General features: G+C 69.3%; 49 protein-coding genes and 1 tRNA gene (2 of these 50 running past the window's edge). 13 read left to right on the top strand and 37 right to left on the bottom strand.

Translation table 11 applies throughout. From position 1 onward, the window contains the following. From ACZ5PO_RS03980 to ACZ5PO_RS03955, 6 genes are all read right to left on the bottom strand, one after another. Positions 1 to 853: the 5' portion of a HEAT repeat domain-containing protein gene (locus ACZ5PO_RS03980; protein ID WP_464190488.1), read on the bottom strand. Its footprint begins 107 nt before the window's first position; the window shows 853 of its 960 coding nt (coding positions 1–853); the start codon lies at positions 851 to 853; the stop codon falls past the left edge of the window. A gap of 8 nt (positions 854 to 861) precedes the next feature. After that, complete coding sequence (locus tag ACZ5PO_RS03975; RefSeq protein ID WP_464190486.1) at positions 862 to 1,095, bottom strand: 4Fe-4S dicluster domain-containing protein; 234 nt, start codon at positions 1,093 to 1,095, stop codon at positions 862 to 864. Between the two features lie 40 nt (positions 1,096 to 1,135). Beyond that, positions 1,136 to 2,878 (bottom strand): fumarate reductase/succinate dehydrogenase flavoprotein subunit, encoded by a 1,743-nt coding sequence (locus ACZ5PO_RS03970; RefSeq protein WP_464190484.1) that lies wholly within the window; start codon positions 2,876 to 2,878, stop codon positions 1,136 to 1,138. Positions 2,879 to 2,883: 5 nt separating this feature from the next. Beyond that, entirely contained in the window at positions 2,884 to 3,291 is a 408-nt protein-coding gene (locus ACZ5PO_RS03965) for a gamma-butyrobetaine hydroxylase-like domain-containing protein (protein ID WP_464190482.1), read from the bottom strand. A 141-nt stretch (positions 3,292 to 3,432) separates the two neighbouring features. After that, entirely contained in the window at positions 3,433 to 3,717 is a 285-nt protein-coding gene (locus ACZ5PO_RS03960; protein ID WP_464190480.1) for a DUF3175 domain-containing protein, read from the bottom strand. Positions 3,718 to 3,761: 44 nt separating this feature from the next. After that, positions 3,762 to 5,027, bottom strand: a complete 1,266-nt coding sequence (locus tag ACZ5PO_RS03955; protein ID WP_464196658.1) for a class I SAM-dependent methyltransferase — start codon at positions 5,025 to 5,027, stop codon at positions 3,762 to 3,764. A 535-nt stretch (positions 5,028 to 5,562) separates the two neighbouring features. On the opposite strand from ACZ5PO_RS03955, the gene ACZ5PO_RS03950 reads away from it, so the two are divergent. The 5 genes from ACZ5PO_RS03950 to ACZ5PO_RS03930 all read left to right on the top strand — a co-directional run bounded on the left by ACZ5PO_RS03950 (position 5,563) and on the right by ACZ5PO_RS03930 (position 11,192). Next, on the top strand, positions 5,563 to 6,351 hold the full coding sequence (locus tag ACZ5PO_RS03950; RefSeq protein WP_464190478.1) for an acyl-CoA thioesterase: 789 nt from the start codon (positions 5,563 to 5,565) through the stop codon (positions 6,349 to 6,351). Positions 6,352 to 6,679: 328 nt separating this feature from the next. After that, the gene (locus tag ACZ5PO_RS03945; RefSeq protein ID WP_464190476.1) at positions 6,680 to 8,638 is read left to right on the top strand and encodes a glycosyltransferase family 2 protein; all 1,959 of its coding nucleotides are present in this window, start codon (positions 6,680 to 6,682) and stop codon (positions 8,636 to 8,638) included. A 299-nt stretch (positions 8,639 to 8,937) separates the two neighbouring features. After that, positions 8,938 to 10,008, top strand: a complete 1,071-nt coding sequence (locus tag ACZ5PO_RS03940; protein ID WP_464196656.1) for a glycosyltransferase — start codon at positions 8,938 to 8,940, stop codon at positions 10,006 to 10,008. A gap of 104 nt (positions 10,009 to 10,112) precedes the next feature. Continuing rightward, positions 10,113 to 10,406 carry an Rdx family protein gene (locus ACZ5PO_RS03935; protein ID WP_464190474.1) on the top strand — a complete coding sequence of 98 codons (294 nt, stop codon included), beginning with the start codon at positions 10,113 to 10,115 and terminating at the stop codon, positions 10,404 to 10,406. A gap of 114 nt (positions 10,407 to 10,520) precedes the next feature. Next, positions 10,521 to 11,192 (top strand): phosphoribosyltransferase, encoded by a 672-nt coding sequence (locus ACZ5PO_RS03930; protein ID WP_464190472.1) that lies wholly within the window; start codon positions 10,521 to 10,523, stop codon positions 11,190 to 11,192. A gap of 7 nt (positions 11,193 to 11,199) precedes the next feature. Here the strand turns inward: ACZ5PO_RS03930 and putA are convergent, their stop codons facing one another. Next, a complete protein-coding gene (gene putA, locus ACZ5PO_RS03925; RefSeq protein WP_464190470.1) occupies positions 11,200 to 14,928 on the bottom strand; it encodes a trifunctional transcriptional regulator/proline dehydrogenase/L-glutamate gamma-semialdehyde dehydrogenase in 3,729 nt (1,242 codons plus the stop codon). 233 nt (positions 14,929 to 15,161) lie between these two features. Between putA and ACZ5PO_RS03920 the strand changes: the two genes are divergently transcribed. Beyond that, complete coding sequence (locus tag ACZ5PO_RS03920; RefSeq protein WP_464190467.1) at positions 15,162 to 17,156, top strand: hybrid sensor histidine kinase/response regulator; 1,995 nt, start codon at positions 15,162 to 15,164, stop codon at positions 17,154 to 17,156. Positions 17,157 to 17,214: 58 nt separating this feature from the next. Here the strand turns inward: ACZ5PO_RS03920 and ACZ5PO_RS03915 are convergent, their stop codons facing one another. The 5 genes from ACZ5PO_RS03915 to ACZ5PO_RS03895 all read right to left on the bottom strand — a co-directional run bounded on the left by ACZ5PO_RS03915 (position 17,215) and on the right by ACZ5PO_RS03895 (position 23,232). After that, the gene (locus ACZ5PO_RS03915; RefSeq protein WP_464190465.1) at positions 17,215 to 18,708 is read right to left on the bottom strand and encodes a long-chain-fatty-acid--CoA ligase; all 1,494 of its coding nucleotides are present in this window, start codon (positions 18,706 to 18,708) and stop codon (positions 17,215 to 17,217) included. 107 nt (positions 18,709 to 18,815) lie between these two features. Beyond that, entirely contained in the window at positions 18,816 to 19,268 is a 453-nt protein-coding gene (locus tag ACZ5PO_RS03910) for a VOC family protein (protein WP_464190463.1), read from the bottom strand. A 130-nt stretch (positions 19,269 to 19,398) separates the two neighbouring features. Further along, entirely contained in the window at positions 19,399 to 20,607 is a 1,209-nt protein-coding gene (locus ACZ5PO_RS03905; RefSeq protein WP_464190462.1) for an ABC transporter substrate-binding protein, read from the bottom strand. Positions 20,608 to 20,731: 124 nt separating this feature from the next. Continuing rightward, positions 20,732 to 21,523 (bottom strand): 2-keto-4-pentenoate hydratase, encoded by a 792-nt coding sequence (locus ACZ5PO_RS03900; RefSeq protein ID WP_464190460.1) that lies wholly within the window; start codon positions 21,521 to 21,523, stop codon positions 20,732 to 20,734. A 59-nt stretch (positions 21,524 to 21,582) separates the two neighbouring features. Beyond that, a complete protein-coding gene (locus tag ACZ5PO_RS03895) occupies positions 21,583 to 23,232 on the bottom strand; it encodes an acyl-CoA dehydrogenase family protein (RefSeq protein WP_464190458.1) in 1,650 nt (549 codons plus the stop codon). Positions 23,233 to 23,350: 118 nt separating this feature from the next. On the opposite strand from ACZ5PO_RS03895, the gene ACZ5PO_RS03890 reads away from it, so the two are divergent. Further along, a complete protein-coding gene (locus tag ACZ5PO_RS03890) occupies positions 23,351 to 24,106 on the top strand; it encodes a hypothetical protein (protein ID WP_464190456.1) in 756 nt (251 codons plus the stop codon). Between the two features lie 470 nt (positions 24,107 to 24,576). Here the strand turns inward: ACZ5PO_RS03890 and ACZ5PO_RS03885 are convergent, their stop codons facing one another. Next, a complete protein-coding gene (locus tag ACZ5PO_RS03885) occupies positions 24,577 to 26,925 on the bottom strand; it encodes a Tex family protein (protein ID WP_464190454.1) in 2,349 nt (782 codons plus the stop codon). A gap of 188 nt (positions 26,926 to 27,113) precedes the next feature. On the opposite strand from ACZ5PO_RS03885, the gene ACZ5PO_RS03880 reads away from it, so the two are divergent. Beyond that, a complete protein-coding gene (locus ACZ5PO_RS03880) occupies positions 27,114 to 28,427 on the top strand; it encodes an acyl-CoA dehydrogenase family protein (RefSeq protein ID WP_464190451.1) in 1,314 nt (437 codons plus the stop codon). A 17-nt stretch (positions 28,428 to 28,444) separates the two neighbouring features. Next, complete coding sequence (locus tag ACZ5PO_RS03875; protein WP_464196654.1) at positions 28,445 to 29,119, top strand: GntR family transcriptional regulator; 675 nt, start codon at positions 28,445 to 28,447, stop codon at positions 29,117 to 29,119. Here ACZ5PO_RS03875 and ACZ5PO_RS03870 read toward each other — a convergent pair. The 5 genes from ACZ5PO_RS03870 to ACZ5PO_RS03850 form a co-directional block, all read right to left on the bottom strand. Next, positions 29,091 to 29,852, bottom strand: coding sequence for an ABC transporter permease (locus ACZ5PO_RS03870; RefSeq protein ID WP_464190449.1), 762 nt, complete (start codon positions 29,850 to 29,852; stop codon positions 29,091 to 29,093). The genes ACZ5PO_RS03875 and ACZ5PO_RS03870 overlap by 29 nt on opposite strands. Continuing rightward, a complete protein-coding gene (locus ACZ5PO_RS03865) occupies positions 29,849 to 30,775 on the bottom strand; it encodes an ABC transporter ATP-binding protein (RefSeq protein WP_464190447.1) in 927 nt (308 codons plus the stop codon). Before ACZ5PO_RS03865 ends, ACZ5PO_RS03870 begins: the two co-directional genes overlap by 4 nt. A 72-nt stretch (positions 30,776 to 30,847) precedes the next feature. Next, complete coding sequence (locus ACZ5PO_RS03860) at positions 30,848 to 31,300, bottom strand: PaaI family thioesterase (RefSeq protein WP_464190445.1); 453 nt, start codon at positions 31,298 to 31,300, stop codon at positions 30,848 to 30,850. Between the two features lie 98 nt (positions 31,301 to 31,398). Then, on the bottom strand, positions 31,399 to 32,643 hold the full coding sequence (locus ACZ5PO_RS03855; RefSeq protein WP_464190443.1) for a multidrug effflux MFS transporter: 1,245 nt from the start codon (positions 32,641 to 32,643) through the stop codon (positions 31,399 to 31,401). Between the two features lie 493 nt (positions 32,644 to 33,136). After that, positions 33,137 to 33,913, bottom strand: coding sequence for an enoyl-CoA hydratase (locus ACZ5PO_RS03850; protein WP_464190441.1), 777 nt, complete (start codon positions 33,911 to 33,913; stop codon positions 33,137 to 33,139). Between the two features lie 213 nt (positions 33,914 to 34,126). Here ACZ5PO_RS03850 and ACZ5PO_RS03845 point away from each other — a divergent pair, with 213 nt between their 5' ends. Next, positions 34,127 to 35,284, top strand: a complete 1,158-nt coding sequence (locus ACZ5PO_RS03845) for a GGDEF domain-containing protein (RefSeq protein WP_464190439.1) — start codon at positions 34,127 to 34,129, stop codon at positions 35,282 to 35,284. A 90-nt stretch (positions 35,285 to 35,374) separates the two neighbouring features. On the opposite strand, the gene ACZ5PO_RS03840 is transcribed toward ACZ5PO_RS03845, so the two are convergent. Continuing rightward, the gene (locus ACZ5PO_RS03840) at positions 35,375 to 35,656 is read right to left on the bottom strand and encodes a con-10 family general stress protein (protein WP_464196652.1); all 282 of its coding nucleotides are present in this window, start codon (positions 35,654 to 35,656) and stop codon (positions 35,375 to 35,377) included. 181 nt (positions 35,657 to 35,837) lie between these two features. Between ACZ5PO_RS03840 and hrpB the strand changes: the two genes are divergently transcribed. Next, positions 35,838 to 38,333 (top strand): ATP-dependent helicase HrpB, encoded by a 2,496-nt coding sequence (hrpB, locus tag ACZ5PO_RS03835; protein ID WP_464190437.1) that lies wholly within the window; start codon positions 35,838 to 35,840, stop codon positions 38,331 to 38,333. A 112-nt stretch (positions 38,334 to 38,445) separates the two neighbouring features. On the opposite strand, the gene ACZ5PO_RS03830 is transcribed toward hrpB, so the two are convergent. From ACZ5PO_RS03830 to ACZ5PO_RS03770, 13 genes are all read right to left on the bottom strand, one after another. Continuing rightward, positions 38,446 to 39,072 (bottom strand): DUF2939 domain-containing protein, encoded by a 627-nt coding sequence (locus tag ACZ5PO_RS03830; RefSeq protein ID WP_464190435.1) that lies wholly within the window; start codon positions 39,070 to 39,072, stop codon positions 38,446 to 38,448. A 427-nt stretch (positions 39,073 to 39,499) separates the two neighbouring features. Beyond that, positions 39,500 to 40,366: a DUF1194 domain-containing protein gene (locus tag ACZ5PO_RS03825; RefSeq protein WP_464190433.1), complete on the bottom strand. Its 867-nt coding sequence runs from the start codon at positions 40,364 to 40,366 to the stop codon at positions 39,500 to 39,502. A 252-nt stretch (positions 40,367 to 40,618) separates the two neighbouring features. Then, complete coding sequence (cmk, locus tag ACZ5PO_RS03820) at positions 40,619 to 41,263, bottom strand: (d)CMP kinase (protein ID WP_464190431.1); 645 nt, start codon at positions 41,261 to 41,263, stop codon at positions 40,619 to 40,621. Continuing rightward, positions 41,263 to 42,603 (bottom strand): 3-phosphoshikimate 1-carboxyvinyltransferase, encoded by a 1,341-nt coding sequence (aroA, locus tag ACZ5PO_RS03815; protein ID WP_464190429.1) that lies wholly within the window; start codon positions 42,601 to 42,603, stop codon positions 41,263 to 41,265. The genes cmk and aroA overlap by 1 nt, the downstream gene beginning before the upstream one ends. 323 nt (positions 42,604 to 42,926) lie before the next feature. Continuing rightward, a complete protein-coding gene (locus tag ACZ5PO_RS03810; protein ID WP_464190427.1) occupies positions 42,927 to 43,265 on the bottom strand; it encodes a hypothetical protein in 339 nt (112 codons plus the stop codon). After that, positions 43,262 to 44,878, bottom strand: coding sequence for a fumarate hydratase (locus ACZ5PO_RS03805; protein WP_464190425.1), 1,617 nt, complete (start codon positions 44,876 to 44,878; stop codon positions 43,262 to 43,264). The genes ACZ5PO_RS03810 and ACZ5PO_RS03805 overlap by 4 nt, the downstream gene beginning before the upstream one ends. Positions 44,879 to 45,230: 352 nt before the next feature. After that, on the bottom strand, positions 45,231 to 45,698 hold the full coding sequence (gene ptsN, locus ACZ5PO_RS03800; RefSeq protein ID WP_464190423.1) for a PTS IIA-like nitrogen regulatory protein PtsN: 468 nt from the start codon (positions 45,696 to 45,698) through the stop codon (positions 45,231 to 45,233). Between the two features lie 154 nt (positions 45,699 to 45,852). After that, complete coding sequence (gene hpf / locus ACZ5PO_RS03795; RefSeq protein WP_464190421.1) at positions 45,853 to 46,437, bottom strand: ribosome hibernation-promoting factor, HPF/YfiA family; 585 nt, start codon at positions 46,435 to 46,437, stop codon at positions 45,853 to 45,855. A 90-nt stretch (positions 46,438 to 46,527) separates the two neighbouring features. Continuing rightward, positions 46,528 to 48,090 (bottom strand): RNA polymerase factor sigma-54, encoded by a 1,563-nt coding sequence (rpoN, locus tag ACZ5PO_RS03790; protein ID WP_464190419.1) that lies wholly within the window; start codon positions 48,088 to 48,090, stop codon positions 46,528 to 46,530. A 146-nt stretch (positions 48,091 to 48,236) separates the two neighbouring features. Beyond that, positions 48,237 to 49,031, bottom strand: a complete 795-nt coding sequence (lptB, locus tag ACZ5PO_RS03785; RefSeq protein WP_464196650.1) for an LPS export ABC transporter ATP-binding protein — start codon at positions 49,029 to 49,031, stop codon at positions 48,237 to 48,239. A gap of 563 nt (positions 49,032 to 49,594) precedes the next feature. Continuing rightward, positions 49,595 to 50,287, bottom strand: coding sequence for an LptA/OstA family protein (locus tag ACZ5PO_RS03780; protein ID WP_464190417.1), 693 nt, complete (start codon positions 50,285 to 50,287; stop codon positions 49,595 to 49,597). Further along, positions 50,284 to 51,039 carry an LPS export ABC transporter periplasmic protein LptC gene (gene lptC / locus ACZ5PO_RS03775; RefSeq protein WP_464190415.1) on the bottom strand — a complete coding sequence of 252 codons (756 nt, stop codon included), beginning with the start codon at positions 51,037 to 51,039 and terminating at the stop codon, positions 50,284 to 50,286. Before lptC ends, ACZ5PO_RS03780 begins: the two co-directional genes overlap by 4 nt. A gap of 214 nt (positions 51,040 to 51,253) precedes the next feature. Beyond that, positions 51,254 to 51,868 carry a ribonuclease D gene (locus tag ACZ5PO_RS03770; protein ID WP_464190413.1) on the bottom strand — a complete coding sequence of 205 codons (615 nt, stop codon included), beginning with the start codon at positions 51,866 to 51,868 and terminating at the stop codon, positions 51,254 to 51,256. 391 nt (positions 51,869 to 52,259) lie between these two features. On the opposite strand from ACZ5PO_RS03770, the gene ACZ5PO_RS03765 reads away from it, so the two are divergent. Further along, the gene (locus tag ACZ5PO_RS03765) at positions 52,260 to 53,336 is read left to right on the top strand and encodes an acyltransferase family protein (protein WP_464190411.1); all 1,077 of its coding nucleotides are present in this window, start codon (positions 52,260 to 52,262) and stop codon (positions 53,334 to 53,336) included. Positions 53,337 to 53,480: 144 nt separating this feature from the next. Here the strand turns inward: ACZ5PO_RS03765 and ACZ5PO_RS03760 are convergent. The 3 genes from ACZ5PO_RS03760 to ACZ5PO_RS03750 all read right to left on the bottom strand — a co-directional run bounded on the left by ACZ5PO_RS03760 (position 53,481) and on the right by ACZ5PO_RS03750 (position 55,383). Next, positions 53,481 to 53,565: transfer RNA gene (locus ACZ5PO_RS03760), tRNA-Leu, on the bottom strand. 238 nt (positions 53,566 to 53,803) lie between these two features. After that, on the bottom strand, positions 53,804 to 54,205 hold the full coding sequence (locus ACZ5PO_RS03755; RefSeq protein ID WP_464190409.1) for a hypothetical protein: 402 nt from the start codon (positions 54,203 to 54,205) through the stop codon (positions 53,804 to 53,806). Between the two features lie 230 nt (positions 54,206 to 54,435). Beyond that, complete coding sequence (locus ACZ5PO_RS03750) at positions 54,436 to 55,383, bottom strand: AbrB family transcriptional regulator (protein WP_464190407.1); 948 nt, start codon at positions 55,381 to 55,383, stop codon at positions 54,436 to 54,438. A gap of 311 nt (positions 55,384 to 55,694) precedes the next feature. Here ACZ5PO_RS03750 and ACZ5PO_RS03745 point away from each other — a divergent pair, with 311 nt between their 5' ends. Then, complete coding sequence (locus ACZ5PO_RS03745; RefSeq protein WP_464190405.1) at positions 55,695 to 56,108, top strand: acyl-CoA thioesterase; 414 nt, start codon at positions 55,695 to 55,697, stop codon at positions 56,106 to 56,108. Here ACZ5PO_RS03745 and mutT read toward each other — a convergent pair whose 3' ends face one another. Beyond that, on the bottom strand, positions 56,109 to 56,507 hold the full coding sequence (gene mutT, locus ACZ5PO_RS03740; RefSeq protein ID WP_464190403.1) for an 8-oxo-dGTP diphosphatase MutT: 399 nt from the start codon (positions 56,505 to 56,507) through the stop codon (positions 56,109 to 56,111). Between the two features lie 12 nt (positions 56,508 to 56,519). Beyond that, positions 56,520 to 56,790, bottom strand: partial view of an SIMPL domain-containing protein gene (locus ACZ5PO_RS03735; protein ID WP_464190401.1) — the 3' end only. Its footprint extends 449 nt past the window's final position; 271 of the gene's 720 nt are visible here — the last part of the coding sequence; its start codon lies off the right edge, out of view; it ends in the stop codon at positions 56,520 to 56,522.

The following is a 56,790-nucleotide window of genomic DNA, read 5'->3' as shown; positions in this document are numbered from 1 at the left end:
CGATCTCGCCCAGCGCGCTGGCGGCCTCCTTGCGCAGGTTGCCCATCGGGTCGGCCAAGGCTTCGCCGAGCACCGGCACCGCGGACGTCGCCTTGAGCCGTCCGAGGGCGTTCGCCGTCTTCACCTGCACCTGCCAGGCCTCGTCCGCCATCGCTGCGACGAGGCGGTCGAGCGCTTCCGGCAGCCTGGCCTTGCCAATGGAGGCGGCCGCCTCCTCGCGCACGGTCCAATTGGCGTCGTCGAGGCCGGCAATGAGCGCACCGACGCCCGGGCCACCACTGCGCGTGAACACCAGCGCCGCCATCACGGCGCGGCGCACGCTCGCCTCCTCGTCGCGGGCCGCCGCCATCAGCGCCGGCAGGGCCGCTTCCGCCTTGAGCCAGCCCAGCACCCCGATGGCCTCGCGCCGGACGCCGGCGATGGGGTCGCCGAGGCCGGTCAGCGCCACGGCGAGCGCCTCCGGCAGCTGGATCTCGCGGAGGGCCCGCAGCGACGCTTCGCGCACGAAGCCGTCGGCGTTCGTCGCGCTTTCGATCAGGGCGGCGCCGGCCCCGGCCGCCTTCTTGTCGGCCAGGCTGTCGGCCGCGGCGCGGCGGGTGGCGTCGTCCGGGTCGGAGAGCGCCGCGATCAGCGCCAGCGGCACGGCCGGCCCATCGTATTCGTCGAGGGCCCGGGCTGCCGCCTCGCGCACCGGCCCCTCCGCATCCTTCAGGCCCGCGATCAGCAGCTCTTCCGCCTCGGGCTGGGCGAAGTCCGCCAGCGCCAGCATGGCCACGCGCCGCACGCCCGCGTCGGCGCTGCGGCAGCGCTCGGCCACCTCGGCCAGGTCGTCGTCGAAGCCGTCGAAGTCCATGGACCGCCTCAGCGCAGCAGGTAGGGGATGGAGACCGTCACCGCGCCGGTCGGGCAGTCGACCTCGCAGGGCATGCAATACCAGCACTCGTCGTACTTCATGTAGGCCTTGCCGGTCTCCGCCTTGATGTCGAGCACGTCGAGGGGGCAGACGTCGATGCAGACCCGGCAGCCCTTCTCGGCGATGCATTTCGCATCATCGACGGTCACCGGCATGCTGGTGGTGTGGTTGGCGAGGGGCATGGGATCTCCGGATCGCTCGGCTCAAGTCGCTCGGCTCGGGTCACTCGGCCGCGGCGAGGCTCTTGACGCGCAGCTGGTGGTAGGCGGCCATCTCGGTGTCCTGGATCGGCACGATGTAGGGGTCGACATCGCGCTTGCGGTGGCTCATGCGGCCGTCCGCGTCCTTGAACAGCATCGTGTGGCAGAACCAGTCGTCGTTGTCGGTGGCGGGGTGGTCGACACGCAGGTGGTAGAGGCCCCAGCGGCTCTCGGTGCGGTAGAGCGAGGCGGCGGCGGCCATGTCGGCGCAGTCGAGGATCGATTTGAGCTCCAGCGAGCGCATCAGCTCGTGCGGGTCGCGGACGCAGAGCTGGTTCAGGTCGTCGCGCACCTCGGCCAGGCGCCGCTGGCCGATCTCCATCTTGGCGGTGACCTTGGGCGGCTGCAGGTAATCGTTGACCAGCCGGCGCGCCTTGAACTCCATCTCGAACGGGGTGAGGCCATCGTCGCGCCGGGTCGGGGCGAGCACGCGCGCCTCCTCGCGCCCCACGTCGGCGGCGTCATAGGGCGGCAGCTCGATCTCGGCGCAGTAGTCGGCGGCGGTCTCGCCGGCGATGCCGCCGTTGACGAAGGCGCCGAGCATGTAGTTGTGCGGCACGCTCGCCATGTCACCGGCGGCGTAGAGCCCCGCCACCGTCGTTTCCGCCCGCTCGTTGACGAACACGCCCGAGGCGCTGTGGCCGGAGCAGAAGCCGATCTCGGAGATGTGCATCTCCACCGGGCGGGTGCGGTAGTCGGTGCCGCGCCGCTCGTGGAAGCGGCCGCGCGACGGGCGCTCGTTGGTGTGCAGGATGGTCTCGATCTGGGAGATGGTCTCCTCGGCCAGGTGGTCCAGCTTCAGGAACACGGGGCCGTTGCCGCTCTGCAGCTCGCGCCAGAATTCCAGCATCATCTGGCCCGACCAGTAGTCGCACTCGATGAAGCGGTCGCCCTTGTTGTTGGAGGTGAAGCCGCCGAACGGGCCGGTGACGTAGGCGCAGGCCGGGCCGTTGTAGTCCTTGATCAGCGGGTTGATCTGGTAGCACTCGAGGTTCGCGAGCTCGGCGCCGGCATGGTAGGCCATGGCGTAGCCGTCGCCGCAGTTGGCCGGGTTCTCGTAGGTGCCGAACAGGTAGCCCGAGGCCGGCAGGCCGAGCCGGCCGGCGGCGCCGCAGGCCAGCACCACCGCCTTGGCGCGGATCACCAGGAGCTCGCTGGTGCGGGTGTTGACGGCGATGGCGCCGGCGATGCGCCCGTCCGGCGCGGTCAGCAGCCGCGTCGCCATGTAGCGGTTGGTGACCACGACCTGGTTCTTGCGCAGCTGGCGGTAGAGCACCTTCTTGACGTTGTGCCCTTCGGGCATGGGCAGCACGTAGGTGCCCATGTGGTGCACCTTGCGCACGTTGTATTCGCCGGCGCCATCCTTCTCGAACTTGACGCCCAGCCTGTCGAGATACTGGATCATCGGCCAGCTGCCCTGGGCGTAGGCCATGACGGCGCGCTGGTTGACGATGCCGTCGTTGGCGACGGTGATCTCCTTCACGTACTGCTCGGGCGTGGCGTAGCCGGGGATGACGGCGTTGTTCAGCCCGTCCATGCCCATGCTGATGGCGCCGGAGCGTTTCACGTTGGCCTTCTCGAGCAGGAGCACCTTGAGCTTCGGGTTCTTCTCCTTGGCCTTGATCGCCGCCATCGGGCCGCCGGTGCCGCCGCCGATGACGAGCAGGTCCGTTTCCACCGTCTGGACGCTGGGGCTGGTCGTCATGGCGGCTATCCTCGTGTGTCGATCGCCGCCGGCTGCCTCGGCGCCGCGGATGGGGGCAGGGGGGCTGCGGCGAGCGCGGCGATGAAGGTCCATGGGAAGATGCCGCGGTCGTGGCCGTCGGAGAAGGACAGCCGGACCGCGTAGTCGCCCATCGGCTCGACGCCGGCGATACGGACGTCGTCCATCGCCGGGGCAAAGGCGCCGTCGATGCGCGCCCGCGTGCACCAGGCGCAGCGGCAGGACAGGCGCAGCGTGACGGCCGAGACGGTGAGGCGCTCGCCGTCCCCGTAGGTCAGCGAAAGGGCATCCCTGGCGGCAGGCAGCCGCATCTCGTCGGGCCGGGCGGCCGTGTCGAACAAGGGCTCGGGCGGTCCGCCGGGCGCGTGAGTGAGGGGGCTGTGGCTGGCAAGCATGCCGGTCTCCGGACGGGGCCTGTCGGCCCTTGTCATCATGAGAGCCCAGCCGCCGCCGAGCCGATAGCAATTAGTTGCTGGCCTGCGGCAATGCCCGGAGCGGTGCTAGTTGGCGGTGTTGCTCGACGGTGGTGGGGGGCGTTACTTGGCAGGGCGTCCGAACGCCCGGCGCAGCTCCGCCTTCGCGGCGTCGAGCGTGCGCAGCCGGCGTCGGCTCAGATTCTTGCCGGCCCGGTTGATGTAGAACGTCAGCATCGACATGGCCGAGCGGAACGAGCTCGACTTGCGCCGCTTGCTCTCCTCGGCCGAATGCTTCAGCGACTGGGCGATATGCTTTGGATCGTCCGAGGCGAAGACGCCGCCCTCCAGATCGAGGGCGTCGCTATGCCGGGTCACCTCGGCGGACCATTTGGACTTGTCTGCCATGCTCGCTCTCCGCGGGCGTCGCGCCCGTGGAGAGCTGAACAACCTCACGCGGCGGCGACGCCTTTCCGTTTGCCGTTCACGCCTTCCGGCTGCGTCTCCAGCGGCAGCGTCCGCTCGGCCTCGTAGATGTAGTCGCGCGTCAGCGGCACGGTCTCGAGCGAGCGCGCGAGCTGGATCTGGAAGACCATCAGCCCGCCGTGGCGGAAGGCCGCTTCCGACGCCGCGAGATAGAACTCCCACATGCGGCAGAAGCGTTCATCGTAAAGCGCCTTCACCGCGTCGCGGTTCCGCGTGAAGCGCTCGCGCCAGGCCTTCAAGGTCTCGGCGTAGTGCAGCCGCAGGATCTCGATGTCGGTGACGATGAGGCCGGAGCGCTCGATGGCCGGCAGCACCTCCGACAGGGCCGGGCAGTATCCGCCCGGGAAGATGTACTTCTGGATCCACTTGTTGGTGGCACCGGGGCCGTCGGAGCGGCCGATGGCATGGATGAGGGCCACGCCATCCTCGGTCAGGGACGCGGCGACCTTGCGGAAGAAGCCTTCCAGGTGATTCACGCCGACGTGCTCGAGCATGCCGACCGAGACGATGCGATCGTAGCGGCCGGTCTCGTTGCGGTAGTCGCAGAGCTTGAAGCGCACGCGTTCGTCGAGGCGGGCCGTCGCGGCGCGCTGTTGCGCCACCCCGAGCTGTTCCTCGGAGAGCGTGATGCCGGTGACGTCGACGCCGGCCGCGCGGGCGAGATAGAGCCCCAGTCCACCCCAGCCGGAGCCGATGTCCAGCAGCTTCTGGCCGGGGCGCAACAGCAGCTTGGCCGCCAGGTGACGCTTCTTCTGCGCCTGGGCGAGCTCGAGCGAGTCGCCCGGTTGCATGAAATAGGCGCACGAATACTGTCGATCGACGTCCAGAAAGTTGTCGAACAGGCCGTCGGACAAGTCGTAGTGGTGTGCCACGTTGTGCTTCGCGGTGCCCACGGGATTGTACTGGTCGAGCCGCCGGCCCACCATCCGCCGCCAGTTGTTGAAGCGGGCGAGGGGCCCGGAATGCTTGAGGGCCCAGGCATTGCGACTGACGAGCTCGATGAGCCCGTAGATGTCGCCGTCGACCATGTCGAGGCCGCCCGACATGTAGATTTCGCCGGCGGCGACCTCGGGGTCGAACAGCAGCTTGAGCGGTGCACGGTCGTCGTTGATGCGGATGGCGATCGCCGCTCCGGTTCCGTCACCGTAGGTGGTCGTCCCGCCCGAAGGATCCAGCACTGTCAGCGTGCCTTCACGGATCAGGGGCTTGAACAGGAGGTCGAGAGCTTTCATCGGCAGGCTCTTCTTGTTCTTGCCCGCCCGCCGACGCACCAGTATCCCGATGTGCGGCGCCGGGCAGCGCGTCAACAAAGCTGTCTCCGACCCGTCGGGCAACGCCCATCGACCGAGCCGGTCAGCGCCCACGGCGCCGAGGCAAATATCGGCGCTGCGCAAGACTATGACGACATGGTGGCAGTGAGCAACCAGGGTTGAATATTTTCATTCCGCAGTTGCGGCTACTGCAAGCCGGCCGGCGCACCGCATCGTCCCATGCACCCGTCAAATGGCGAAAAAGTGTTCAATGGCAGTTGGTTGAGGCGTTTCACCGGCATCGGACGAGCCGATCCGATCGCTCGATATACTGTGGCCGGTCTTGCAACGTGCGCGGACCTCGTCGCCGAGCCCCCGTCGCTTGGCCCCTATCGTGCATAGCCGGCTCTGGTGCCATGGGCCGGAGCCGGGGCAGTTGACCGATCCTGTATCTACACGCATAGGCTCTGCCGTGCAGTGCAGCATCGCCCTTCGCGTGCTGCCGGAAGGATGAGCCATGACGCCGATTTCCACCCTCCTGGCCAGTTTGACTCCCGCGGGCGCGGGCTTCGCCGGCGCCGTCAGCGAGGACTGGCAGCAGGGACGCACCACCTACGGCGGCCTGTCGGCCGCGCTGTGCGTGGAGGCCGCACTGCGGGCCATTCCGGAGCTGCCGCCGCTGCGCTCGGCCCAGTTCAGCTTCGTCGGGCCGGCCGGCGGGCCGGTGAGCATGGTGCCGACCGTCCTGCGCCAGGGCAAATCGGCCGCGTTCATCGGCGTCGACCTCCACGGCGAGCAGGGGCTGGCGACGCGGGCCGTCCTGACGTTCGGGGCGACGCGCGCATCGAAGCTCGCCTACGCCGACCTGCCGATGCCCGAGGTGCCGCCGCCGGAGCGATCCCCCTCCTTCTTCGGCGACCATCCGGGCCCGACGTTCGCCCGCCATTTCGAGTTCCGTTCGGCGGGCGGGGCGCGGCCGCTGAGCAGCGCGGCGCTCCCGGAGTACGTGCTGTGGCTGCGCCATCGGGATACCGAGGCGGGCGCCGGGCTCGCCGCCCTCATCGCGCTCGCCGACGCGCCGCCGCCGGCCGCCATCGCCATGCTGGCGGAGTTCGCGCCGATCAGCACCATGACCTGGCTGGTGGACATCCTCGCCGACACCATTGCCGATCATCGGGAATGGCGGCTGATGCGCTGCCGCTGCGAAGCGGTCGCCGACGGCTACGCGACCCAGGAGATCGCGGTCTGGTCGCCGGCCGGCCAGCCGCTGATGCTGGCGCGGCAGAATATAGCGGTGTTCGGCTGAGCGCGGGCTGCCGCCACTGCCGAGGCGGCCGCGCGGCTTCGGGCGCGCAGCCGCAAAGCCGGTGTCGACGCACGCAAATCATGCTCTGGAGCGACGGCCGCTCCGACGGAATCGGAGCTGCCGCTCTAGTTCTTTGTCTTCGCATCGGATTTTTCCCAGAACCGGCGTCCACTTTTGGGTCCGATGCTCTAGAACAGGCTGAAGCACCTGCCGGCCGGATGATCTGCCCCGCGCCGGGAGGCCGCACGTTGGCGCAGGCCCGGTCGAATGATCGCGCCCGGGATGCGCTCCGAGGTCGAATCGTGGGTTGGGCGCCATGGCGGGACGATTGCGTGGTCACCTGGACGAGATCAGCGAGGACGGCTGGGTCTCGGGGTGGGCACAGTACGAGGACGACCTAGCGCGACCCGTCCTGCTGGAGTTCGCGGTCAACGACCGCATCGTCGGCGTGACGGCCGCCGACCAGTTCCGGCAGGACCTGCGAGACGCCTCGTTCGCCAATCCGAACTGCGCCTTCTGGTTCAAGCTGCCCGACGACGCCTTCGAGGAGGGCACCTATCTGGTCTCGGTGCGGGCTGCCGGGCGGGGCGCCGAGCTGCGCAACTCGCCTCAGCAGGTGCAGGTCGGCGATGTCGCGCCGAGCGCCCGCGCCCAGGCCGCGAACCTGCTGCCGAACGCCGATTTTCTGCGCTGGCCGCAAGGCGTCTCGGTGACGCTGACTGAGCCGCTGACCGAGGTTGCGGAGGGATGGTTCGTCGAGATCGACGGCCGCACGCCGGCGCGCGTCGTCGCATCGCTGGCCAAGCCGGTGGGCATGGGCCTGGCCGACGACGAATGCGCGTTGAAGATCGCCGCCGGCCAGGTCGCCGGCAGCATCTGGCTGATCGTCCCCATCGACTTCAAGCCGCAGGATTCCACCGCCTGCTCGTTCTCGTGCTCGCTCCGCCGTCCCCTCCGGGGGAGCGAGCCGGGCCTGCGCTGCAAGGCGATCAGCCTCGCGGTGCTGGACGGCGCCACGCACCACGAGATCGAGACCTTGCAGGAGAACGTGGTCGCAAGCCGCAGCCTGCGCATCGTCGACGTCCCTGTCGTCCTCGAGCCGGAGGCCCTGGCGCGTCATCCACCCGGCGCGCGCTTCGCCCTGAGCTTCGAGTTCACGGGGGCCGGCGAGCTGATCATCGCCCTGCCGTGGCTGGGCCTGCCCATGCGCCCGCGGGTCGCCGCCGACGTTCCGGGACGCTTCGAGGACAGCAACGTGTTCGATCAGGCGGAGACGCTGAAGCTCTCCCCGATCTGGTCGCCCGAGGTGCGGGCGATGCCGGCGCTCACGGCCCCCGAGCCGCCGCGGCCGGCCGCCGTCGGCGCCCGGACGGATGCGGCGGCCCGCCTGCCTTTCGTTCAGGTCGTCGTGCCCGTGTTCAACGCCGTTGCCGACACCCTGGAGCTGATCGATTCGATCCTGCGCGATGCCCACTCGCCGCTCGAGATCATCGTCGCGGACGACCACTCGAGCTCGTTTCTCCTCTGCCAGGCCGACACCTGGCGCGCCCAGGACCCGCGCATCCGCGTCGTCCGCAACACGGAGAACGTCGGCTACACCCGCAACATCAATCTGGCCCTGCAGACCGCGGTCGCCGATTTCGTCGTGCTGATCAACAGCGACACGATCGTTTCGCCCGGGTGGCTCGGCCGGATGATGGCGGTCCTGCTGGACGACGATGCGGTGGCCGCCGTCGGTCCGCTCTCCAACGCCGCCTCGTGGCAATCGGTGCCTTTGACGAAGGGCGCGGATGGGCAATGGGCGGTCAACGTGCTGCCAGCCGGCCTCACAGTGGCGGACATGGCGCGCCACGTCGCCGGGGCGAGCTCCGCGGCCCATCCGCTGTTTCCGCTGCTCAACGGCTTCTGCACCCTGTTTCGCCGCGCGGCGCTGGAGCAGGTGGGCTATTTCGACGACGAGAGCTTCCCCTCCGGCTACGGCGAGGAGAACGATCTCTGCATCCGCCTCGGGCGGGCGGGATGGAGGCTCAAGGTGGCCGACGACGCGTACGTCTTTCACAAGAAGTCCCGCTCGTTCGGCTCCGACAAGCGGACCGAGCTCTCGGGCCGGTCCAGCCAGGTGCTGGGCTCCAAGTATCCCGAGATCGCGATTGCCGATCTGGAGGAGACGATGCGCGTGTGCGAGCCGCTGAATGCGCTGCGGCGCCGGCTCGGCGAGCGCCTGGCGAGCGAGGGCGCCGCCATCGAGGACGACGGTCCGCGGCGATGGCAGCCGATCCCGCGGTGAGGCCGCTACAGGGGGGCTAGAGTATTTCGCCATTGGATGGACCCATCCAATGGCAGAGAAATGCTCATAGTCTTTTGAATCTGGAGCGCTTTCTCGCGATTGGGTGAGGCCACCCAATCGCAAAGCGCTCTAGGCAGAAATTCGCGACCGGACCACGGCTCCGGTCGCGAATTTCTGCTAAGACATTTAAAATTATGCGGAATCTTCGAGCCCGCCCGTTGGGCGGACGCGGAGATGCCGCTTAGGCCGGCGTTGATTCAGGGCTGCCGTGAACGAGGAGGAAGCGGGCATTGTTGTCGGTGATGTTCGTCCTTCCCGTCGCGGGCGAGAGCGGTGGCGCCCATTCGGTCATGCAGGAGGCCGACGCGATGGCGCGGCTCGGCGTGCCGGTGGCGATCGCCGTCGACCAGGGCAACGTGGAGCCGCTGCGCGCGGCCTACGAGGACCTGCCGCTCGTCGGCAGCCGGATCATGGGGTTCGAGGACGGGCCGGATCTCGGCGGCCTGATCGCGCGGCAGGCGCCGAGCGTCGTCGTGGCGACCACCAACCAATCGGTGCACACCATCGCGGCCGCCGTGCAGAGCGCCGGCGCGCCGGGGCGGACGAAGCTCGCCTATTATGTCCAGGACTACGAGCCGCTCTTCTATGAAAAGGGCAGCGACGACTGGCTCGCCGCCCGTGCCTCCTATGGCCTGATTCCCGGCATGGTCCATTTTGCCAAATCCCGGTGGCTGCAGGAGGTGGTGGAGGCCAACCACAACGTCGCGGTGCACAAGGTCGAGGCGAGCGTGGATCACGCGGTCTACTTTCCCAATCTGGGCGAACGCAGCCGGCCGCGCGACCGCTTCATCGTCGCCGGCATGATCCGGCCCTGGACCCCGCGGCGGGCGCCGCGCCGCACAGCGCGGATCCTCAACGGGCTGGCCGAGGTGTTCGGCGAGAGCGTGTCGTGCCTGTCGTTCGGCTGCGAGGCCAGCAGCCTCAGGGCGAGCTCGCTTGCGCTCAGCGGCGTCCAGCACATCGGCGTGCTGCGTCGCCAGGAGGTCGGCGAGCTGTTCCGCGGCATCGATCTCTTCCTCGACCTGTCGGATTACCAGGCCTTCGGCCGGAGCGCGCTGGAGGCGATGTCCTGCGGCTGCCTCGCGGTGGTGCCCGCGCACGGCGGCGCCTACGAGTTCGCCTCGCACGGGCGCAACGGCTTCATCGTCGACACGCGCAACGACGCCGACATCCTGCGGGCGGTCGAGGCCTTTCTGGGCCTCGCCGAGCCGGATCGCCGCAGCATGATCATGCACGCCATCGCCACCGGATACCGCTATGATCCGGAGCGCGCGGCGCTCTCGGAGATCGAGCTCTTCCGCTCGCTCTAGAGCATTTCGCCATTGGATGGCGATCATCCAATGGCAGGAAATGCTCCTCACTTTTTGAATCTAGAGCGCTCAGCGCACGTCGCGTCGCCGCAAAGGAAAGGACCATGCCGCAAGCCCCAGCGCCGCCGCGCATCGTCATCACCTATTGCACGCAGTGCCAATGGCTGCTGCGGGCCGGCTGGATGGCGCAGGAGCTGCTCTCGACCTTCGGCCCGGACCTCGGGGAAGTGGCGCTGGTGCCGGGCACCGGCGGGGTCTTCCACATCACCTACGACGGCACGACGATCTGGGAGCGCAAGGCGGACGGCGGCTTTCCCGACGCCAAGGAGCTGAAGCAGCGTGTCCGTGACCGTCTCGATCCCGCGCGGGACCTGGGCCACATCGACCGCCACCGCTAAGCCTTGGCCGTGAGCCGCGCACATGCCATCGATGCGGCGCGGCAGCGACGGAACGGTCGCCGATCCGCGTGGTTGGAGCTATACACGCTGTCATATCCGTGAGCCCGAGCCGCCATGAGAGCGCGCGACCCCTCATTTCGAGATCGACGCGATGCCGGCCGCCAGCTCGCCGCGGCCTTGCAGCATCTCGGCGGCCGTCAGGCGATCGTCCTGGCGCTGCCGCGCGGCGGCGTGCCGGTGGCCTTCGAAGTCGCCTTGGCGCTCGACGCCGACCTGGACGTCCTGCTGGTCCGCAAGATCGGCGCGCCCGGCCAGGCGGAGCTGGCGCTCGGTGCCGTGGTCGGCGGACCGGAACCGGTGCTGGTGCTGAACGACGATATCGTGCGCGCCATCGCCCCGCCACCCGGCTACCTCGCTGCGGTGGAGGCGCGCGCCCTGGCGGAGATCGAGCGTCGGCGGACCTGCTACGGCAGTCGTCCCGCGGCAGACGTGCGTCGGCGGATCGTCATTGTCGTCGACGACGGCATCGCCACCGGTGCGACGGTCCGGGCAGCCTTGCAGGCGATCCGTCGGGGCGAGCCGGCGCAGCTCGTGCTCGCGGTGCCGGTCGCCCCCGCGCAGACGCTGCAGGAACTGGCCCCGCTGTGCGACGAGATCGTGTGCCTGGCGACGCCGGAGCCCTTCCATGCGGTCGGCCTCGCCTACGAGGACTTCTCCCAGACCTCCGACGAGGAGGTCGTGGCGCTCCTGGCGCAGGCTCAGTCTCCGGCCGGCGACGCGCCGTGAAGCGGGCTCAGACGAGCGCCATCAGGCTCGCGTTGCCGCCGGCCGCGGCCGTGTTGGCGCTGACCGAGCGCTCCGCCATCAGCAGCGCGAGGGGGAAGGTGCCCGACTGGAGATCGTCGGGCAGCGCCCTCCAGACCGGCGCAATGGGGCCGGGCCGGAGCGCGAGCGCGCGGCTGAACGCCGTCAGGTCCTCCGGCGCGGCTGCTTCGACCAGGGCAATGTCGAAGGCCATGTCGGGCGCCTCCCGCGCCAGCCGCACGCGGCCGCTCAGGTCGTCAGGCAGGCCGGCGATCTCGGGCTCGAGCGCCGGCGGAATGTCGAGCAGGGCGCGCTCGCCCACCACCAGCGCGGCGGTGACCTGAAGCTGCAGGCCGGCGACCGAGGCGGCGCGGCACAGCACGGTGGCGCGTGGCGTCGGCGCGTAGGTGTTGCGCTCGCCCACCGGCCCGGCGAGCGTCGCGGGCGCGCGCGATGGGGCGGAGCCGAGGAGGCGGGCACAGGCCGCCGCCGCGGCCGCGCCGGTCTCGCGCAGCCAGCCGACCCAGCGGGCGGCGGCCTCCGGCGCGGTGTCGGCTGCCGCCGCCGGCGCAGCCACCCGCAGCAGCCGCTGCAGGTAGAGCGGGCCGCCGGCCTTCGGCCCTGTGCCCGACAGGCCGTGCCCGCCGAACGGCTGCACGCCGACGACGGCGCCGATGATGTTGCGGTTGACGTAGATGTTGCCGGCGGCGACCCGGCTGGTGACGTGGGCGATGGTCTCGTCGAGGCGCGTGTGCAGGCCGAAGGTCAGCGCGTAGCCCGTGGCGTTGATGGCCGCGATGAGGGCGTCGAGGCCGTCGCGTCGGTAGCGCAGCACGTGCAGCACGGGCCCGAAGACCTCGCGGCGGAGCTCCGCCACGTCGGCGATCTCGATGATCGTCGGCGGCACGAAGGTGCCGTGGCGGCAAGCCTCCGGCAGCGGCAGCTGGTGCACCGGCCTGCCCGCCGCCCGCATCGCCGCGACATGCTCCAGGATGGAGCGCTGCGCCTCGGTGGTGATGATCGGCCCGACGTCGGTCGACAGGCGCTGTGGGCTGCCGACGGCGAGCTCCGCCAGCGCGCCCTTCAGCATCGTCAGGATCGGATCGGCGACGTTCTCCTGCAGGCACAGCAGGCGCAGGGACGAACAGCGCTGGCCGGCCGAATCGAAGGCCGACTGCAGCACGTCGGCGACGACCTGCTCGGGCAGTGCCGAGGAATCGACGATCAGCGCGTTCTGGCCGCCGGTCTCCGCGATGAGCGGCACTGGCCGCCCGTCCGCGCCGAGACGCTCGGCGAGCGTGGCGTTGATCCGACGCGCCACCTCGGTCGAGCCGGTGAACATGACGCCCTGCGTGCGGGGATCGGCCACGAGGGCTGCGCCGACGCGGCCGTCGCCGGGCAGCAGCTGCAACGCCGCGGCGGGCACGCCGGCTTCGCGCAGAATGGCGACGGCCGAACCTGCGGTCAGCGGTGTCTCCTCGGCCGGCTTGGCGATCACCGGGTTGCCGGCGGCGAGCGCCGCCGCGATCTGGCCCGTGAAGATGGCCAGGGGGAAGTTCCACGGGCTGATGCAGACCACCGGGCCGAGCGGCGCCGGCGCGGAGCCGGCGAGCCGATCGCCCGCCTGGCCGCCGTAGTAGCGTAGAAAATCGACGGCCTCCCGCACCTCGCTGGCACTGTCCGGCAAGGTGCGCCCGGCTTCGCGCACGATGACGCCCATCAGCTCGGGCATGCGCGCTTCCATGAGGTCGGCCGCACGGAGGAGGCAGCCGGCGCGCTCGGGCGGCGGCGTCGCGGCCCAGCCCGCGGCGGCCGCCTCGGCGAGCGCCAGGGCGCGGTCGACGGTCTCACCCGTCGCCTCGACCACCTCGCCCACCACGTCGCGGTGGTCGGCGGGGTTGAGCACCGACCTGCCGATGCCGCCTGGAGCGGGACCGTGCTGCGGATGGCCGTCGCCGATGAGGGGGATCGACCGCAGTCGCGTTCGCGCGCCTGCCGTCAGGCGCCCGGCCAGCGCGGCGAGCTCGCTGTCGCTGGCCAGGTCCAGGCCGCGCGAGTTGCGCCGGCCGTCCGGAAACAGCTGTCGCGGCAGGGCGATGCCGGGATGCGGCGCGCCGGGTGGATCGATGCGCTGCGCCTGTGCCACCGGGTCGACGATCAGCGTCTCGACCGCCACCTCCGGATCGGCCACGCGGTGGACGAAGGAGCTGTTGGCGCCGTTCTCCAGCAGGCGCCGCACCAGATAGGCGAGCAGCGTCTCGTGCGTGCCGACCGGTGCGTAGATCCGGCAGGGCCGGTTCAGCTTGGCCGGTCCGACGATCTCGTCGTAGAGCGGCTCGCCCATGCCGTGCAGGCATTGGAACTCGTAGTCGGTGCCGCGTCCATCGGCGATGGCCATCACGGCCGCCACGGTCTGGGCGTTGTGGGTGGCAAACTGCGGAAAGACGGCGTCCGGCGCCGCCAGCAGCCGCTTGGCGCAGGCGAGATAGCAGACGTCGGTGTAGACCTTGCGCGTGAAGACGGGGAAGCCGTCCAGGCCGTCGACCTGGGCCCGCTTGATCTCGCTGTCCCAGTAGGCGCCCTTGACCAGGCGGATCATCAGCCGATGGCCGCTGCGGCGGCCGAGATCGACCAGATAGTCGACGACCGCGGGGCAGCGCTTCTGGTAGGCCTGGACGACGAAGCCGAGGCCGTTCCACCCGGCCAGCGCCGGGTCGAAGCACAGGGCCTCCAGTACATCGAGCGACAATTCCAGCCGGTCGGCCTCCTCCGCGTCGATATTGAGGCCGATCCGGTAGCGCCGGGCCAGGGCGGCGAGGCGGGCCGCACGGGGCACCAGCTCGGCCATCACCCGCCGCCGCTGCGAGCGGGCGTAGCGGGGGTGCAGGGCCGACAGCTTGATCGAGATGCCGGGCCCCTCGTAGATGCCGCGGCCGTGCGCGGCGGCGCCGATGGCGTGAATGGCCTCCTCGTAGGCGGCGAAATAGCGGGCGGCGTCGGCGGCCGTCATCGCCGCCTCGCCGAGCATGTCGTAGGACAGCCGGTAGCCTCTGGCCTCCATGCGGCGGCCGTGGGCGAGCGCCTCGGCGATGCTCTCGCCGGCGACGAACTGCTCCCCCAGCAGCCGCATGGCGATGTCGAGGCCCGCGCGGATCAGCGGCTCGCCACCCTGCGCCACGAGCCGCGTCAGCGCGCTCCACAGGCTCGCATCGCTGCGGGTCGCGACCAGCCGGCCGGTGATCACCAGGCCCCAGGTGGCGGCGTTGACGAAGAGCGACGGGCTGTGGTGCACATGCGCCAGCCAGTCGCCGAAGCCGATCTTGTCACGGATCAGCGCGTCGCGCGTGTCGAGGTCGGGGATGCGCAGCAACGCCTCCGCCAGGCACATGAGGGCCACGCCCTCCTGCGACGACAGCGCGTATTCGCGAATGAGCGCCTCGACCAGGTTGCGGTGGCCCTTGGCCCGGAGCGCCTGGACCAGGCGGCCGGCCCGCGCTGCCACATCAGCCGCCAGATCCGCCGGCAGCGCCGCCTCGGCGATCAGCGGCGGCACGCATTCCGGCTCGGGCCGGCGCGTGGCGGCGGTGATCGCCGCGCGCCAGGGCGAAGGCGCATCCGGGAGCGTCAGCTCCGGGAAGGGGGAGGCCGGGAAAGGGTCGACTGTCGCGCTGTCCATAGCCGCTTTGCCAGGGCATGTCTCCGCCTTGGATGGGGGCATCCAAGGCGGAGAAACGCTCCTAATTTGCTGAATCTGGAGCGCCTCTTGGCGATTGGGTGGGGCCACCCGATCGCCAAGCGCTCCAGGCACCTGCCGGTGCTGCCACAAAGATGGCGGTGCGCAGGCGTGAACGCCAGTTGCGGCGCGGGTCCCGCCGTCCCGCACCGGAACATTCTGTTCGTCTCGGGAGATGAATGGCTTATGCTGCAAAGGCCGGGGGACGGGCGGGTTGCATGAGCCACGTCGAGCGTCAGTCTGTCGATCCGTGGGATGAGGAGGCCGAGCTTCGGGCGCGACTGGCCGCCGTCGAAGGCAATCTCGCCAACAGCTTCGTCTATCAGATCCATGCCGCCGCCGACGGCACCGGCCGGCGCTTCGTCTATCTGTCACCCGCTTGCGAGACCATTACCGGCGTTCCGGTCGCGGCGGCGCTCGCCGACCCGGGCCTGCTCCATTCACTGATCGTCGACGGCGACCGCGAGCGGCTGCTGGCGGCGGAGCGGGTGGCCCACGACACCGTCACGCCGTTCCTGTTCGAAGGCCGTGTCCGCAGGGCCGATACGGGCGAGATGCGGCACTGCCGGATTCGTTCGACACCGCGCGTGCGGCCGGACGGCAGCTATGTCTGGGACGGCATTCACACCGACACGACGGACCAGATCGTCGCGCAGGAGAGGCTGCGCCAGCGTGAATCCGAGCTCGCCCTGGTGCAGCGCATCGGCGGCGTGGCCGGCGTCGACGTCGATCTCGCCAACGGCTTCCGCAACCGCCGCTCGCCGGAATACCTGCAACTGCACGGGCTACCCCCGGACGCCCGCAGCGAGCAGCACGAAGCGTGGGTCGCCAGGCTGCATCCCGACGATCGCGCCGCCACGGACGAGGCCTTCCGCGCCGCCGTCGCCGGCCCGGCTGCGGACTACGCGGCCGAGTACCGCATCATCCGGCCCAGCGACGGGCAGGTGCGCTGGCTCGCCGTGCGGGCGCAGATCGAACGGGACGCCGCCGGCCAGCCGCTACGGCTGTTCGGCGCCCATATCGACGTCACCGAGCGCAAGAAGGCGGAGGACGAGCTTCGCCTGCTGAACGAACGCCTCGAAGCGATGGTCGAGGAGCGCACCAAGCAGCTCGTCCACTCCCAGAAGATGGAGAGCCTCGGCCAGCTCACCGGCGGTGTCGCGCACGATTTCAACAACCTGCTGATGGCGATCCTCGGCAGCCTGGAGCTGCTGCGCAAGCGCCTGCCGCAAGAGCCCAAGGCGCAGCGGCTGCTGGACAACGCCATCAGCGCGGCAGAGCGCGGCAGCGCGCTGACCCAGCGGCTGCTCGCCTTCACGCGCCAGCAGCAGCTCAAGCCGACCGCCGTCGATGTCGAGGCGCTGGTGCGGGGCATGCGGGGCCTGCTCGAGCAATCCCTGGGCGCCGGTGTCAGCCTTGGCTGCACGTTCGACGCCGGGCTCGCCCCGGCCCACATCGACCCGACCCAGCTGGAGCTGGCCATTCTCAACCTCGCGGTGAACGCGCGCGACGCCATGCCGACGGGCGGCCGGGTGTCGATCCGCGGCCGGGCGGCGGATCACGGGCCGGACGAGGCGCGCGGCCGCTTCGTCGTCATCGAGGTTGCCGATACGGGCCACGGCATGGACGCGCAGACGCTGGCGCGGGCGACGGAGCCGTTCTTCACCACGAAGGGCGTCGGCAAGGGGACCGGCCTCGGGCTGTCGATGATCCATGGACTTGCCGAGCAGTCGGGCGGGCATTTCCGGCTGTCGAGCGCACCGGGCGAGGGCACGACGGCGGAGCTCTGGCTACCGCTCGCCCGCGGCGGCACACGGGCACGCGAGCCTGCTGCGACGGCGCCGCGCGGCCCGTCGCGCGGGCGCCTCCGCACCGTGCTGCTGGTCGACGACGATCCGCTGGTGCTCACCGGCACCGCCGGCATGCTGGAGGATCTGGGCTACCGGGTCATTGAGGCGCGGTCGGCGCGGTCGGCGCTCGATATCCTGGCGCGCGGCGTGGCGGCGGACGTGCTGATGACCGATCACGCCATGCCCGGCATGACCGGTGCCGCCCTCGCCGGGCAGGCCAAGGCATTGCGGCCCGGCCTGCCGGTGCTGCTGGCGACCGGCTATGCCGATCCGGGCGACACGGAAGCCGTCGGGGCGCGCCTGGCGAAGCCGTTCCGCCGGGAGACGCTCGCCATCGCGCTTGCCGATCTGCTCGGCCCGTAGATGACGACGTGGAGCATCTCTATCCGATCAGATGAGTCCATCTGGGAGAGTGACGTAGCTACGAGGCACGCAAGACCTGCTTCAAGATCTTGCCGACGGCGTTGCGCGGGAGGGCGTCCACGAAGTGGACGCCTTTCACGCATTTGTAGCTGGCGAGCCGGGCGCGGCAGGCGCCGACGATATCGGCTTCCGTGACGACGGCGCCCGGCTTCCTGACCACATAGGCGACGGGGATCTCTCCCCAGCGCTCGTCGGGGCAGCCGATCACCGCGACCTCGGCGACACCGTCCACGGTGCCGACAACAGCCTCGAGCTCGGCTGAGTAGATGTTCTCGCCGCCGCTGATGATCATGTCCTTGATGCGGTCGACGAGATGGACGAAGCCATCCCCGTCGACCCTGCCGACGTCGCCGGAACGATACCAGCCGTCATGCAGCGCAGCGCGAGTCGCCGGCTCATTGTTCCAGTAACCGTCGAACAGCATCGGCCCCCGGCACCAGATCTCGCCGTCGCCGCCGGCGGGCACGTCCTCCAGGGTCGTGGGATCGACGACCCTGAGCTCGCCAAGCATCAGTGGCTTGCCCTGCGAGCTGGCATGGGCGAGGCCCATCTCGGGCGTCCAGAAGGTCAAGGCGCCGCTGAATTCCGTGATGCCATAGACCTGCTGTATGTCGATCCCGAGCGCCATGCCCGCCTCGATCAAGCTCTTGGGCACATAGGCGGCGCCGCAGGTCACCCAGCGCAGGCTGCCCATATCGCCATCGGTCCTGCTCGCGAGCAGGGCTTGCAGCATGACCGGAACGCTCATCATGCTCGTGATGCGCTCCTCCCCAATGATCCGCCACACCTGAACGGGATCGAAGTCGGCCATGAGGACCGTGGTCGAGCCAACCAGCACATTGGTGAACAGCGGGCACAGGCCGCCGATGTGAAACATGGGCGCGACCAGCAGGAACCGGTCGTCCCTGCGCCAGTCGAGCGTCGTGCAGTTGCCCTGTGCTGCCGCCAGCAGGGCCGCGTGCCCGAGCATCGCGCCTTTCGGACGCCCCGTGGTGCCGGAGGTGTACATGATCACCGCCGGGACGGCCTTCGCCCGGATCCGCCTGGATGTCGGTCTCGGCGCCGCGGCTGCAACGACCTCGCGGAACGGCGTTCCCGCCCCGCCCTCGCCGTCGTGGATCAGCGCCAGATCCGGCCGGGTGGCGGCGAGCTCGTTCACCGCAGGTGCAAATGCGCCGTCATACAGCAGGACGCTCGCTGCGCTGTCGGAGAGGATATAGTCGAGTTCTGCCGTCTGCAGACGCCAGTTGAGCACCACCACGGTGGCGTTCACACGCGCTGCGGCGAAGACCGCCGTGGCCAGAAGATCACTATTCTTCGCCAGCACCGCGACGCGATCGCCATCGCTGATGCCTCGTGCCGACAGGTGGTGCGCCAGGCGCGAGCAGCGCTCGTCGAACTCGGCAAAGGTCCAGCGTCCGCCGTGACTGACGATGGCCTCGCGCGATGGCGTCAGCGCCGCCCGTTGGGACAGCAGGTCACTGAGATGCATGCTCATGATCGTCCTGAAAGAGTGGCGGCTTGCTGCGATGTCCGTGAGTGCCGAGAGCGCCGCCAGGCGAAACGCCCCGACGTGGAGCGGATGCGGGGCCGCAAGGTTCAGGCGAGCCCATAGTAGGCCTGAACCTCGGGGATGCCGCTGTCGCCGGGATCGAAGACTTCGATGACGACTCCGTCAGGGCCGCCGAGCATGAAGTAGCCACCGCCCCCATCGAAGCGCCGGATCGGATTGGGGATCGATAGGCCGGCAGCCTTCATGCGATCGTAGAGCTCATCGAGGCCGGCGACCTGCATGCCGATATGATGGATGGCATTCTTGCCGTCGCCGCGCGGCGTCTGGTCGTAGAGGTGCAGCGCGCCGATGCCGATCTTCATGAAGACATTGCGCGCGCCGGCGACATCGCCGTCCCAGGCGACTCTCGCCTCGAACCATTTCGTGAAGAAGGCAATCGTTGCGTCGATGTCGGACGCGAAGAGGTGCGCATGGTGCATGTGGTAGCGTTGACCCGTGCCGTAGGGGCAGCGGAACGCGTCGGAGGCGGGTTCGTTCATGCGGAAGAGCTCCCATCGGCTCTGAGCATTCGGCAAGGAGCGGAAGCGCCCTTGCGGCGACGCGCGACGGAGCATGGCGTGAGCCACGCGCCGTCGCGTCCGGAGTTTCGGTCCGACGGCAATGTCGCCGTCACTTGGACCGGATGACGTCGCCAAAGACGTTCCAGCGCCCGTTCTTGAATTCGGCCATGTAGCCTTCGCGAAGAGGCCTGTAGTCGGACGGTGTCGTGTTCAGCGTGATGCCTGGAAGCAGCAGCGGCAGCTTCACGTCTTTCATCGTCGCCGCCATGAGCATGATGTTCTCGCGCGTCAGGTCGTTGCCGGCACGCTTCAGCACATCGGTGATGGCGCCGCCCATCGTGTACGCATAGAGATTATAGGTATCGTACGGGTTGGCGCCCGCAACGTACTTGGCCATGAAGCGCTTGTACTCCTCCATGGCCGCATCGCTGTTCTCGCCCGGGACGGGGAACTTGAACGCCAGGATGGTCATGATGCCGTCGGCGGCGTCGAAGCCCGCGGGCTTCAGGATGGCATCGGGGTTCGAGCAGCTCGACGCCAGGAAGCGTATCGGGCGCCAGCCGATCTCATGGAGCTTGCGCAGCGTCTGGGAGCACGCTTTCGGTGTGGTGCTATAGATCATCAGCGCATCGGCGCCCGTCGCCTTCAGCGCCAGGATCTGCGTATCGACGGTCGGGTCCGCCAGCTCGAACGGCACCGCGCCGGCGATGATCTTATCAGCGTCGGCCCCCAGCGCTTCGCGGGTCGCTCTCAGGTATTCCTTACCGGCGTCATCGTTCTGATAGAGGATTGCGATACGGGCGTCGGGCTTCTTCTTCTGCACATAGTGGAGGTAAAACCTGGCTTCGTCCTCGTACGGCGGCTGCCACGGGAGCGCCATCGTCCAGGGGAAGTTCTTCGGATCGTTCCACTTGGACGCGGAGCTGACGGCGAAGATCGAGGGCACCTTCTTCGCGGTCAGATACTTCTGTGTCGCGGTGATGTTCGCCGTCGCGATGGCGCCTAGGATGAAAGCGACCTCGTCGCCCTCGACGAGCTTTCGCGTCTGCTCCACCGCCTTGGGCGGCGAATAGCCGTCGTCCCGGCTGAGGAACGTGATCTTGCGGCCGTTGATGCCGCCGCTCTCGTTGAGCATTGCAAAGTAACCGTCGAGTACTTTGCCCATCGTCCCCACCGATGAGGCGGGGCCGCTGTAAGGCGCCGTGTTGCCGATCTTGATGTCGGTTGCCGACGTGCCGGGTCCGTACTTCGCCTCGTCGGCGAACGACAGCGCGGTCGTCGCCATGAGGAATGCGGCGGCGATGGCGGCCCGTGTCATTGTGTTCCTCTCCCTGCTCTTGAGCTTCTGTTGACGACGCGCACATGCCTCCCCGCGCCCGGAACCGCTGTTCCGTTCGTTGAGACCGCCCGCGAACCTGAAAGAATGGCGCCCGGCGGCGCCGCTATTCGAACTGGATGACGATCGGCTCGAGCCCCTCGAAAAGCGCGCGCGCGGTCTGACCTCTGGAAACCGGAACCATGCCTGTCATCGAGCCGGTGCTGATCATCTCGCCGGCCTTCAGCCCATCGCCGAAGCGGGTGCGGCGCTCTTCGGCGAGCCAGAGCAGCGGGCGGAGCGGATGCCCCATCACGTCGCCCGTCGCCCCCCGGCAGATGACCTTTCCGTCGATCTCCAGCGTCACCTCGATGGTCTCGAGGCCGTTGCGGACATCGGGAAGGGCGGGCCCGAACACGTAGCGCCCGCCGGCGCTGCCATCGGCGAGGATCGCCGTCATGGGTGGCCTGGGGCGTGTCGGCAGGCGGCATTCGGCGACTTCCACGCCCGCATGCACGCTCGCCGTGGCATCGACGATCTCGTCGAGCGTCCACGGCTCGTCACGTGCCGGCAGGTCCCGCCCCAACGTCGCGAAGCACTCGCATTCGACGAGGGGGTCAAGCAGCTCATCCCGCTTCAGCCTCGCCGGCGACGTCGATGCAAACCGCCGGAACGTGCGTCCGTAGATCGGCTCGCTGACGCCGAGCCTCTCCTGGATGGAGCGCGTGGTGGCCGCGATCTTCCAGCCGAGCGGCTCCCAGCCCAGCGCGTCGGCAACGGCGCCGTCGACCTGGTAGGCTTCCAGCGTATCGGCCGGAATCAAGCCGTCGGCGAGCGGCTGCGCCTGCCGGCCGGAGCGGCGCGCCTCGGCGAGGATGTGAACCAACGGAACCAGGCGCTCGGGCACGGGCGAGTTCATATCGCGGCACCGTCCTCTATCGCTTGAATCACAACGATTGTCGCGGGGCGCGTCACGGCTCAATGCGAGCCGTGACGGGCGAGGATGGCCTTCGCGTCGACGGCCGCGGGCAGCGTTCCGAATGTCCGCCCACTCTGTCCGGCGATGCGAGTCTGAACGAAGGCATCCGACACGGCGTGCGGGGCGTGCTGCAGCAGGATGGCGGCTTGCAGCAGCAGGGCCATGCGCTCGGCGTTGAAGCGGGCGTCGCGCTCCTGCGGGCCTGCGGTCAGTCGCTCCAGCAGCTCGGTGCAGGCGCCGTCGAAGGCTGCGCTCGCGCCCTTCGCCAGCCTCAGCTCCGCCACCATGGCGTCCAATGCGACCGGCTCCCGCGCCAGGGTGCGCATGATGTCGAGGGCAATGACGTTGCCGGAGCCTTCCCAGATCGCGTTGAGCGGCGCTTCCCGATACAAGCGCGGCAGGATGCTCTCCTCGACGTAGCCGGCGCCGCCGTGGCACTCCATGCACTCGTAGACGTAGTTCGGGTGGCGCTTGGTCAGCCAGTACTTGCTGACCGCGACGGCGAGCCGGGCGAACGCCTTCTCTTCGCCGCCCGCGGCATCGAAGGCGCGGGCGACACGCATGGTCAGCGCCACCGCCGCCTCGTACTCGAGCGCGAGGTCGGCGAGCACCGCCTCCATGACGGGCTGGTCGATCAGGGTCTTCTGGAAGGCGCGGCGGTGGCGGGTGTGGTTGAGGGCATGGGCGAAGGCCATGTGCATCATGCCCGTGGTGCCGGAGATGGTGCCGAGGCGCGTGTGGTGCACCATGTCGATGATGACGTTGACCCCGCGCCCCTCCTCGCCGAGGAGCTCGGCGAAGGCGTCGTGGTATTCGATCTCGCTCGACGCGTTCGACTTGTTGCCGAGCTTGTCCTTCAGCCGCATCACGTGGATGCCGTTGCGCTCGCCGTCCTGGGTGATGCGCGGAACCAGGAAGCAGGACAGCCCCCGGTCCGTGTACGCCAGGGTCAGGAAGGCATCGCACATCGGTGCGGAGCAGAACCATTTGTGGCCCACGAGCCGGAAGGTCCGGCGCTCCGCATCGAGCGGAAAGGCGCGGGTGGAATTGGCGCGCACGTCGCTTCCGCCCTGCTTCTCCGTCATCGCCATGCCCATGGTGATGCCGCGCTTGTCGGCGATGGGCCTGAGCTTTGCGTCATAGGTGCCGCCCAGGATCTTGCCGAGCCAGGGGCCGGTCACGTCCGGGGTGCTGCGCAGCGCCGGCACCACCGCGTAGGTCATGTTGATCGGGCACAGCACGCCGGCCTCGGCCTGGGTGAACACGGCGAGCATCGCCGCGTGAGCCACGTGGCGGCCCGGCTCATCCGCGCGCCAGGCGAGGTCGTGGATGCCGTGGTCCATGGCGAGCGCCATGAGCTCGTGATAGGCGGGGTGGAAGCGCGCCTCGTCCAGCCGGCGGCCGTAACGGTCGAAGGGCGTCAGCTCCGGGGGAAAGCGGTTCGCCAGCGCTCCGAGCTCCAGAACACGCTCAGACCCGGCGTCCCGGCCGAGGTCGTCCAGCGGCTTGTCGAGCCACGCGCCGGCCTCCCGCGCCACCGCCTCGCGGAGCGGCGTGTCGATGGCGTACAGATTGACATCGGCGAATTCGGACGGCTGGTTCGTGACCTCGTGCGTGCGCAGGTCCGTGCGGGGCGCGTAGATGGGCATGTATCTCCTCCGTCGGCGGCATCGTTGCTCCGCCCGCTGAGTCTCGCCATGAGAGTTGCTTAATTTGTCCGATAGAGTCAATAACCGCAACAACGACAAAATTTCCGCCCGGGTCCTGTTGCTCGATCTGTTCACCACCGGTCAGCGGGACACCCTTTCCTCGAACGAGATCCGAGCGATCGGCGAGGCTTTCGGGCTCAGCGACCTCGCGCTGCGGACCGCGCTGACGCGTCTTCGGGCCGAAGGGAAGCTCAGTCTGGTGTCACGCGGCGTCTATGCGCGCGGCGCCATCGCGGACCCCATACGCGATCGCGCCGCGTCCTGGTGGGAGCACCCGTTGCGACGCGTCCCCTGGGATCGCAGCTGGATGGGTGGGGTCATCAAGCCGACCAGTCTCACGCGCACACAATGGCGGCGCACGCAGTGGGCCCTCGAGTTCAACGGCTTCAGGCACGACGATTCCGGGCTATGGCTCCGCCCCAACAATCTGGCCGGCGGCTCCGAGCAGATGACGCGGGACCTGATGGCCTTCGGCGCGGACGAAACGATGCTGATTGCCCGCATGGACGGAATGTCGTCGCTTCATACCGACCGTTTCGGCAAGCTCTGGGATCTCGACGAACTGGCGCGCCACCACGACGAGGCAGCCCGCATGCTGCAGAGATCGCTGGAGGCGATGGGGAATAGAGCCGATGCGGCCGTCGAGACCCTGCTGGTCGGGCGCAAGGCCATCAGGCGAATTCTGCGCGACCCGTTGCTCCCGCCGGAGATTTCCGACAACGAATCCCTCGACAGGCTCGTCCAATGCATGATCGACTACGACAAGTTCGGGCGCGCCGTGTGGGCGGACTTCGTCGATCAGATTTCGCGGTGAAGGAACCAGCCTGAGCTTGTCGCCGTTGGGGCGTTTTGAACAGCGTCCCGCGCTGCTGCCGACAATCGATCCCGGATGTCCGACGTGACGTCTTCAACAGCCCGCTAGTGTGGCGAATCCGAAATTCGCACCACCTCGGGGCATCGCTCGGAGCGAATTTCGGATGCCTAAGCCACACTAGCAACTCTATGATTCGAGTGTGGTTTAATGGATCTGAAGGTCCTGAACATTGATGCCATGTGGGGAGCAGGAACTTCAGATCCACCACACTAGAGCATTTCTCTGCCATTGGATGGGATCATTCAATGGCAGAGGAATACTCATAGTTTTTCGAATCTGGAGCGCTTCCTGATGGGAATGCTCTGGAGCGGGATGATTTTTCTTCGAGATATCATCCCGCTCGAAGGCGTCTTTAAGCATGATCTTTCCAAGGACCGGCATCCAGGTCTTGGGATCACGCTCTTAAGGCCTCATCTCGTCCGCGGCTTGGCGGGGCCCGGCTGCAAGCCCGCCCGGCGCAGCGCGTCGGCCAGCGCGCCGCCTGGTTCGCCACCGCCGCCGCCGCGCGTGGGCGCCCCGGCGCCGCGCGGCGCGCCGGCCGGCTGTGCGCGGCGGTCCGGCCCGCGGCCGGCGGGCCTCGGCGCCGCCTCGTCGTCGAGGCGCATGCTGAGGCCGATGCGCTTGCGGGCGACATCGACGTCGACGACCTTGACCTTCACCACGTCGCCCGGTTTCACGATGGCGCGCGGATCCTTGACGAAGGTGTTGGCGAGCGCGGAGATATGCACCAGGCCGTCCTGGTGCACGCCCACGTCGACGAAGGCGCCGAAGGCGGCGACGTTGGTGACGACGCCTTCCAGCACCATGCCGGGCTTCAGGTCGCTGATCTTCTCGATGCCGTCCCGGAAGCTTGCCGTCTTGAACTCCGGCCGCGGATCGCGGCCGGGCTTCTCCAGCTCGGCCAGGATGTCCTTGACCGTGGGCAGGCCGAAGGTCGCGTCGATGAACTGCTCGGGGCGCAACGTGCGCAGCACGGTGCCGTTGCCGATCAGCCGGGCGAGGTCCTGCTGGCTCGCCGCCACGATGCGTCGGGCGACGGGATAGGCCTCCGGGTGAACGCCGGAGGCGTCGAGCGGATCGGCGGCGCCCTGGATGCGCAGGAAGCCGGCGCTGAGCTGGAACGTCTTGGGGCCGAGGCCGCTGACCTTGGTCAGCGCCTTGCGGCTGGCGAAGGGGCCGTTGGCGTCGCGGTAGGCGACGATGTTGCGCGCCATCCACTCGCCCAGGCCCGACACGCGCGCCAGCAATGGCACCGAGGCGGTGTTGACGTCGACGCCGACCGCGTTGACGCAATCCTCGACCACCGCGTCGAGCGAGCGCGACAGCTTGTGCTCGGCGAGGTCGTGCTGGTACTGGCCGACGCCGATCGACTTGGGCTCGATCTTGACCAGCTCCGCCAGCGGGTCCTGCAGCCGCCGCGCGATCGACACGGCGCCGCGCAGCGACACGTCGAGGTCGGGCAGCTCCGCGCTGGCGTAGGCCGAGGCCGAATAGACCGAGGCGCCGGCCTCCGACACCATGATGCGGGTGAGCTTGAGCTCGGCATGGCGGGCGACGAGCTCGCCGGCGAGCTTGTCGGTCTCGCGCGAGGCGGTGCCGTTGCCGATGGCGATGAGCTCGACCTTGTGCACGCGGCAGAGCTGCGACAGGCGCGCCAGCGCCTCGTCCCACTGCCGTTTCGGCTCGTGCGGATAGATCGTGTCGGTGGCGACCACCTTGCCGGTGGCGTCCACCACCGCCACCTTGACGCCGGTGCGGTAGCCGGGATCGAGCCCGAGCGTCGGGCGCGCGCCGGCCGGGGCGGCGAGCAGCAGGTCGCGCAGATTGCCGGCGAAGACGCGCACCGCCTCGTCCTCGGCGGCGGTCCACAGCCGCATGCGCAGATCGACCTCGGTCGAGCCCCTGAGCTTGGTGCGCCAGGCCCAGCGCGCTGCCTCCAGCAGCCAGCGATCGCCGGGCCGGCCGCGGTCGGCGATGGCCGCATGAACGGCGACGCGGCCTTCGTAGAGGCTGACGTAGCCCGGCTCGGAGGCGTCCTTGTCCTCCTCCAGGCGCAGGTTCAGCACCTCCTCCTTCTCGCCGCGGAACAGCGCCAGGATACGGTGCGACGGCAGCTTGGTCAGCGGCTCGGCGAAGTCGAAATAGTCGGCAAATTTCGCCCCGTCCGTCTCCTTGCCGCTGCGCACCTGCGCGGTGACGCGGCCACGCTGCCAGTAGGCCTCGCGCAGGGCGCCCAGCAGGGCCGCGTCTTCGGCCCACCGCTCGACCAGGATCGCACGGGCGCCCTCCAGGGCCGCTTCGGCCGTGGCGACGTTGCGCCCTTCGTCGACGAACGGCGCGGCCGCTTGCGCCGGCTCCACCTCGGGATGAGCCAGGAGCGTGTCGGCGAGGGGCTCCAGGCCGGCTTCACGGGCGATCTGCGCCTTGGTGCGGCGCTTGGGCTTGAACGGCAGGTACAGGTCCTCGAGCCGTGCCTTGGTCTCCGCCAAGTCGATCTCGCGCTTCAGCGCGTCGTCGAGCTTGCCCTGCTCGGTGATGCTGTCGAGGATCGCCTTGCGGCGCTCGTCCAGCTCGCGCAGGTAGCGCAGGCGCTCCTCCAGCGTACGCAGCTGCGCATCGTCGAGCGTGCCTGTCGCCTCCTTGCGGTAGCGGGCGATGAACGGCACCGTGGCGCCGCCGTCGAGCAGCTCGATCGCCGCTGCCACCTGCCGCTCGGCGACGCCGAGCTCCTGGGCGATGCGCTGGCCGATGGTCTTCAATCGCGTCTCCGCTCGATCATCCGTGGGGGGCGCTTGTTAGCGTCGCCATGCCGCCAGGGTCAAACCTGCGTCGGCGATTTCCTGTGATTAGACCGTCACGGCCGCCGCGGCAAAATTGCGGCTTTCCGCCGGCCGGATTGTAGTACAGGATTCGCCTACCAAAGAGGGTGACATTCGAGGAGATGCCTATGGCCGTCACACCGACCCAGCTCGCCGAGCTGCGCGAGCAGCTCAAGGCCTTCATGGCGCGCGAGATCTATCCCAACGAGCGGCGCTTCTATCTGGAAGGCGAGCGCCTCGGGCCCTGGTCGGCCATTCCGGTGATCGAGGAGCTGAAGGCCAAGGCCAAGGCGGAAGGCTTGTGGAACCTGTTCCTGCCCGACGATACGCGCGGCGCCGGCCTCAGCAATCTCCAGTACGCCGGGCTCTGCGAGATCATGGGCCGCTCGCTCATGGCGCCGGAGGTGTTCAACTGCGCGGCGCCGGACACCGGCAACATGGAGGTGCTGGTCCGCTACGGCACGCCCGAGCAGCAGCGCCGCTGGCTCGAGCCGCTGCTCGCCGGCGAGATCCGCTCGTCCTTCGCCATGACCGAGCCGGAGGTGGCCTCGTCCGACGCGACCAACATCGGCTGCGAGATGCGCCGGGATGGCGACGATTACGTCATCAACGGCCGCAAGTGGTACACCACCGGCGCCACCGATCCGCGCTGCAAGATCCTCATCGTCATGGGGCGCAGCAACTTCGAGGAGGGGACGAGCCCCTACCGGCAGCAGTCGATGATCCTGGTCCCCAAGGACACGCCCGGCGTCAAGGTGATCCGTCCGCTGCCGGTGTTCGGCTTCTACGGCGTGCCCGACCGCGCCTCCGAGGTGTGGCTCGACAACGTGCGCGTGCCGGCCGCCAACATGCTGCTCGGCGAGGGCCGCGGCTTCGAGATCGCCCAGGGGCGCCTTGGCCCGGGGCGCATCCACCACTGCATGCGCCTGATCGGCATGGCCGAGCGCGTGCTCGAGCGCATGTGCCGCCGCGCCGATGCCCGCGTCGCCTTCGGCAAGCCGGTGTCGGAGCAGACCGTCACGCTGGAGCGCATCGCCGATGCGCGTATCATGATCGAGCAGTGCCGGCTGCTGACCCTCAACGCGGCTCGGATGATGGACGAGGTGGGCAACAAGGAGGCCAAGCAGGAGATCGCCATGATCAAGGTGGCGGCGCCGATCATGGCCTGCCAGGTGGTCGACTGGGCGATCCAGATGTTCGGCGGCGGCGGCACCAACAACGACCACTTCCTGTCGTCGGCCTACGCCATGGCGCGCGCGCTCAGGCTCGCCGACGGGCCGGACGAGGTGCACCGTAACCAGATCGGCCGCCTCGAGCTCAAGCGCCACCGCAACATCGACCCGGCGACCACCGGAGGCTATGCCAACGGCCTCACCCGCGAGGAAGCCGAGCTCGTCGGCCGCGAAGGGCTGTGGCCGAAGCCGGCGGGCTGGGTGGCCTGAGGCCCGCCTTGACGCCGATGCCGCAGCGCTCGCGCGACAGCATCGTCGGGGCCATCGTGCGCGGCCTCTACGAAGGCCGCTATGCGCCAGGCCAGCGGCTCATCGAGGCCGATCTGACGGCCGAGTACGGGGTCAGCCGTGGCCCCGTGCGCGAGGCGCTGAGCCGGCTCGCGGCCGAGGGCATCGTCACCCTCGCCATGGGCCGCAGCGCCTCCATCCGCAGGCTCAGCCCGCGCGAGGCGGTCGACCTGCTGAACCTCCTCGAGGTCCTCGTCGGCCTGGCGGCCCGGCAGGCCGCGGCGCGCGTCGACGCCGCGGCGCGCCAGCGCCTGGGCCAGGCGCTGGCGGCGCTGGAGGCCTTCGACGAACGCGACGGCTCGGCCGAGTACGCTCGGGCGCGTGACGGCTTCTACGGCACCCTGATCGCCATCGGCGGCAATGCCGAGCTGGCGCGGGTGATGCCGGCGGTGCAGGTGCATCTGCTGCGGGTGCAGTTCCGCCGGGATCTCGGGGCGGTCGATGCGCGCCGCCACGAGGACTACCGCGCCATCGCGACGGCCGTGCTGGCCGGCGATGGGGACGCGGCGGAGCGCCTGGGGCGGGCCCACATCGCCCGCCTCACCCGGCACATGGCGGCGAGCGGAGCCGCCGCGGCGGTGCCCGTCAGTTCTTCAGCCGGTATCCCGTCCTGAAGATCCAGTAGACCAGGGTGAGGCAGCCGGCGAGGAACACCAGCGTCATCGTCAGGCTGATCTCGATGCCCACGTCCGACGCGCCGAAGAAGCTCCAGCGGAAGCCGCTGACGAGATAGACCACCGGGTTGAACAGCGTCACGGTGCGCCAGAACGGCGGCAGCATGTCGATGGAATAGAAGCTGCCGCCGAGGAAGGTGAGCGGCGTTACCACCAGCAGCGGGATCACCTGCAGCTTCTCGAAATTGTCGGCCCAGATGCCGATGAGGAAGCCGAACAGGCTGAACGTCACCGCCGTCAGGATGAGGAACGCCAGCATCCATACCGGGTGGTCGATCCGCAGCGGCACGAAGAAGGCGGCCGTGGCCAGGATGATCAGGCCGAGGATCACCGATTTGGTGGCGGCGGCGCCGACATAGCCGATGACGATCTCCCAGACCGAGATCGGCGCCGACAGCACCTCGTAGATGGTGCCGACGAAGCGCGGGAAGTAGATGGCGAACGAGGCGTTGGCGATGCTCTGGGTGAGCAGCGACAGCATGGTGAGGCCGGGCACGATGAAGGCGCCGTAGCTGACGCCGTCGATGGCGGCCATGTGCGAGCCGATGGCGGAGCCGAACACGACGAAATAGAGCGCGGTGGAGATGACCGGCGACACGACGCTCTGCAAAAGCGTGCGCCAGGTGCGGGCCATCTCGAATAGGTAGATGGCTCTGATGGCCTGGAGGTTCATCGCCCGTTCCTCACCAGGTCCACGAAGATGTCCTCGAGCGAGCTCTGCGCCGTCCTGAGGTCGGTGAAGGCGAGGCCCGAGCGGTTCACGTCCGCGAGCAGCGCGGGGATGCCCGTCTCGGTGCGGTTGCCGTCGTAGGTGTAGACCAGCTCGTGGCCGTCGGCCGAGAGCGACAGGCCGTGGCCGGCGAGCGCCGGCGGCACCGCGGCGAGCGGGCTTTGCAGGTGCAGGGTGAGCTGCTTCTTGCCGAGCTTGCGCATCAGCTCGCGCTTCTCCTCGACCACGATCAGCTCGCCGTTGTTGATGACGCCGATGCGATCGGCCATCTCCTCGGCTTCCTCGATATAGTGGGTGGTCAGGATGATGGTGACGCCCTGCGCCCGCAGTTCGCGCACCAGCTCCCACATGTCGCGCCTGAGCTCGACGTCGACTCCGGCAGTCGGCTCGTCCAGGAACAGGATCTGCGGCTCGTGCGACAGCGCCTTGGCGATCATCACCCGCCGCTTCATGCCGCCGGACAGCGTCATGATCTTGCTGTCCTTCTTGTCCCAGAGCGACAGCGCCCGCAGCACCTTCTCGATGTGGGCCGGGTTGCGCGCCTTGCCGAACAGGCCGCGGCTGAAGCTCGTCGTCGCCCACACGGTCTCGAAGGAGTCGGTGGTGAGCTCCTGCGGCACCAGGCCGATCTTGGTGCGGGCGGCCCGATAGTCGCGCGCGATGTCGTAGCCGTCGGCAAGCACGGTGCCGCTCGACGGGGTGACGAGGCCGCAGACGATCGAGATCAGCGTCGTCTTGCCGGCGCCGTTGGGCCCGAGCAGGGCGAAGATCTCGCCCCTCCGGATGTCGAGGTCGATCGTCTTGAGCGCCGTCTTGCCGGACTGGTAGGTCTTGGAGACGCCGGCAATGGAAATGATCGGTTGCATGGCCGGCATATAAGCCCCTGGTCCGCGGATTGCCCGGCCGGGCCGCAGCCGCGGCACCGTGGCCGAATGGCCTCAGGCGGCCGGGGCGCGGGCGGGCGCCGGCCGCAGCGCCACCGTGGAGCTGGCGCGGGCGATGAGCTGGCCGGCCTCGTCGGTGAGCTCGCCCTCCAGGAAGGCGACGGTGCGGCCCCAGCGCGTGACCCAGCCTTTGGCCCGGTAGAGGCCCGGGTGGGCGGCGAGCAGGAAGCTCACCTTGATCTCGAGGCTCGGCACCGCCATCGTGAAGCGCGACTTGGCCATGCAGGCGTGGGCCATGGCGGCGTCGATCCAGCCGGTGACGAAGCCGCCCTGCACGATGCCGCCCTTGGGATGGCCGTGGGTCGAGTGGCAGTGCGCCTGCGTCGCCTGCCATTCCATGACGCAGACGTCCGTCTCCGGATCGAAGCTGACCACCTTGCCGCCGAGGGTGACGAGGCACGGATTGGGGTGTGCGCGGAACGCGTCCAGGATCTGCTGCTCGGTCACCCATCCCCCCGTCTCGGCCGGTCGTTCGTATGCCGCTAAAGCGCTGACATAGGCCGGTCGGACGTCCTTCCGCAATGCCCCGTTGCGCCCGCCGCGGATCAGCGCTGCACCACGGACGGGTTGTGCGGCCGAAACAGTCGCCCCCTCTCCGCGACGAGGACGCAGGCGAGCGCCATCAGGCCGCACAGCGTGAAACCGGCGGTTATCGGCACGGTGGTGCCGTCGAAATGCTGGCCGATGTAGAGGCCGATGAGGGCGCCGCCCACCGTGGTGAAGAAGCCCTGCACCGAGGAGGCGGTGCCGGCCACGTGGCCGAGCGGCTGCATCGCCATGGCGCCGAAATTGCCGGCGAGCAGGCCGAAGCAGAACATGACGCCGCCCTGCAGCACGGCGAATCCCCAGAGCGATTCGAAGCCGGCGAGGGCGACGAGCAGGTGCACGGCCGACAGCGAGATGTAGCCGATGAGCGCCGAATGCGACATCACCCGCATCCCGACCCGCTCCACCAGCCGCGAGTTCAGCAGGGACGACAGGGCCATGAAGCCGGCCGTCAGCGCGAACACGATGGTGAACAGCTTGGGGGCATGCAGCACGTCCACGAAAATCTGCTGGGCCGAGTTGATGTAGCCGAACAGGCCGCCGATCACGAACGCCGTGGCGAACATGTAGCCGACCGCCAGGCGATCGCTCAGCGTGGCGCGGAAGGCGCGGAGCACGCGCCCCGGCGAGATGGGCATGATGTCGTCGGCATGCAGCGTCTCCGGCAGGCGCAGCGCCACCCAGGCGAACACCGCGACGCCGATGGCCGCGAGCAGGCCGAAGATCAGGTGCCAGGGCGCAACCAGGATGATCAGCTGGCCGATGGAGGGCGCCAGGATCGGCACGGAGAGGAAGACGATGAGGGCAAGCGACATCACCCGGGCCATCTGCCGGCCGGTGTAGCAGTCGCGCACGATCGAGACCGATATCACGCGCGTGGCGGCGGCGCCGACGCCCTGCAGGGCGCGGGCGGCGAGCATCGTCTCGAAGGAGCCGGCGAAGCCGGCCAGGATGCTGAAGACGACGTACAGGGCCGTGCCGATCAGCAGGATCGGCTTGCGGCCGAAGCGGTCCGACAGCGTCCCGTAGAAGATCTGGGCGCCGCCGAAGCCGAGCAGGTACGAGGTCACCACCCACTGCTGCTGATTGGCGGCGGTGAGGCCCAGGTCGCGGCCGATCACCGGCAGCGCCGGCAGCATCGAATCGATGGCGAGCGCATTGAGCGCCATCAGGGCGGCCGTCAGCCCGACGAATTCGCGGAAGCTCATGCCGGGGTGGGGCTCGCCCCGGACGATCATCTTCATGTCTGTGCTCCTGGCCGGGCGATCGTCGGCCTGTGGCGTGGGTGTGCGCGACCCGCCCCTTGTGAAACGACGGGCAGCGCGTCGCCCGCCACGAGCCCGGCTCCGCGCACGCCGAGACAGGCCGTGAAGTCCGGCCTGCGCTCGGGAGCCGTGCTCGGACTCTGGAGCGCTTCGCTCGCGATCGGGTGCTTCCACCCGAGCAGGAAGCGCTTTAGGCGCCGGGCGCCGCGAAACATCGGCGCGAACCGAGTGCCGCGGCGCGTTTGCCTGCCGAATGTGTCTTTGAAAGGTCGGATTGGTCCGAGGCGAATGTCACCTGGAGATGGCTGCATCAGCCCCGCGATGCAATGGCGCGAGCCGTGCGTCGGGCGCCGGAGGGTGCCGCCGTTGCGCTAATGCATCAGTGATGCGGGCCCCGCCGCGCCCTGGCCGGGCTCGACCCGGCCATCCCTGCCGTGCCGCAGGCGGACCGCCCGCGGCCTCCATGCGCGACCTACTGCGTGCGGCCGCGAGCCTGCACGCCGGCGCGGCGCGCCTCCACCGCCGCGGGCGTGACCGTCTGATTGTGCCGGGTCGAACGCTCCTGCTCGAGGGCGAGGGCGGCACCCAGCGGCAGGGCGAAGCCGTCGTCGATCAGCCGCTTCAGTCCGATGAGCATCGCCGGCTCGATCTGCGCCATCTCGGCGGCGAGCTTGCGCGCCTGCGGCATCAGCTCGTCGCGCGCCACCACCCGGTTGACCAGGCCCCAGGCCTGCGCCGTCTGTGCATCGATGAAATTGCCGGTGAGCGACAGCTCCTTGGCGCGATAGAGCCCGATCAGACGCGACAGCTTCTGCGACAGGCCCCATCCCGGCATGATGCCGACGCGCCCGTGGGTGTCGGCGAAGCGCGCGTCGTCCGAGGCGATGAGGACGTCGCAGGCCAGCGCCAGCTCGAAGCCGCCGGTGACGGCGACGCCGTTGATGGCGCCGATCACCGGCTTGGTGCACATCTCGATCGCCTTCACCGGATTGCGGTCGGCCGTCTCCGCGTTGGCGGCGCCGAGCGCGTCCTGGTCGTGGCCGAGCTCCTTGAGGTCGAGGCCCGCGGTGAAGGCGCGATGCCCGGCGCCGGTGAGGATGACGACGCGGATCGCGGCGTCCGCGTTGATCCCGTTGATCGCCTCGGCCAGATCGCGGCGGAGCGCCTTCGACAGCGCGTTCATCGCCTCGGGACGGTTGAGCGTGATGGTGGCGATGGCATCGGTTCGTTCGATCACGAGATCCGGCACTGAGGCGTCCTCCTGTTCATGGCGTTGCTGCCCACCGCGCCCGCGCGGGCCGGTGTTCCAATGCCTCTTAAGCCAGCCATCCCCATGAGGCGAGCATCAACACCCAGCAACCGGCGAGATAGCGCTTGCATAGGTGCAGCTTACTCACGAATGTAGCCTGGCCTGCTACTCGCTCGTCGACCTACCGTCGCGCACTGTCACACGGGTGGACTGATGGACGTTGCGACGATCCTGGCCGTCACCTGCATAACCGCCGCTCTGCAGGGAGGCCTGATCGTCACGGTCTGGCTCCGTCAGCCGGGCATGTCGTCGCTGCTGTGGTGGGGCGTCGGCTTCCTCGCCACCGCGCTGGGCCTCCTGCTGGTGCTCGCCCGCGGCGCCGGCGCGCCGCCCATCGTGGGCATCGTGCTCGCCGTCACGCTGCTGACGTTCGCCTACGGCGCCTATTGGCAGGGGCTGCGCTCCTTCGACGGCGAACACGTGTGGGGCTGGTCGACGCTCGTCGGTCCCGCGGCCTGGCTGGTCGCCTGCACCAGCAGCAGCTTCTTCGCGTCCCAGCCGGCCCGTTTCGGGCTGTTCTCCCTGATCGCTCTCACCTATTCGATCCTGTGCGCCCGGCAGGCCTGGCTCGGGCGGCACGAGCCTTTGCCCTCCCGGCGCCTGATCTTCGTGCTCTGGTGCGCGACGTCCCTGATGTTTGCGACACGCATGCTGTTCTCGATGGAGCTGGGCTTTCCGGACGACCTGGTCAAGGCGACCAGGGGCCTGCTCTTCCATCTCGTCGCCCTGTTCAATCTGCTCGCCCTCAACATCGGCGGCCTGCTGGCGCTGACCTTGGCGCATGAGCGGCAGCTGTCGGCGCGCCTGTTGAGCGCGCTGATCACGCCGATCGGCGACGTGCTGTCGAAAGAGGCATTCGATGCCGCCGCCACCCGGCTGCTCGGCGCCGCCCGGGACGACGACCGAACCGCGAGCCTGCTGCTGATCAGCCTGGGCCGCCCCCATCTGATCGGCGCGTGGGACGACAACACGCGCTCGTGCTTCGCCATGCGGCAGCTGGGCAGTCACTTTCCGGCGATGATCCACGGCGACAGCATCTTCGCCTGCTTCGGCTACGCGACGCTGGCCTGTCTGATGCCGCGCACCGAGCCGGCGGAGGCGCGCCAGATCGCCGATCGGATCTGCCGGTCTTTCACGGCGATCCATGGCGGCGGCGCCAAATCGCCGCCCAAGGTCGCCATGCGCGTCGGTGTCGCATCCACCGCGGTGGCAGGCCACCACCTGCAGCAGCTGGTCGAGGCCGCCGATGCGGAGCTGCGCGGGCGCGGCGCGCCGTCGTTCTGGACCATGCCCGCGCAGGCCAGCTATTGACCGCCCCACCCGGATCCGAGGGCACGCGCACGCGTTCGCGGCGGATGCCGGCCGGCATCCGCGCGCTGCTCCGCGGCCGATCGTTGCAGCTCAGGTCGTGGAGCGAGGCGACTCGGCCTTGCCGCCGTGCGACGACTGCCCGCCCTTGCGACCCGCCTGCGCCGCAAGCTCGCGGTTCTGCGAGAAGCTGCGGGACTCCGGGCTGACGCTCTGGCCGCCTTTGCGGCCGGCCGCGGCGGCGAGGGTACGGTCGCGGGAGAAACTCCGCTTCTCATTGGGCACGCTCTGGCCGCCCTTGCTGGCGATCTCGCGCTGCTTGGCTTGGTCCATGGATGCGAAGCCACGGTTAGATGTCGAAGATCGCTGGGCCATGTTCACTCCTGCAGCCGGCCGCTATGGTCGGCTGACGTTCGTTGGCACTGGAGCGATAACCGTTGACCCCGGCTGAGGTTCCGTTGCGGAGTGTGCGGCGAAGCGCGGGCTTGCGCCGCCCGCGTCCGATCGGGTGGTTGCTCGCCTTCGGGACGCGCCCTTGCGAGGGCACCGCTGCCCGATGACGGGTTTCGAAGCGCCGCTACCGATCGACGATGCGTTGCCCGAGCTCAAGCGCGCGCTGGCCGCTGCGCCGGCGGCCGTCGTCGTTGCCCCGCCGGGCGCCGGCAAGACCACGCGGCTGCCGCTGGTCCTGATCCGCGAGCCCTGGATGGAGCGTCGCCGCCTGATCCTGCTGGAGCCGCGACGGCTTGCCGCTCGGGCCGCAGCGGAGCGCATGGCCGCGACCCTCGGTGAGACCGTCGGCGACACCGTCGGGCTGCGCGTGCGCCTGGGCTCGAAGGTGAGCGCACGCACGCGCATCGAGGTGGTCACCGAGGGCGTCTTTGCCCGCATGATCCTGGCCGATCCGGAGCTTTCGGGCGTCGGCTGCGTCGTCTTCGACGAGTTCCACGAGCGCTCGCTCGATGCCGATCTGGGCCTGGCCCTGGCCCTCGACGTGCAGCGCGGCCTGCGCGACGATTTGCGCATCCTCGTCATGTCGGCGACGCTGGACGGGGCGCGGGTCGCGGCGCTGCTCGGCTCGTCCGCGGCTCCGGCGCCCGTGGTGGTCAGCGAAGGGCGGGCCTTCCCCGTCGAAACCCGCTATCTCGGCCGCGATCCGCAGCGGCCCATCGACGAGCAGGTGAGCGACGCGGTGCTGCGGGCGCTGCGCGCCGAGCCGGGCTCGCTGCTCGTATTCCTGCCGGGGCAGGGCGAGATCGCGCGCGTCGAGCGGCGCCTGCGGGAGCGTATCAGCGACCCGACGGTCCACATCGCGCCGCTCTACGGCGCGCTCGACGCCCGCGCCCAGGACGCTGCGGTCGCACCGGCACCGCCGGGGCAACGCAAGGTCGTCCTGGCCACGTCCGTCGCCGAGACGTCGCTGACCATCGAAGGGGTGCGGGTGGTGATCGACAGCGGGCTGGCACGCGTGCCCCGCTACGAGCCCGCTGTCGGCCTGACCCGGCTGGAGACGGTCCGCGCCTCGAAGGCCGCCGCCGACCAGCGCCGCGGCCGCGCCGGCCGCACCGAGCCGGGCGTCTGCTATCGCCTGTGGGAGGAGCCGGCGACGGCCGCGCTGGAGCCCTATGCCCGGCCGGAGATCCTCGCCGCGGACCTGGCGCCGCTCGTGCTGGACTGCGCCGCCTGGGGCGTCACCGATCCCCGGACCCTGGCCTTTCTCGATCCGCCGCCGGCGGCCGCGCTCCGGGAGGCGGTGGCCCTGCTCGGGCGCATCGGTGCGCTCGATGGCGACGGCCGCATCACGGCGGTCGGCGCCCGGCTGCACGAGCTGCCGCTGCCGCCGCGGCTGGCGCGCATGCTGATCGCCGCTGCCGACCAGGGGGCGGCCGAGCCGGCGGCGCGCATCGCCGCCGTCGTCGTCGAGCGGGGGCTGGGTGGCACGTCCGTCGACGTCGACGAGCGGCTCGAGCGCTTCACGCGTGACCGCTCCCGGCGCGCCGACGACATGCGCCGCCTGGCGGCCGGCTGGGCCAGGCAGGCGGCCGCGGGCACCGTGCGGCCGCCCGAGGCGCGCGAGCCGCCGTCGTCGGGCCGCATGCTCGCCTGGGCTTTTCCCGACCGCATCGCCAAGGCACGCGGCAGGGCGGGCGAGTTTCTGCTGGCGAACGGCCGCGGCGCCGTCCTCGACACGGCCGAGGCGCTGGCGCGCGAGCCCTGGATCGTGGTGGCCGACGTCGTCGGCGCGGCGCAGGCGGCGCGCGTCCTGCTCGCCGCGCGCATCGCCCTGGCCGATGTGGAGGCGGCCGCGGGAGAGGCATTGGAGGAGCGGCGGACGGTGGAGTTCGACGCCGCCACCGCCGCCTTGCGGGCGCGGGCCGCGCGGCGGTTCGGTGCCCTCACCATCGCCGACCGGCCACTCGCCGTCCCCGCCGACATGGATAGCGCGGCGCTGCTCGCCAAGGGCGTCGCCGGCCTCGGCGTCGCCGTGCTGCCCTGGACCAAGGCGCTGGCCCAATGGCGCGACCGTGTGCAGTTCCTGCGCCGCGCGGAAGGAGCCGACGAGGGATGGCCGGACCTGACCGACGCGGCGCTGACGGCTTCCGCCGAGACCTGGCTGGCACCGGTCCTGGTCGGCAAGACGGCCCTCGCCGACATCACCGCAGGCGACCTGGAGCAGGCCCTGCGCGGCCTAGTGCCGTGGGCCTTGCGCCATCGGCTCGAGGCGGAAGCGCCGACCCATGTCGAGGTGCCCACGGGCTCCCGCATTGCCGTCGACTACAGCGGCGAGGACGGCCCGGTGCTTGCGGTCCGGGTGCAGGAGCTGTTCGGGCTCGATCGCCATCCGGCCATCGCCGGCGGCCGCACGCCGCTCGTCTTGCACCTGCTGTCGCCGGCGCATCGGCCGATCCAGATCACGCGGGACTTGCCGGGCTTCTGGCGCGGCTCCTGGAGCCAGGTCAAGGCCGACATGCGCGGGCGCTATCCCAAGCATCACTGGCCCGACGACCCGCTGTCGGCGCCGCCGACCCGGCGCGCCGGGCGGCCCGGCTGACCCGGCGGCCAAGTCCGATCGCCAAGTGCTCCGGATGCACCAAGTGCTCCGGATTCAAAGAGCTGGAGCATGGCTCGGCGACTGGATGATGTTCATCCAATCGCGAAGCTCTTTACAGCTTGAGCTTGTCGACCTTGGGCAGCCTGTCGACGATGCGCTTGATCAATTCCGGCGGCAGATCGACGGCATAGAGCTTCCACGTCAGTCCATCGAGCCGCAGGCGCCAGCCGAGCCGGCGCTCGGGACTGCCGTCGATGTCCACGACGACCCGAAACTCGGTCAGGCCGATGAACCCGGCACGGTCGAGGTGTCTGAGCAGGTCGCGGATGCCGCCGACGGTGAGGCCGGCGTCGTTCTGCGGCCGCTCGTCCTTGTCGAGGGGCCAGCCTCTGCGCAGCAGCTCCGCGATCTGGGCCGGCGTGGTCAGCTGCTCGATAATCGGGTCGAACAGGCTGACGGCCATGGCCATGGCGACCTGCTGGCCCAGCACGCCGAGCTCACCCTCCTTCTTGTTGAGGATGATGTAGCCTCTCACCAGCTGGCGGGTGAGCGAGCGGCGCAGCGGACCCGCTTCCACCCGCGCCAGCACCGCCGGTACGTCCCTCGCCTTGACGGCCCTCGCCAGCTTGGCCGCGGCGAGCATGGGCGACACCAGGTATGCGACCAGGAGGGCCGCCGCGACGATGCCCCACAGCCATGGCGAGCGGATCGCCCGCCTGACAGGCCCGGCGCGCGCCACACACGGCTCCAGGCGGGGCAGCTCTGCACATTCGAGCCTGCCCGCAACTGGTGTGAATGTTCGGTCCGACCGCGTCACTTGAGCCGATCACTACCGTCGACGCCCCCCGGCGCAGAAGATGCTCTAGGTCGGCGGCCCCCCGGACGCAACCCCACAGTTGCCGGTTACGTCTCCAGGGTTATGGCCGGGCCATCCCCGCCTCTCGCGTCGCTTGCGACTGCCGGATGTATGCAATCACTGCGCGGCGCTCCAGATTCAAAGCGTTAAAATCTAAGCCGCCGCCATGGCCGGACAGTCATAAGCCCGTATGCCGCGCTGCCAGAGCATTTCGCCACTGGATGAGATCATCCAATTGCAGAGAAATGCTCCAACTTTTTGAGTCTGAAGCGCTTCGCGACTGGGTGGTTTCACCCGATCGCGAAGCGCTCTAATTCCCCATCCGGTCGTCCCATTGGCGCTCGCCGACCAGGCATGAGACGGCCGGCACCTCGTCGCGGGCGGGCGTGATCAGCGCGCTCCGGCTCGATACCTCCTGCAGCAGCTTGTTGCGCGTCGCCTCCGCGAACTGGGCACGCTCGCGCACCGGGATCATGAAGGCACCGGGGCCGCCGATGACGCAATGCTCGTAGTAGCGGTCGAGATTGGCGATATCCAGGTAGCCGGGCTCCTTCAGCATGAGCGGCAGGCCGTTGATGGTGATGCCCTGGGCGACGGCTTCGTCGCGCGCCGCGGTGACCGGCCGGCCCTGATTGTTGGGCCCGTCGCCCGAGACGTCGACGACGCGCCGCATCGCCTTGGCCGGCAAGCTGTCGAACTGGCGGACGGCGAAATCGATCCCGCCGGAAATCGAGGTGCGGTAGGCGCGTTTCGGCGGCGTCTCGATCAGCTTGGAGACGAATCGGTCGGCGCTCTCAGGGCCGTCGATGATCTGCCAGGGCACCACCACGTGCTGGGACGAGGTGCCCGCCCATTCCAGGAAGGTCACGGCGATGCGTCCGACGAGCCCCTTGCGCACCGCATCCAGGAACGCCGGCGATTGCAGGGCTTGAATGTAGCCCGTGCGTTGCAGGCGCTGCTCGTCCTCGTCCATGGAGAAGGAGATGTCGACGGCGAGCACCAGGGCGACGTCGACCTCGTCGTCCGCCGCGGCGGACGGCATAGGGCGCACGGCGAGGATGCAGCCGATGGCGAGGGCGATCAGGGCCGGCGCGACCCGCGCCAACCGCGCGCGGCGCTGTCCTGGGAGGGCATCGCTGCCAGGCTGGCCGTCCGGGCGTGGAGATGAAGAGGCCATGGACCCAGCCTTTCGCTCTTCGGATGCGCCGCCGTCTCGCCGTCTCGTCTCCCTGCGGCCGTGCCGATGGGCGTCTCTTGGCGCCGCCCTGCTGCAGGCTGCGCGATCCGCACCAAGCCCTCAGCATTGCACCACGGCGGGCCGCCGTGAAGGGCCGCTCACGAAAGCGTCAACGCCTGCTGCGGCCAAACGGCGGGGCTCGCCGATCGGCCTGGGCCGGCGGGCCGAACCGGCCTTGGAGGGGCCGGCGGCTCAGCCGCGGACCGGGGCCGGACCGAAGGTGTCGACGATGGTCACGGCCACCCGAAAGACTTCGTCGATGCTCATCTCCGACGTGTCGATGACGCGTGCATCGGCTGCGGCGAGCAGGGGGGCGACGGCCCGTCCGGCGTCGCGGGCGTCGCGGGCGCGAATGTCGTCGAGCAGCGTGTCGTAGGTCACGCCCTCGCCGCGGCCGCGGGCCTCTCGGTAGCGGCGGTCGGCGCGGGCTTCCGCGCTTGCGGTGACGAACAGCTTTACGGCGGCATGCGGGCAGATCACCGTGCCGATGTCGCGCCCGTCGAGCACGGCGCCGCTGGGCTGGGCGGCGAATTGTCTCTGCAGCTGGAGCAGGGCCTCCCTGACTTCGGGCACGGCGGCGACGACCGAGGCCGCCTCGCCCATGGCGGCGCTGCGCAGCGCCTCGTCCCGATCGTCGATGGGGCCGAGCTGACGGGCCGCCGCGATGGCCGCTGCCCGATCATCGATGGCGCGGCCGCCGGCCAGCACCGCGCTGGCGACGGCGCGGTAGAGCAGGCCGGTATCCAGGTGCGGCAGCCGGTAATGCACGGCGAGCCGCTTGGCCAGGGTTCCCTTGCCGGACGCGGCCGGGCCGTCGATGGCGATGACGAGCGCCATCAGCCGATCTCGGCGCCGAGCGAGGCCATCAGCGGCATGAAGGCGGGAAAGCTGGTCGCGATCATGGTGGAATCGTCCACTCCCATGCCGGCTTCGGCCGCCAGGCCGAGCACCAGGAACGACATTGCAATGCGGTGATCGAGGTGGGTCGCGGCGGTGCCGCCGCCCCGCACGCTGCCGCCGCCGTCAACGACGAGGTCGTCGCCTTCGATGCGGGCGACGACGCCGGCCGCCGCGAGGCCGTCGGCCACTGCGGCGAGGCGGTCCGATTCCTTCACCCGGAGCTCGCTCAGGCCGCGCATGCGCGTCTCGCCGTCGCCGAAGGCCGCGGCGACGGCCAGGATCGGATATTCGTCGATCATCGACGGCGCCCGCGCCGCCGGCACGTCGACACCCCTCAATCGGCTCGCCCGCACGCGCAGGGTGGCGATGTCCTCGCCGCCCGCCTGGCCGCGGTCCAGGAACTCGATGTCGGCCCCCATCTCCAGGAGCGTCTCGACGAGCCCGGTGCGCAGCGGGTTCATCATCATCCCTTCGACCAACACGTCGGAGCCGGGCACGAGGAGCGCGGCGACGAGCGGGAAGGCGGCGGAGGAGGGGTCGGCCGGTACCACCACCTTGGAGCCGACGAGCTCCGGGTGGCCGGTCAGCGTCACCTTGCGGCCGTGCGCGCCGTGCGGCTCGACCTCGATCGTCGCACCGAAATGGCGGAGCATCCGCTCGGTGTGGTCGCGCGACGCCTCGCGCTCGATGACGGTGGTTCGGCCCGGCGCGTTGAGGCCGGCCAGCAGCACCGCCGACTTGATCTGCGCCGAGGCGACCGGAGTCTCGTAGACGATGGGAATGGTCTCACGGGCGCCCTGGAGCGTCAGCGGGCAGCGCCCGCCGGGCGCCTCCTCGATGATGCTCGCGCCCATCTCGACCAGCGGATCGAGGATGCGCCGCATCGGCCGCTTGCGCAGCGAGGCGTCGCCGTCGAAGCGGGCGGTGATCGGGTGACCGCCGACGACGCCCATCATCAGCCGCGCGCCGGTGCCCGCGTTGCCGAAATCGAGCACCTCGTCCGGCTCGGCGAGGCCGCCGACGCCGACGCCGCGGATCCGCCATTCACCTTCGCCGAGGCGTTCCACATGGGCGCCCAAGGCGAGCGCCGCCCTGGCGGTCGCCAGCACATCCTCGCCTTCGAGCAGGCCGGTGACATGCGTCTCGCCGATGGCCAGCAGGCCGATCATCATGGACCGGTGCGACATGGACTTGTCGCCGGGAACCCGCACCCGCCCGCGCAGCGGGCCGCTACGGCGCGCCGCGGCTGGGCGGGGCGTGGAGGAATGAGCGCTCACGGCGTCGGTCCAATCCTTTGCTCGTGGCGGCGGCCGATGGACGCCATCCGCCGCGGCACGCGCCAGCCATGGCAGGACTGCACGCCTCGGCCGCCCCAAAAAAGCATCGTATCAATGTGTTAAAGACGGCGGGTGGCACAGGGCCGGTCGCCGTTGTCGCGAGCCATGCTGTAGCACGCGGCTGCCGCCGACTGGAAGCGGCTCGTGCCGCCCGTGCCCACGCCGCCGTTCCGGCCGGGGCTGCCCGATCATCTGTCCGGCGGGTGGGCCGACCCGATCGCGAAGCGCTCCAGCTTCAAAAGACTATGAGCATTTCCACCACACTAGTGGCCGCCGCACTGCGAGTTGAGCGCGTCCTGGAACTGATGGACGCCGGCATTGGCGTTGGCCATGTTGCGCTCACGCTCGGCGCCGGTCTGGCAGCGGCCGTAGAAGGCGCTGGCACGCTTGAGTGCCGCGATCTGTCCGCGCCAGGCCTTGCAACGCTCCTTGTCGGAGCCCTGCGCCGACTGCTCCAGTTGATAACGCGCCTCGCGCACGGCCGAGAGGATGACGAGGGCGTCACGCGGACAGCTTTCGTCCGCCGCCGCCGGCGTCGGGATGGGCAGGGCCGCCGCGACCGCGGCGACGGTGGCGAAGAGGGGGGCTGCGAGGCGAATCATCCGAGGTTCAGCTCCCGGAAGAAGTCGTTGCCCTTGTCGTCGACGACGATGAAGGCCGAGAAGTCCTCGACCTCGATGCGCCAGATCGCCTCCATGCCGAGCTCGGGATATTCGACGACCTCGACCTTCTTGATGCAGTCCTGGGCGAGGCGTGCGGCCGGGCCGCCGATGGAGCCCAGGTAGAAGCCGCCATGCTTCTGGCACGCCTCGCGCACCTGGGACGAGCGGTTGCCCTTGGCCAGCATCACCATGGAGCCGCCCGCGGCCTGGAACTGGTCCACGTAGGCGTCCATGCGGCCCGCGGTGGTCGGGCCGAACGAGCCGGAAGCGTAGCCCGCCGGGGTCTTGGCCGGGCCGGCGTAGTAGATCGGATGGTCCTTGAAATAGGCGGGCATGGCTTCGCCGCGCTCCAGCCGCTCGCGGATCTTGGCGTGGGCCAGGTCGCGCGCCACGATCATCGGGCCGCTGAGCGACAGCCGGGTCCGGATCGGGTAGCGGCTCAGTTCGCCGAGGATGGTGCCCATCGGCTGGTTCAGGTCGATGTGGACGACATCGCCGCCGAGCGCCGCCTCGTCCACGTCGGGCAGATAGACGGCGGGATTGGTCTCGAGCTGCTCCAGGTAGACGCCGTCGGCGGTGATCTTGCCGAGCGCCTGCCGGTCGGCCGAGCAGGAGACGCCGAGCCCGATCGGCAGGGAGGCACCGTGGCGCGGCAGGCGGATGACGCGCACGTCGTGGCAGAAATACTTGCCGCCGAACTGCGCGCCGACGCCGAGCTGCTGGGTGAGCTTGTGGATCTCGGCTTCCATCTCCAGGTCGCGGAAGGCATGACCCGCCTCCGAGCCCTGCGTCGGCAGGCCGTCGAGGTAGCGCGTGGAGGCGAGCTTGACGGTCTTCAGGTTCAGCTCGGCGCTGGTGCCGCCGATGACGATGGCGAGGTGGTAGGGCGGGCAGGCGGCGGTGCCGAGCGTCAGGATCTTCTCCTTCAGGAAGGCGACCAGCCGGTCGTGGGTGAGCAGCGACGGCGTGCCCTGGAACAGGAAGGTCTTGTTGGCCGAGCCGCCGCCCTTGGCCACGAACAGGAACTTGTAGGCGTCCTCGCCCTCCGCATAGATGTCGATCTGGGCCGGCAGGTTGGAGCCGGTGTTGACCTCCTGGAACATCGACAGCGGGGCAAGCTGCGAATAGCGCAGGTTGCGCTTGAGGTAAGCGTCGCGGATGCCGGCGGCGATGGCATCCTCGTCACCGCCGTCGGTCCAGACGCGGCGGCCCTTCTTGCCCATGACGATCGCCGTGCCGGTGTCCTGGCACATGGGCAGGATGCCGCCGGCGGCGATGTTGGCGTTCTTCAGCAGGTCGTAGGCGACGAACTTGTCGTTCGAGGTCGCCTCCGGGTCGTCGAGGATCGACGCCAGCTGCTTGAGATGGCCCGGCCGCAGCAGATGGTTGATGTCGATGAAGGCCTGCTCGGCGAGGCTCCGGATCGCCTCGGGCTCGACCGTCAGGACCTCGTGCGAGCCGAAGCGCGCGGCCTTGACGCCGTCGCCGCTGAGCTTGCGGTAGGGCGTGGTGTCGGGGCCGAGGGGAAACAGCGAAGACGCAGCGTCAGACATGGGCGATCCGCGGGCTGGAGCATGCGCCGCAAACGCAGACGCCTGCCTTGCGAACATGCCGTCGAGGGCGCACGCCGGGATGCCGGCCGGCGCCCGAGGTGCAGTTTCACTTTAGTCCTTTTCGAAGAAATGAGAGCGGATTTCCAGCCCCTGCCGGTCGGGACGGCCATGTGCGGAACTCGGCCGCCGCGGCGAATCAGCGCCGCAGTCTCACGCCGACGGTTCCGGTCCGACCGGGACAGGACTTGCGGACGGGGAGCCGCTCACGCGCGGCGCGGGATTGGCCTACGCGCTGCGCGGGCTCGGTTGACGCGTTGCGCGCGCTTGGCAAAAGCCGCGGCGGCCTTTCGTCTCAGGCGGCGTGGGACGAGGTGGCCGGCGCCGTGAGCAGGGCATAGAGCGCCGCCGGATCGCGCGTCGAGCGGATCTTGTCCAGCATCGACGTCTCCCTGAGCACGCGCGCCACCCGGGCGAGCGCCTTCAGGTGGTCGGCGCCGGCCGTCTCGGGCGCCAGCAGCAGGAAGATGATGTCGACAGGCTGACCGTCGAGCGCTTCGAAATCGATGGGCCGCTCCAGCCGCGCGAACAGGCCGACCAGACGGTCGAGCTTTCCCGGCTTGCCGTGCGGGATGGCGATGCCGTCGCCGATGCCGGTGGAGCCGAGGCGTTCACGCTGCAGCAGCGTTTCGAAGATCTCCCGCTCGTCGAGTCCGGTCAGCTTCGCCGCCTGCGCCGCCAGTTCCTGGAGGGCCTGCTTCTTGCCGTTGACGCGGAGGGCGGGGATGACCGCCTCGGGCGCCAGAAGATCCGTAAGGGGCATGTTGTCTCGCGCGCAGCAACGCTCGGGCAATTGCAGCTGCCCGACCGTCGGCATTCCGTCAGACCCCGGAACGCCGCGCCCTGGGCTGCCGGCGTTCCATCGTACTTTTAAGTGGAGCATGTCCCGCGATGATGTCGCTACGCGCCGGCCATGCTCAATTTTCACGGTCACTCATCGGTGGATCGATCCATCCGATGGTGCCGTCGTTGCGCCGATATACGACGTTCACGCGCGAAGTGCCAGCGTGGCGAAAGACGAGGATCGGCGCTCCCGTCAGGTCGAGCCGCACCACCGCCTCGCTCACCGACAGCGGGTACAACGGCTTGGACATTTCCGCGACGACGACCGGATGGAACGCCTCGTCGTCGATATCGTCGCCGGGCGCCTCGAAGACCGTGGCCGAAAAGCTGTCGAGATCGTCGACACCGTTGCCCGGGTGGCCGCCCGTCCGCCCCTTCAGGCGGCCATTGTAGCGGCGCAGCCGCTTCTCGATTCGCTCGGCCATCTGGTCGAAGCTCACGGTGGGATCATGAGCGGTGCCGGAGGCCTCCAGGGTCATGCCGGACGACAGATGGAGCCCGCAATCCGAGCGATAGCCGCTCCCGTCGCGCGTGATGGTGACATGGCCGGTGACGCTGCCATCGAAGTACTTTTCGATGGCCGCGTTGACCCGGGTCTCGATCTGGCCGCGCAGGGCTTCGCCGATGTCCATGTTCTTTCCAGACACGCGTAGCGTCATGCTGTCCTCCCCGTGCGCGTAAGCGCGTGCAGGTGCACGCGTTTTGCGTAAATGGCCGTCAGGAGAATCGTAGGAACGGGGGGACCTAAGTCAACGCGACGCCGCCGCCCCCGCGGCCTCCAGCTTCTCCCGGCGACGTTCGACGGAGGAGGGGATCCTGAGCGACTCCCGGTACTTGGCGACCGTGCGCCGGGCGATGTCGATGCCGTCGTCGCGCAGCTTGCGGACGATGGCGTCGTCGGAGAGGACGTCGGAGGCCCGTTCCGCCTCGATCATACGCCTGATGCGATGGCGCACCGCCTCGGCCGAATGGGCTTCGCCGCCCGGCGTCGAGGCGATCGACGCCGAGAAAAAATACTTCATCTCGAACGTGCCGCGGCTCGTGCCGATCGACTTGTTCGACGTCACCCGCGAGACCGTCGATTCGTGCATGCCGATGGCGTCGGCGATGGTCTTGAGGTTGAGCGGCCGCAGATAGGCCACACCCCGGGCAAAGAAGCCGTCTTGCTGCCGAACGATCTCGCTCGCGACCTTCAGAATCGTCTTCGCCCGCTGTTCGAGGCTGCGGGTGAGCCAATTGGCGCTCTGCAGCGAATCCGACAGGAAGGTCTTGTCCGTGTCGCTCTTCGCCGAGCGTGCCACCTTGGCATAGTAGACCTGGTTGACGAGGACCCGCGGCAGCGTGTCGGTGTTGAGCTCGATCAGCCAGCTGCCGTCGGGGGCGGCGCGCACGAAGACGTCCGGCACCAGGGTTTCGACCGGGGCGCCGCCGAAGATGCGCCCGGGCTTGGGGTCCAGCCGCTTGATCTCCGCCAGCATGTCGACCAGATCCTCGTCGTCGACGCCGCAGAGCCGCTTGAGCGCGGCAAGGTCGCGCTTGGCCACCAGATCGAGCCGTTCGAGCAGCGCCTGCATCGCCGGATCCAGCCGGTTCTGCTCCTTGAGCTGGAGGGCGAGGCATTCGGCCAGCGTGCGGGCGCCGACGCCGGCGGGCTCGAGCCCCTGCACCAGCTCGAGCACCGTTTCCGCCGCGGCCAACGGAATCGACAAGCGCTCGGCGATGACCGCCAGATCTTCGTCGAGGTAGCCCGCTTCGTCGATGGCATCGATCAGGAAGCTGCCGATCAGGCGCTGCCGCTGGTCGGTGGTGACGAGCTCGAGCTGACGCATCAGATGGGTATGCAAATCCACCTCGGCCGACAGGGTGGCCATGGTGTCGCCGCCGCCGTCCTCGAAGCTGCCGCCGCCCTGGGCGCCGCTCCACAGGGTGGACGACACCGACAGGCCGTCCTCCGCCGCGCCACCCGCGGTCGCGGCGCGTGCCGGGCCTTCGTCATCGAAGACGTTCTCCAGCCCGGTGCCGAGCTTGGCTTCCATGCTGTCGCGGCTGACCTCGAGGTCCTGGGAGTACCAGCTCTCGGCGGCCTCGGAGGTGGCCGCCGCCTCGGCCGCCTGCGGCTCCGTCCCCGGCAGGGCCTCGGCCGGGGCTTCCGCGTCGTTCCGCTCCAGAAACGGATTGCGTTCCAGCTCCGCATCGACGTAGGAGGCGAGCTCCAGGTGCGACAGCTGCAGCAGCTTGATTGCCTGCAGCAGCTGCGGCGTCATGACCAGGCTCTGGGCCTGGCGGACCTCCATGCGGTGCGAAAGCGCCATACTCTTGAACCCACGCCCCAGGGGTCTGTGCTACTCGGCACAGGTCTTGCTTGTCCCCCGGTTTGGTGTTGTAGCCCCCTTTGTGCGTTGCGTCAAAGCATTGGGGCTGGACGGACCGATCTTTGCACGGCGCGGCGCGCGGGCCCTTAAAGGCGGAAGTCCTCGCCCAGGTAGAGGCGCCGGACATCCGGATTGGCGATCACATCCTCGGCGCGGCCCTCCATCAGCACCTGGCCGGAATGGATGATGTAGGCGCGGTCCACGAGGCCCAGCGTTTCGCGGACGTTATGGTCGGTAATGAGCACGCCGATGCCGCGTCGGGTCAACTGGCGGACGAGATCCTGGATGTCGCCGACGGCGATCGGATCGATGCCCGCGAAGGGTTCGTCCAGCAGCATGAACGACGGCCGGCCGGCGAGCGCCCGCGCGATCTCGCAACGCCGCCGCTCGCCGCCGGACAAGGCGATCGACGGCGCCTTGCGCAACCGCGCGATATGGAACTCCTCCAGCAACTGGTCGAGCTCACGCTCGCGCGCGGCACGGTCGGGCTGTGTCACCTCCAGCACCGCGCGGATGTTGTCCTCGACGTTGAGGCCGCGGAAGATCGACGCTTCCTGGGGTAGATAGCCGATGCCCAGGCGCGCGCGCCGGTACATGGGCAGGCGGGTGATGTCGTGGCCGTCCAGGCTGATGACGCCGCGATCGGCGGCCACCAGCCCGGTGATCATGTAGAAGATCGTCGTCTTGCCCGCGCCGTTGGGGCCGAGGAGGCCCACCGCCTCGCCGTTGCGAACGTTGAGGGCGGCGTCCTTGACCACCGTCCGGCCGCCATAGCTCTTCTGCAGCCCCCGCACGGCGAGCACGCCGGTGGCGCCGAAGCTCACGGGCTCCGGCGGCAGGTCTCCGACGAGCACGGAGGGATCGGGCCCGGCAGCTGCCAGTGTGGCGGGCGACGGGCGGCGGGCGGGCAGCCGTCGCTGCACCTCCTGCGCCAGCCGCGCGAGCAGGGGCCGTCGCTTCGGCTCCTGGTAAGCCGGCGCGCGCGCGTATGCCGCAGCTGCGTCGTCCCCGGGATCGTCGTCCACGTCGGGGATATAGTCGACATCCGGGCCGTATTGGTCGTCGGCGACGACGTCGCGTCGCAACTGGCGGGCCTGCCGCCTGGACGTGAGTTGGCTCTTCACCTGGGCCGTGCTCGCGTTATGCCTTCCGCCCCCACCCCAGCTTCGAGATGCTGCTTAGACGACTGCCATCGGGCCTGCAACAGGAGCCGTCGCCGGGTCCGGGCTGCCCTGTCCGATGCTCCGGAGCGGTGGACGCCTCGATGCGCTCGGAACTGCCGCACCATTCTTTGCCTTGGTATCGGTGTCACCCCAAAGCGGGGCCTACGTCGGGGCGATGCCATAGAGCGGGATGATTTTTCTTCGAATCATCATCCCGCTCCACGTCGTTCTCTGAGCATGATCTTTTCCAAAAACCGGCGTCCACTTTTTGGGATCATGCTCTAGTTGGTCGCAGCGCTCTTCCCGTCGGGCTTCTTCGCCTTGGGCTGGCCCGGCTGTTGATCGCTGCCGGGCACCAGCAACGCCTTCACGCGCTCCCCCGGCTTGTTGACGACCGTTGCCTGGCTGGTGTTCAGGTCGTAGACGACGCTGTCGCCGGTGGTGACGTTCGGCCCCTGGCTCAGCTTGGCGTTGCCGTTGAGAACGACCTTGTTGGCCGCCTTGTCGTAGCTGGCGCTGTCGGCAGTGGCGATCTGGTCCTTGGAGATGACCGTCACCGGGCCGGCGCAATCGAGCCTGCGAACGCCGTTGTCGGCGCCGCCGGCCGCCGGCTTCGGGGCAGCGGCCGCGGGCTTGGGGGCGGGTGCGGCGGCCGGCTTGCCGCCCTGCTGGGATGCGGCGCTTTGCTCGTAGAACACCGTCAAGGTGGAGCAGCGCATGGTGGTCTCGCCCTGCACGGCGACGACGTTGCCGGAAAAGACCGCCTTCTTATCTTTGTCGAAGACGTCGAGCCGATCGGAATCGATCTTGATCGGCTCCTTGCTGCTGTTGCCGAGGCCGCCCAAGCCGCCGAGCGGCGAACCGGAGCTCGTTCCGGCCTTGGCGGGCTTGCTGGTGGCTTGTGCCAGGGCGGCTCCGCCGGGCAGGGCCAGGGCGGCGGCGACGGCCAGGACGGCGAGGGAACGCATGGTCATCTCGCCTCTCCTGCCGCAGCGGCACTGGCCGCCGGCTCGTGGCCGCCGGGCTTGCGGTCCTTCGGCTTGTCCGCATCATTCATGAACAGCACTGTGCGGACCTGGCCCTCGAAAGCGATGCGCTTGCCGTTGTCGCGCAGATCCATGGAGTTGGCGTCGACGGTGCTGCCGTCGGCCAGGGTGATCTTGATCGGCTCGTGGGTGACGACGCCGCCACCTTTGAAGTCGACCTGAGCGGAGCTGAGCAGGGCGTGATAGCCGGAATCGGTCTTCACCTTGATGGCGCCCGCCAGCTTCAACTGCTCCGCCTTCATGTCGTAGATGCCCGTCTCGGCCTCCAGATGGGCGGCGCTGTCGCTGTCCATGCCGAGCCGCGCCGTGATCTGCTGCAGCTCGACGACGTTGGGCTTGCGCACGTCCTGGGCGGCGGCGACGGCCGTGACCTCGTAGGGCTTGTTGTCCTTGCGGAAGCCCGTGAGCTTGGGCTGCTCCATCGTCACCTTGGTCCCCGTCATGGAGATCGGCCCCATGCTGATTCCCTTCAGCCCACCGAAGGGATTGAAGAAGCTGATGAGGATCAGCAGCGCCACGGCGACGGCGGAGCCGATCGGAATGATCCGCCGAAGCAGACGCACGTATCCCGAATGATGCGCGGCCGCCGTATAGGCATCCGGCCTGCCTCGGCCGCCGCCGGCGCTGCGCGGCGGCTCCCATGCGGGATCGCTATCCGGGGCCCACGTGCTCTCGCTCATCTGCCGTTCCGCATCTCCATCGGCGCTGCCGCGCGTTCGCCCGCCCCGGCGATCTTACATGCTACCGAGCAATTTTGAATGCCCCCAATCTGCGGTCGCGACGGGGCATTCTACGGCGCGCTGGTGAATCAATGGTAGCCGCACGCGCCGTGCCGCGACGGCCCGCCTGCAGATAGGGGCGGTCGAGCCGAATGCAATGCCGGCGGCAGCCGGCTCAGCTGTGGGCGAAAATGTCCTGCTCCTGCCAGCCCAGCAGGTCGAGCTCGGCGCGGGCGGGAAGGAACGTGAAGCAGGCTTCGGCCAGGGCCGTGCGGCCCTCGCGGGCCAGCATCTCGTCAAGCCTGGCCTTGAGCGCATGCAGATGCAGGACGTCGGAGGCAGCGTACGCCACCTGCGCCTCGCTCAGCTGGTCGGCGCCCCAGTCGGAGGACTGCTGCTGCTTTGACAGGTCGATGCCCAGCAGCTCGCGGGTCAGGTCCTTCAAGCCATGCCGGTCGGTGTAGGTGCGGGTCAGGCGCGACGCGATCTTGGTGCAATACACCGGTGTCGCCATGAGGCCGAAGGCGTGGCGCAGGACGCCGAGGTCGAAGCGGGCATAGTGGAAGATCTTCAGCACGCCGGGATCGGCCAGCAGGCGCAGCAGGTTGTCCGGGGGCGGCGCGCCGCGCAGGATCTGCACCACCTCGGCATTACCGTCGCCGCCCGACAGCTGCACGACGCACAGCCGGTCACGCAGGGGATTGAGGCCGAGGGTCTCGGTGTCGATGGCGACCGAGGCGCCGAACGAGATGTCGGGCGGCAGGTCGCCGCGGTGAAGACGAATCGTCATGAGGCTGCTTCGCTCAGGCTGAGGGCGCGCCATGCGCCCGCTTTCCGTCGCTTGCACGATTCCGGCGCCGGTGCAAACCGCTTCGTGGGAAGCGCCTGGTGCAGGCCCGGCGAGGCAGCTTTCTCCCGCCTGATGCCGTAGGGGACGGCAAGAAATTTTCGGATACGGTTGACCTTAGAATAGTAGCGGGGACAAATGGCCGCCGGCCAATTGCGTATAGGTCAGATGTTCGAAGCGATAACTTGACCATATAACTTTAAGTTGATGGCGGCCTGATGGCCGGGCGCGCGCGAGCTGAGGCCGGCGACGCGACGATGCTGGCACGCGGCCCGCGCCCCGAACAGGTGGCGTGCCGCCCGCCGTGGCGATCAGAAGACAGGGGGGCGCCTGATTGGCTCCACGTGACAACAATTTCGAGCTGCTGCGCTTGTTCGGCGCGGCGCTCGTCGTCTACGGGCACGGCTTCATCCTGGCCGGGGCGCCGGTGCCGGGCTTTGCGGTCAACGCCGTCTCGACGATCGGCGTCAAGATCTTCTTCTCGATCAGCGGCTACCTGATTTCGCTGAGCTGGCTGCGGGATCCGAACCTGGCCCGCTACCTGGAGCGGCGGGCGCTGCGCATCTTTCCGGCCCTGATCGCCGTCGTCGTCCTGTCCGTCTTCCTCCTCGGCCCGGCGCTCACTCCGTTGCCCCTGGCCGACTACTTCCGGCACCCCTTCACCTGGGGCTATTTCAACAACATACTGCTTTATATCAATTTTTCCCTGCCGGGGCTGTTTGCGGCCAACGCCTACCCCAACGTCGTCAACGGCAACCTGTGGAGCCTGCCGGTCGAATTCGCCATGTACCTGGTCGCGCCGCTGCTGCTGCTCGCCGTCGGCCGGCGGCCGCGGGCGCTCGCCGCGGTCGCGGTGGCGTTTGCGCTCTTCGCCGTCTGGCGCGTCCGCGTGTCGCCGCCGGACGCCGTCTGGGTGGTGTATGCCACCAACGCGATCAACGCGCTCGGCCTGATGCCCTACTTCATCGTCGGCATGGCCATCGCCGTCCTGGGCGAGCGGATCCTCAACATCTACGCCGGCTTCGCCATGCTGATGGCGCTCGCGACGCTGGAGACCAGCGCGCCGGTCAAGGAACTGCTGCTGATCGTCGTGCTGCCGTACGCCACGCTGGCGTTCGGCGCCGGCCCGCGGCTGTCTATCCTGCCGAAGGGATTGGACATCTCCTACGGCATCTTCCTCTACAGCTTCCCGATCCAGCAGACGATCGGCCTGCTGTCCGGCAACGGCGTCGGGCCATGGACCATGGTCCTGCTCTCGCTGGTGCTGGCCACGGTGCCGGCGACGTTGTCGTGGTACCTCGTCGAGCAGCCCTGCCTGCGGTTCAAGCCGGGCCGGGCGCGTCGCCGCTCTCCGGCGATGGCATCGCCGGCCGCCTCGCCGATGGCATCAGCTCCGCCGCTGGCGGAATAGCTCCTGCGGCTTCTGCGTGCGCCGATTCGGGCGGCGGCCGAAGCCGGCCTCGCTCGACGGCAGCTGACTTAGATGGGATAGCCTCGGATGGGATAGGGAACGGTCAACGAGCCGTTCAGCGGATAAGGCACTGGTAGGGTGCCGTGGTGCCCAGGAAAGGACTCGAACCTTCACCTCTTGCAAGACTGGTACCTGAAACCAGCGCGTCTACCAATTCCGCCACCTGGGCCTGCGTGCAAGCAGGGGGCCCGTTTAAGGGCGCCTCCCCCTCCTGTCAACGGCTATTCTCGCAAAGCCTGTCGCCAACAACAGGCCGTTTCAAACGCAGAGCGCCCGCTCCGGGCCGGGGGCAGGCGCTTGAAGGGTTTGCGGCATACAGCTCAGCTGGTACGGCCGCGCCTGCACGCGTTGGCGCCGCCGTCCTTGCTGGCCGCCGGCTGACGAAGCTCCGGCGGATTGCGGATCGCTCAGTAGCAGACGCGAACGTTCTGGACGTACACCCTGCCCCACTGATCGACCACCTGCCGTGGCTGCCAGGCGCAACCGCCGTAGCCACCATAGCCGCCATAATAGCCGGGATAGGCACCGGCCGCCACGGCGCCGAGCGCCAGGCCGGCCGCCACGCCGCCAGCGGCATAGCCCCAGCCGCCACGGCGGTAGCCGCCATAATATCTGCCGTAACCGCCGCGCCAGGCGCCGTAGCGCGGGCCGCCGCGCCAGCCGCCGCCATGCCAGCCACCGCCGTGCCAGCCACCACCGCGCCAGCCAGGCCGGGCTTCGGCTGCGGTCGGGGCGGCGATGGTGCCGAGCGCCAGGGTGCCAGCGGCCAGCGCGGCACCCAGGGTCAACTTCAGGGTCGAGAATGTCATCTGTTCCACTCCGTGGATCGCCTTGTTTGACAACGCGAGCATGACCTGATGGTTCGCTCCAAATCCGGCCGAAACGCGACCACGACCGAACCGTGGCATGGCCGGAGCGAAGATTTCGGTGCTGTGGCGCACCACTTGAGCGTGACGGCGCCTGTCGGGTCGAATCACCCGGCCGAGGAGCGCTTCGGATGAAGATCTTTCAACCCGCGCGCGCCTGCGCCCGGCCGCGATCAGGCCGCCTGGTCCGAAGCTGCCGGCCGGCTCAGCCGGGAGATGAGCCGCGCCAGCGGCGGCCCGGTGACGATCACGGCGAGCAGCCGCAGGGTCTGGGCCGCCAGCACCAGCGGCACGTCGGCATGGGTGCCGACGGCGATGATCGCGACGGCGTCGAGCCCGCCCGGGGTCGTCGCCAGGAACGCGGTGAGCGGGTCCGTCCCGAGCACGAGGTTGAGCACGACGGCGGAGCCGCCGCAGAGGGCGATGAGGGCGAAGGTGGCGACCAGCAGCTGTGGCATGGCGCGGATGGCGTGGAGCAGCACCTTGGGGGTGAAACGCAGGCCGATGTACCAGCCGATGGCCGTGTAGGCGCAAGCCAGGATGGGCTGCGGCAGCGTCAGCGGCACGAGATCGGCGATATGCAGTGCCGCGCCGACGACCAGCGGCACCAGCATGCCGCCGGCGGGAATGCGCGCCTTGGCGCCGATGAAGGCGCCGAGCCAGGCGATGAGCAGGGTGACGGCGACGGGCCCGATCTGGGCCGTCCAGGCAGCCGTGTCATGGGGATGCGCCGGCGGCAGCGGCTCGTCGCCGAGCAGCAGCCGCGACACGAACGAGGCGGTGAACACGACGCAGACGACGCGCAGATATTGCATGAAGGCGACCAGCCGGGCATCGGCGCCGAACGCCTCGCCCATGGCGACCATGGCGGACGCGGCGCCGGGAGCCGAGCCCCAGGCGGCGGTCGTGCCCGGCAACGTGCCGAGCCAGGTCAAGGCGGCGCCGACCAGGCCGCTGGCAATGACCGTGACCAGCACGACCAGCGCCATGGCCGGCCAGTCCTTGGCGATCGACAGCAGGATCGATGCGGTGATGGCGCGCGCCACCAGGCAGCCGACGATGCCCTGTGCGGCGATGAACGCCGGGCGCGGCAGCGACAATTGGGCGCCGGCGACGGCCACGCAGATGGCCCCAGCAGCGGCCCGAGCAGCAGGGCCGCGGGAAACTGCGCCGCGTGCAGGACGAGGCCGAAACCGCCCGACGCAAGGACGAGCACTGCCCATTGCAGTGTCTTGGGCCAGGAGCGCACGGCGACCGATCAGCCCGCCGCAGCGACGTTATGGGGAGAAATGGACGGAGCCGCCGGTCGCGGCGTATCGGCGAGTGTCAAGATCGGCAGCCTTCGGCCCATTGTCGAAACCAATGAAATCGCGCATGTAGCCCGGCCGATATCACGACCGGGTCCATTTGTATGTCCGAGCGCCAGACGAGATTGACCCGCACCGACTTTCGCCTGTTCCGGCCGATCCAGACCCGTTGGCTCGACAATGACGCATACGGCCACGTCAACAACTCGGTCTACTATCACTATTTCGACACCGCGGTGAACGCCTACCTGATCGAGAACGGCCTGCTGTCGGTGACCGGCGACGGGCCGATCGGCCTCGTCGTCGAGACGGCCTGCGTCTTCTTCGAGAGCGTCGCCTATCCCGAGCACCTGGACGCGGGCTTGCGCATCACGCAGCTCGGGACGTCGTCGGTGCGCTATTCGCTCGGCATTTTCCGGCAGGGGGACGACAAGCCCGCCGCGCAGGGCCGCTTCGTGCACGTCTACGTCGATCGCGAGAGCCGTCGCCCCGTGCCGATCCCGGATGCGTCGCGCGCGGTGCTCGAGCGGCTGCTCTGATCAGCTCAGATCGATGAGGTGGGCGATCAGCGGCTCATCGGCCGGCGGCATCGGGTAGTCGCGCAGCTTGCCAGGCTTCACCCATTTGAGGTTCTGCCCCTCGCGCGCCGTCGCCGTGCCCTCCCAGCGGCGGCACACGTAGAGCGGCATCAGCAGATGAAACTGCTCGTACGCGTGGCTGGCGAAGGTCAAGGGGGCCAGGCACGGCTCCTTGACGGTGATGCCGAGCTCCTCGCGGAGCTCGCGGATCAGCGCCTGTTCCGGGCTCTCGGGCGCTTCGAGCTTGCCCCCCGGGAACTCCCATAGGCCGGCCATCGCCTTGCCCTCGGGCCGCTGTGCGATCAGGACGCGCCCGTCGGCATCGATCAGGGCGCAGGCGACGACGAGGAGCAGCTTCATGGCGGCGTCACGTTATTGCAGCGACCAGACGGTCTCCACATCGGCAGCGATGGTGAGGGCCCCGGCCTCGATCGGCACCGCCGCCTTCGCCCCCCGCATCATGCCGAATTCGGGGGTCGGGTAGCCGCCGCGCGGCGGATAGGTGATCGAGACGACCGGGCCGACGCCGGCACCCGCCGCCTCGGCCAGCCGGCTGGCGGTCCTGCGCGCGTCGGCCACCGCCTCGACGCGCAGCTCCTCGACGATCCTGTCGCGATTGGCGACGTCGAAGCTCAGGCCGCCG

This window comes from Chelatococcus sp. KU-N122 (assembly GCF_055391085.1).
This window is presented reverse-complemented; position numbering and strand designations above follow the sequence as displayed.

Excerpts from the sequence above, each read along its gene's own strand:
- ACZ5PO_RS03810 (WP_464190427.1), bottom strand. The coding sequence starts at position 43,265 with ATGATTCGCCTCGCAGCCCCCCTCTTCGCCACCGTCGCCGCGGTCGCG.
- ACZ5PO_RS03960 (WP_464190480.1), bottom strand. The coding sequence starts at position 3,717 with ATGGCAGACAAGTCCAAATGGTCCGCCGAGGTGACCCGGCATAGCGAC.
- ACZ5PO_RS03770 (WP_464190413.1), bottom strand. The coding sequence starts at position 51,868 with ATGACGATTCGTCTTCACCGCGGCGACCTGCCGCCCGACATCTCGTTC.
- ACZ5PO_RS03875 (WP_464196654.1), top strand. The coding sequence starts at position 28,445 with ATGCCGCAGCGCTCGCGCGACAGCATCGTCGGGGCCATCGTGCGCGGC.
- ACZ5PO_RS03755 (WP_464190409.1), bottom strand. The coding sequence starts at position 54,205 with ATGACATTCTCGACCCTGAAGTTGACCCTGGGTGCCGCGCTGGCCGCT.
- ACZ5PO_RS03805 (WP_464190425.1), bottom strand. The coding sequence starts at position 44,878 with ATGTCTGACGCTGCGTCTTCGCTGTTTCCCCTCGGCCCCGACACCACG.
- mutT (WP_464190403.1), bottom strand. The coding sequence starts at position 56,507 with ATGAAGCTGCTCCTCGTCGTCGCCTGCGCCCTGATCGATGCCGACGGG.
- ACZ5PO_RS03905 (WP_464190462.1), bottom strand. The coding sequence starts at position 20,607 with ATGACACGGGCCGCCATCGCCGCCGCATTCCTCATGGCGACGACCGCG.
- ACZ5PO_RS03970 (WP_464190484.1), bottom strand. The coding sequence starts at position 2,878 with ATGACGACCAGCCCCAGCGTCCAGACGGTGGAAACGGACCTGCTCGTC.
- lptC (WP_464190415.1), bottom strand. The coding sequence starts at position 51,039 with ATGAGCGAGAGCACGTGGGCCCCGGATAGCGATCCCGCATGGGAGCCG.
- ACZ5PO_RS03845 (WP_464190439.1), top strand. The coding sequence starts at position 34,127 with ATGGACGTTGCGACGATCCTGGCCGTCACCTGCATAACCGCCGCTCTG.
- ACZ5PO_RS03870 (WP_464190449.1), bottom strand. The coding sequence starts at position 29,852 with ATGAACCTCCAGGCCATCAGAGCCATCTACCTATTCGAGATGGCCCGC.
- ACZ5PO_RS03975 (WP_464190486.1), bottom strand. The coding sequence starts at position 1,095 with ATGCCCCTCGCCAACCACACCACCAGCATGCCGGTGACCGTCGATGAT.
- ACZ5PO_RS03865 (WP_464190447.1), bottom strand. The coding sequence starts at position 30,775 with ATGCAACCGATCATTTCCATTGCCGGCGTCTCCAAGACCTACCAGTCC.
- ACZ5PO_RS03900 (WP_464190460.1), bottom strand. The coding sequence starts at position 21,523 with ATGAACTCGCCCGTGCCCGAGCGCCTGGTTCCGTTGGTTCACATCCTC.
- ptsN (WP_464190423.1), bottom strand. The coding sequence starts at position 45,698 with ATGCCCCTTACGGATCTTCTGGCGCCCGAGGCGGTCATCCCCGCCCTC.
- rpoN (WP_464190419.1), bottom strand. The coding sequence starts at position 48,090 with ATGGCGCTTTCGCACCGCATGGAGGTCCGCCAGGCCCAGAGCCTGGTC.
- ACZ5PO_RS03780 (WP_464190417.1), bottom strand. The coding sequence starts at position 50,287 with ATGACCATGCGTTCCCTCGCCGTCCTGGCCGTCGCCGCCGCCCTGGCC.
- ACZ5PO_RS03910 (WP_464190463.1), bottom strand. The coding sequence starts at position 19,268 with ATGAACGAACCCGCCTCCGACGCGTTCCGCTGCCCCTACGGCACGGGT.
- cmk (WP_464190431.1), bottom strand. The coding sequence starts at position 41,263 with ATGGCGCTCGTCATCGCCATCGACGGCCCGGCCGCGTCCGGCAAGGGA.
- ACZ5PO_RS03840 (WP_464196652.1), bottom strand. The coding sequence starts at position 35,656 with ATGGCCCAGCGATCTTCGACATCTAACCGTGGCTTCGCATCCATGGAC.
- ACZ5PO_RS03855 (WP_464190443.1), bottom strand. The coding sequence starts at position 32,643 with ATGAAGATGATCGTCCGGGGCGAGCCCCACCCCGGCATGAGCTTCCGC.
- putA (WP_464190470.1), bottom strand. The coding sequence starts at position 14,928 with ATGCCCCCATCCAAGGCGGAGACATGCCCTGGCAAAGCGGCTATGGAC.
- ACZ5PO_RS03965 (WP_464190482.1), bottom strand. The coding sequence starts at position 3,291 with ATGCTTGCCAGCCACAGCCCCCTCACTCACGCGCCCGGCGGACCGCCC.
- ACZ5PO_RS03895 (WP_464190458.1), bottom strand. The coding sequence starts at position 23,232 with ATGCCCATCTACGCGCCCCGCACGGACCTGCGCACGCACGAGGTCACG.
- hpf (WP_464190421.1), bottom strand. The coding sequence starts at position 46,437 with ATGACGCTACGCGTGTCTGGAAAGAACATGGACATCGGCGAAGCCCTG.
- hrpB (WP_464190437.1), top strand. The coding sequence starts at position 35,838 with ATGACGGGTTTCGAAGCGCCGCTACCGATCGACGATGCGTTGCCCGAG.
- ACZ5PO_RS03920 (WP_464190467.1), top strand. The coding sequence starts at position 15,162 with ATGAGCCACGTCGAGCGTCAGTCTGTCGATCCGTGGGATGAGGAGGCC.
- ACZ5PO_RS03825 (WP_464190433.1), bottom strand. The coding sequence starts at position 40,366 with ATGGCCTCTTCATCTCCACGCCCGGACGGCCAGCCTGGCAGCGATGCC.
- ACZ5PO_RS03950 (WP_464190478.1), top strand. The coding sequence starts at position 5,563 with ATGACGCCGATTTCCACCCTCCTGGCCAGTTTGACTCCCGCGGGCGCG.
- ACZ5PO_RS03880 (WP_464190451.1), top strand. The coding sequence starts at position 27,114 with ATGGCCGTCACACCGACCCAGCTCGCCGAGCTGCGCGAGCAGCTCAAG.
- ACZ5PO_RS03935 (WP_464190474.1), top strand. The coding sequence starts at position 10,113 with ATGCCGCAAGCCCCAGCGCCGCCGCGCATCGTCATCACCTATTGCACG.
- ACZ5PO_RS03915 (WP_464190465.1), bottom strand. The coding sequence starts at position 18,708 with ATGCATCTCAGTGACCTGCTGTCCCAACGGGCGGCGCTGACGCCATCG.
- ACZ5PO_RS03955 (WP_464196658.1), bottom strand. The coding sequence starts at position 5,027 with ATGAAAGCTCTCGACCTCCTGTTCAAGCCCCTGATCCGTGAAGGCACG.
- ACZ5PO_RS03930 (WP_464190472.1), top strand. The coding sequence starts at position 10,521 with ATGAGAGCGCGCGACCCCTCATTTCGAGATCGACGCGATGCCGGCCGC.